Origin of the sequence: Lacisediminihabitans sp. (assembly GCF_036569425.1) — a bacterium.
In the GTDB taxonomy this organism is placed as follows: Bacteria; Actinomycetota; Actinomycetes; order Actinomycetales; family Microbacteriaceae; genus Lacisediminihabitans.
Genome location: NZ_DATCQQ010000030.1, coordinates 1 through 56,570, shown reverse-complemented (window position 1 = coordinate 56,570; position 56,570 = coordinate 1). Strand labels below are relative to the sequence as shown.

Below are 56,570 nucleotides of genomic sequence, written 5' to 3'. Positions count from 1 at the left end.
CCCGGTCATCGACGTCGAGATCTCGTCGGCATCGCACCCGTTCTACACCGGCAAGCAGCGCATCCTCGACAGCGCTGGTCGCGTCGAGAAGTTCAACTCGCGTTACAAGGGTTTCGGCGCGTAAGACTCCCACGCATCGAGGATGGCGATCGGCTTCGGCCGGTCGCCATCCTTCGTTAAGGCGTGGTCCGAGGCCTGGCGTCGCCTGCCGGTTCCGCCTGACGGTTCCGCCTGCCGCCCGCTCGGTCAATGCTGGCCGCTGGTCGTTGCTGGTCGATCGCTCGTCGCGGAGGGAGTCCTTCTCCTCTCCGGCGGGGAAATTCCCTCGCGGAGGGAGGCGTGCTTCCCGCCGCTGGGCGACTTCCCCCGCCGCGACGTCAGGTTCGCGGCGAGATACCCCGCCGACACGCGATTTCCGCCGCGGCAGAATCGGGCCGCGCACCGCCCGCTTCGCTTGAGCCGCGCGTCAGCCCGCCCGAGGTGCTGCCGCGAGTGATCGCGCTTCGGTGGTGCCGCGCGTCAGCACGCCGGGTGCCCCGCGGCAGCACCCTCGGGAGCCGCACACTGCGGGAGCCGCCGGGTTAGCGCTCCGGCCAGCCTCGCGCCGCCGTGAACGCGGGGTCCTTGGTGCGGCGCATGTAATCCTCGAAGCTTGCGGCCTGATCGTCGCACCAGTTCGCCTGCTGGGCGTGCAGCGCGGAGAGGTCGTCGCCGAGCTCGGTCGCGAACTTACGCGCGATCGCCTGGGCGACCCGCCCCGCCGCCACGGCATCCGCCCCGGCGTCGTGGGCGTCGGTGAGGGAGACGCCGTAGTTGAGCGCCGCTGCCTCGAGCGTGCGCTTGCCCTTGCGGTAGCGGTCGACCGCCTTGTCGATGACGAGCGGATCGATGATCGGGGCGGGGCCGATGAGCGGCGACACGCCGTAGCGCACGGCCTCTCGGTTGAGCAGGGTGAGGTCGTACGGCGCGTTGTAGATCGTGACGGGCACGCCCCGTTCGAGCAGCGCGCGCAGGGCGGCGACGATCTCGGCCACCACCTCCGCGGCCGGCCTGCCCTCCGCCCTGACTCGCTCCGTGGTGATCCCGTGCACGGCGCTCGCCTGCTCGGGGATCTCAACCCCCGGATCGGCCAGCCATTCGGTGAGCTCGATGCTCGCCCCCGTCGGGTCGATCACGCCAACGTGCGCCGAGACGATCCGACTCGTTTCCACGTCGATACCCGTCGTTTCGAGGTCGAAGACCCCGAGATTTCCACTCCACCAATTGCTCACGGTTCGAGACTACGACCGACCACCGGCATGCGCCGGCGTGCCGACGTGCAGCCAGTAGAAACTCTGCGTGCCCAGGGTGAGGGTGACCTCGCCGTTCTCGTCCAGGGACGGAAACTCACCGCCGCCGAAGAGGTCGTAGAGAGCCGATCCGCCGAACTCGCTCGCGCGGATTGACACGGAGACCGGGTTGTGGGCGAAGCTGAAGACGCACAGAACGGTCTCCGGGGAGTCCCCGAACTGCGTTCCGGACCCCTCGTAGGTGCGCACGAAGGCGAGCACCGACTCGTGCGTGGTCTCGAGCACGGTGAGCGAGCCGAGGCCGAAGGTGGGGTGCGCCTTGCGCACGTGGATCACGTTGCGCACCCAGTGCAGCAGCGAACGGGACTGGGCGAGCTGGGACTCCACATTCGTGAGCGCGTAGTTGTAGACGAGGGACTGCACAACCGGCAGGTAGAGCTTGCCGGGGTCGGCGGAGGAGAACCCGGCATTGCGGTCTGGAGTCCACTGCATCGGCGTGCGGGAACTGTCCCGGTCCGGCAGCCAGATGTTGTCGCCCATGCCGATCTCGTCCCCGTAGTAGAGGAACGGGCTCCCCGGCAGGCTGAAGAGCAGGGCGTGGGCGAGCTCGAGCTCGGCGCGCGAATTGTCGACCAGGGGAGCGAGGCGCCGGCGGATACCGATGTTGGAGCGCATCCGCGGGTCGTAGGCGTACCAGCCGTACATCGCCTGGCGGTACTCCTCCGACACCATCTCGAGCGTGAGCTCGTCGTGGTTGCGCAGAAAGACGCCCCAGCCGGCCCCCTCCGGAATGTCCAGGGTCTCCGAGAGGATGCGGGTCAGTTCGCCGGCATTCTGCGAGCGGAGCGAGTAGAAGATGCGCGGCATGACGGGGAAGTCGAAGGCCATGTGGCACTCCGGCTCCTCCTCGGTGCCGAGGAAGGCGGCGACCTCGCGCGGCCACTGGTTGGCCTCCGCGATCATGATGCGGCCGGGGTAGTCCTCGTCGAGGATCGCGCGCACACGCTTGATGAACTCGTGCGTCGGCGGCTCGCCCTCGCCATTGCCCTCCTCGGACTCGAAGAGGTACGGGATAGCGTCGAGCCGGATTCCGTCGACCCCGAGGTCGAGCCAGAAGCGGATGATGTCGATGATCGCCTCCTGCACCGCCGGGTTCTCGAAGTTGAGGTCCGGCTGGTGCGAGAAGAAGCGGTGGAAGAAGAACTGCCGCCGCACCGGGTCGAACGCCCAGTTGGACTCCTCGGTGTCGACGAAGATGATACGGATATTGGGGTACGACTCGTCGGTGTCGCTCCAGACGTAGAAGTCCCCGTACGGGCCCTCCGGGTGCTGCCGCGACTGCTGGAACCACTCGTGCTGGTCGGACGTGTGGTTGAGGGGGAAGTCGATCACGATCCGCATGTTGCGCTCGTGCGCCTTCGTCACGAGATCCTTGAACTCGTCGAGGGTGCCGAACTCGGGAAGGATGCTCTTGAAGTCGGCGACGTCGTAACCGCCGTCGCGGAGCGGCGACTGGTAGATCGGCGGAAGCCACAGGGCGTCGACGCCGAGCCACTGCAGGTAGTCGAGCTTGGAGAGCAGGCCCTGCAGGTCGCCTGAGCCGTCCCCGTTGCTGTCAACGAACGACCGCACCATGACCTCGTAGAACACCGATCGGCGGTACCACTGGGGATCCAGGGTGAGGCCAGGCAGTTGGATGGGTGCGGTGAAGCTCACAGTGCTCCTTCCGAGAGCGAAATCTCGAGTGGCCGAGGGGATTGATACGAGTTTAGGTGCCGTGTGCAAGCGCCTGGGTATCCTCCCGTCCGTACACTAGACAGTGATGACCACTCACTCGCCATACGCCGCGCTGCTCGACCAGATCCCCGTGGAGCGCCATGAAGTCAGCGTGCTCGGAAGCACCACGCGCTACTGGGAATACGGCGATCCGAACGCCGAGGTGACCATCGTCGTCGCCCACGGTTACCGCGGCGAACACCACGGCCTCGAGCCGGTCATCGCCCAGCTCCCGCACATCCACTGGATCGGGCCGGACATGCCCGGTTTCGGCGAGTCGACACCGCTCACCGAGGTTCCGCACAGCATCGCGGGCTTCGCCCAGTGGCTCACCGAATTCATCGATGTGCTCGGCCTCACCGGCAAGGCGATCACCCTCGGCCACTCCTTCGGCACCATCATCTCGGCGCAGGCCGTGGCTCTCGGCCTGAAGACCCCTGCCCTCATCCTCGTCAACCCGATTTCGACGTCGGGTCTCGAGGGGCCAAGCAAGTTCGCCACGATTGTGACGGTGGCCTTCTACCGCACGGCCGGCAAGCTCCCGAGCCGGGTCGGCGCCTTCCTGCTCCGCCGCTGGCTCGTCGTGCAGTTCATGAGTTCGACCCTCGCCAAGACGAAGGACAAGAACCTTCGCCGCTGGATCCACGCCGAGCACCACAACTACTTCAACCGTTTCGCCAGCCGCGACTTCGTGGTCGAGGCCTTCGAGGCCTCGGTGAGCAAGAACGTGAGCGACTTCGCGGCCGACATCACGATCCCGACGCTCCTCATCGCCGCCGAACTCGACGACATCACGCCCGTCCAGGCCCACTACGACGTGATAGAGACGATGCCGGACGCCAAGCTCGACCTACTGCTCGGCGTCGGCCACCTCATCCACTACGAGGTTCCCGACCTTGCAGCGAAGGCGATCGAGGACTTCCTCGTGGACCGTGGATTCGCGCACCGGCCGATCGAGGAGCCCCGCACGACGTGAGAGTGATTTTCGACTGCCGCTACACGCGCCTCGTGCGCCATGATGGCATCAGCCGTTACACCGCCGGGCTGGTCGGCGCATTCGCGAAGCTCCACCCGGTGACGATGCTCATCAGTGACGAACGCCAACTCACCATGCTTCCCGACCTGCCCTGGGTCACGGGTCGGGCGGGAACGAGCCCGCTCGAACCGTTCATCGGCATGCTCTCCATCAACAAGTGGAAGCCGGATGTCGTGTTCAGCCCCATGCAGACGATGGGCGCGACTGGCCGCAAGTACAAGCTCGTGCTCACGGTCCATGACATGGTGTTTTACCGCATCCGCCAGATCCCGGCCGGCTACAGCTGGTACGTGCGGGCGATCTGGCGCAGCTTCTACCTCACCTACTGGCCGCAACGCGCGGTGCTGCACCGGGCGGACGCGGTGGTCACCGGTTCGTACAACTGCGAACGCGAGATGCTCGAGGCGCGGCTGAGCGGCCGCCCGCTCACCGTCATCCGTCCGGGCGTCGACGACTCCGGACTGCCTCCGCGTGACTACCCGGCCTCGAAGACACTTGTCTACATGGGCACCTTCCAGCCGAACAAGAACGTGGAGACCCTGGCCAGGGGCATGCATCACCTGCCGGGCTACACCCTTCGCCTGCTCAGCCGCATCAGCGACGAGGATCGCGTGAGGATCGCGGCCCTCGCGCCCGCCGGCTCTATCGTGTTCGACAACGGCGTCACCGACGAGGAGTACCGGCAGGCGCTGCTCGAGGCGAGGGCCATGGTGACGGCGTGTCGCGACGAGGGGTTCGGCATCCCGCTGATCGAAGCAGAGGCCGTCGGCACGCCGCTCGTGATCAGCGATATCCCGCTGTTCCACGAGGTGGGTGGCGACGCGGCCGTGTTCTTTGACACAGAGAGCTCGGAGGCCTTCGCCTCGGCCGTGCTCGGCATGGACAACCCGACCGATTGGCTGCTGTGGAGCGCCAGGGTGCGCGAACAGGCCGCCGAGTTCAGCTGGGACGAGTCGGCCAGGCGACTGCTCGACCTGCTCACGGGCATCGTTCCGGAGACTTCGGAGCAGCAACAGCTCAGACGCCGCTGATCTCCCGGCGTTCCACCGCGTTCTGGTCGACGAAGTCTTCGCCTTCGTCGGTGACCGATTCCTCGTCGATCGGATCGTCGAACGCCACGAGTTCGAGACCGCCGTCGGTGTGCCGAAAGCTGTGCACCGAGCCGTTGGTGATCGGGATGCCGCGGTGGCGGTTCTCGTCTGGCGCGACCGCGTTGAGGACCGTGCGGATCACGCCGCCGTGGGTGGTGACGACGACGTCGCCGCCCGGGTGGCTCTCCGCGAGCGCGACGAGCGCCGGAATCACCCGGTGGGCGACCTGCTCGCGCGTCTCGCGCCCCGGCACGGGCGTGTCCCCGGGAAAGAGGCGCGACAACTCGTGGTCGGCCAGACCCTCCGCGGCCCCGTAGTGCCGTTCCACGATCGCGTCCATGGTCGTGACCGTGTCGATGCCGACCTCCCGGGCGATGATGCGGCCCGTCTCGAGGGCGCGCGAGAGCGGGCTGGACACGATCGCGTCCCACCGGCGGCTCGCCAGAAGCCTGCCGGTGCGGGCCGCCTGGGCGCGCCCGGTGTCGTTGAGCGGGATATCCGTGCTGCCCTGGATGCGGCGGTCGAGATTCCAGTCGGTTTCGCCATGGCGGACGAGGTAGAGGGAGGTCATTGCACGGCATCCTTCGCACGGTCGGAGCGCTCGCACCAGGCGAGAGCGGCACCGCCGAGGTTACCGGCTGAGGCGCCCGGCCAGTTCGGTCAGGGTCTCCGAGGTGCCTGCATCGATCTTAACCGTTGCCCGGCTGTCGCCCTTGGTCACGCCACGGTTGATGATCACGACGGGAATCCGACGCTTCGCCGCCTGGTCGAGCAGCCGAATACCCGAGTTGACCACGAGGGACGAGCCGGCGATGAGCAGCGCGCCGGCCGACCGAATGAGCGCGCTCGCCTCGGTGAACTTCTCGGTGGGGATGAACTCGCCGAAGAAGACGATGTCCGGCTTGAGGATGCCGCCGCAGACCGTGCAGTCCGGCGTCACGAAATCGTCGATCTGGCCGTACGCCACGTCGCCGTCCGGTCCGAGCTCGAAGGACTCCGGCTCGTCGAGGAGGGGGTTCGCCCTCGTCATGCGCTCCGCCACGTCGGTGCGTGCGTACGTCTGGCCGCAGGTGAGGCAGCGCACGCGGTCCATCGTTCCGTGCAGGTCGACCACTCGCTGCGAGCCCGCCCGCAGGTGGAGTCCGTCCACATTCTGGGTGATGATGCCGTTGACGACTCCGACGGCCTCGAGCTCGGCCAGCCTGCGGTGGCTCGAGTTGGGACTCGCTCCGTCGAACCGGCGCCAGCCGAGATGGCTGCCCACCCAGTACCGCTTGCGGTAATCGGGATCGGCGAGAAACTGCTGGAAGGTCATGGGATTGCGCGGGGGCGCGCCGTCGCCCCGATAGTCGGGGATGCCGGAATCCGTGCTCACGCCGGCGCCGGTGAGCACCGCGACCTCGCGCCCCCGAAGAACTTCGGCGGCTTCATCCAACTCGTCGGCGGTCGCACGAGGCCATTCGCGTACTGTCGCCTGTGTCACGTAACCTCTTCTCCCCGTGTGCCGTGCTCTCCCCAGAGTAAACAACGCAGTTTTCGGATATGTTTCCGAATGCTGGCAGTGTCTGGCAGATTAATTACGCCGGCAGGAGAAGCCATGCACATTGTTCGAATCGACGACCTGCAGCACGAGGGACTCGCTGACTACTCCAAACTCACGGATGTCGTGCTGCGTCGCCTGAGCGAACCGGCCGGCGGCCTGTACATCGCCGAGTCCAGCAAGGTGATCGCCCGGGCCATCGCCGCCGGCCATCGGCCACGGTCGGTGCTGCTGCAGGAGCAATTCGTCGCGGAGATTGAACCGTTGCTCGAGGGCTTCGACGTGCCCGTGTACGTGGGCAGCTCCGAGCTGCTGCAGACCCTCACCGGTTTCAACCTGCACCGCGGCGCTCTCGCGGCGATGCACCGCCCGCCGCTCGAGCCGGTGGAGCGGATCGTCGCCGGCGCCAAGCGGATCGTCGTGCTCGAGGACATCGTCGACCACACCAACGTCGGCGCGATCTTCCGGGCCGTCGCGGGGCTCGGCGCAGACGCCGTGCTCGTGACCCCGCGCTGCGCGGATCCGCTCTACCGTCGCAGCGTGCGGGTGAGCATGGGCACGGTGCTCCAGGTTCCGTGGACCAGGCTGCCCGAGTGGCCGGCCGGGGCCGAAGCCCTGAAGGCCGAGGGCTTCCACCTCGCCGCGCTCGCCCTCGCGGACGACGCGATCGCGCTGGACGACTTCGCCGCGCAGGACCACGACAAGATCGCGATCGTCCTCGGTACGGAGGGGGACGGCCTGAGTCGGGCGGCGCTGCACAACGCGGACTCGGTGGTCACCATCCCGATGCTGCACGGCGTCGATTCGCTCAATGTCGCCGCGGCGAGTGCCGTTGCGCTCTGGGCGCTCCGGGTCAGGCAATAATGGGCAGGTGTCACTGACCCCGAGCCGCCGCAGACGCCGGATCGGCGTCGTCTGGGGGAGCCTCGGCGCGGCGGTCGTAACGGTGGTGGCACTCTATCTGCCGCTCACGCTCCTCGCTCCGATCTCCACCGTGGCGGCGACCGCCGTCGCCTACACGGACCCCGCTCCAGCCCCGGCGACCATCGCCTGGCCGGCGCACGGCGCGAGCGCAGTCGCCGCCGTCGGCTATCCCGGCGTGCGTGCGACGAACGGGAGCACCGCGGCCCTTCCCATCGCGAGCATCAGCAAGATCATCACGAGCCTCGTGGTGCTCGAGGCGAAGCCCATAGCGCTCGACCAGCCTGGCCCAACCGTCACCTTCAGCGCAGCCGACGCCGCGCTCGTGAGGAAGTACCAGTCGATGGGCGGCAAGACGGTGCCGATGGCCGCCGGGGGCTCCCTGAGCGAGCGCGATCTCATGAGCGTGGCGCTCGTCGCCTCAGCCAACAACTACGCGGCGGTGCTCGCCGACTGGGCCTTCGGATCGGAGACGGCGTTTGCCTCGGCCGCGAAGGCCTGGCTGCTCGCGCACGGATTCGGCCAGACGACGATCGTCGAGCCGACGGGAATGAGCCCGTCGAACGTGAGCACCGCCACCGACCTGGTGGCGATCGGCCAGCTCGCCCTCGCCAGCCCCGTTGTGGCGCGAATCGTGTCCACACCGTCGTTCAGCCTGCCCGGGGTGGGAATCCTCAAGAACAGCAACACCCTGCTCGGGCACGACGGCGTGGAGGGCATCAAGACCGGCACTCTCGAGCAGGCCGGTGCCTGTCTGCTCTTCGCCGCGCACTACTCCATCGGGGGCAAGACGATCACGGTGGTCGGAGCGGTGCTGGGGGCGGTGGACCACACGGCCCTGAACACGGATGTGCGCGCCATGCTCGCCTCGGTGAAGGCGGGATTCCACGAGGTGAGGCTCGCCGCCAAGGGCGAGCCGTTCGCCAGCTACGCGACCCCGTGGAAGCAGAAGGCGCGGGCGATCGCCACCAAGGCGGCGTCGATCGTGGTGTGGAGCAATCCCCGGGTCAGATCGGTGATCTCGGCGCGGAACGTCTCGCTGCCGAACAAGGGTGCTGCCGCGGGCCGCGTGACCTTCACGATCGGTGACCAGAAGATCACGGTGCCACTCGCACTGGACCGCGGCTTTCAGGACCCTGGGGTGTGGTGGCGACTGACCAATCCCGGCACCTTGATGACCGCGTCGCGCTGAGGATCGAGCGGTGAGACACGTCGCGGGCTGAAACGCGCAGTATGCCGCTTTGGGAATAAATGCATACGTCTCACAGCCTTTGCCGTTAAGGTAAAAACATCCACGGAGCAACCGCTCAACCATATGGCTGGGAAGTCGTTCCGAATCGAGGTTTAGTGTCTGACTCCGTATCCGCCGCCCCGGTTGTGACCTTCACGAAGACCCGCCCTGGCGGCAGCCGCATCAACCCGACCACCGAGTATTCTGCGCTTCTCCGCACCGTGCGTGACGCCGGCCTCCTGCGACGACGCACCGGCTTCTACGTCACGGTCTTCTCGCTGATCACGCTCGCCCTCGGCGGTGCGATCACCGGCTTCGTGCTTCTCGGCGACACCTGGTACCAGCTGCTCATCGCCGGCGTGCTCGGCGTCATCCTCACCCAGTACGCTTTTCTCGCCCACGAGGCGGCGCATCGCCAGGTGTTCGAGTCCGGCAAGGCCAATGACATCGCCGGCCGGGCCCTCGCCAATCTGTTCGTCGGCATCAGCTATTCCTGGTGGATGACCAAGCACAGCCGCCACCACGCCAACCCGAACGTCATCGGCAAGGACCCGGACATCGAGCGGGACTTCGTGTCCTTCATCGAGGAGGATGCCGCCAAGACCCGCGGCATCTACGCCTGGGCCACGAAACGCCAGGGCTACCTCTTCTTTCCCGCCCTGGCCCTCGAGGGACTCAACCTGCACATCCTCGGCTTCAAGACCGTGTTCGGCAAGGGCAAGGTCGACAAGCGCTGGCTGGAAATCAGCATGCTCGTCACGCGCATCAGCGCCTACCTCGCCGTGATCTTCCTCACGCTGCCGCTTGGCATGGCCTTCGCCTTCATCGGAGTGCAGCTCGCCGTGTTCGGCATCTACATGGGCGCGTCGTTTGCTCCCAACCACAAGGGGATGCCGACCCTGCCGCACGACAGCAAGGTCGACTTCCTGCGACGCCAGGTGCTCACCAGCCGCAACATCACCGGCCGGGGAACCACGACGTTCATGGGCGGGCTCAACTACCAGATCGAGCACCACCTCTTCCCGAACATGCCGCGGCCGCATCTCGCCAAGGCCCGGGAGATAGCCAAGGAGTACTGCGACACCCACAACATCGCCTACACCGAGACGACGCTGACCCAGTCATACGGAATCGTGGTCAAGTACCTCAACCGGGTGGGACTCGCCGCCGGCGGGGACCCGTTCGACTGCCCGGCCGCCTCGCAGTTCGGTCGCTGAGTAGCCAGCGCAGCACTTCCTCGTAACAGTCGGGGGCGGTAACGTCGAAAGACGTGATCGCCCCCGACTTCTTCGTTGCCTGGTGACCGTCGGTTCCGCGTCACGCGATCGTTGTGCGGCACTCCTAGAGCGCGGTGTGCGAGTGGTACGGCCCTGCATCCGGCCGCTTGGGGGCGATCCCGTCGCCGGACGACTGGTGCCGGATGCGGCGGACCACCCACGGCACGAGGTACTCACGTGCCCAGCCGATGTCCTCGACCCTGGCCTGGCGCCACGGTCGCTTGGGCGGCGGCTCCGGCGAATAAGGCTTGAGTTCGTTCTTCACGTTGAGCGCCTCGAGCACCATCCGGGCGATCGTGTTGTGGCCGATGGGGGAGAAATGGAGTCGGTCCGCCGCCCACATCCTCGGGTCCTGCAACTCGCGCAAGGCCCACATGTCGGCCACGACGAGGTCGTGCCGCACGGCTATCGCCCGCAGGTTCTCGTTGTAGATCGCCACCTTGCCGCGGGCACGGTTGAGCATCGGGGTCATGCCGATGTCCGGTCCGTTGAAGAGCACGACTGTGGCGTCGTTCGACCTCAACCGGGTCACGGCCTTCTCCAACTGTGCGGCGAGGCGGTCCGGGTCGCCGTTGGGGCGGATGAGGTCGTTGCCCCCCGCGGAGATCGTGATCAGGTCGGGGCGCAGCGCGAGCGCCGGCTCCATCTGCTCGTCCACGATCTGGCGCAGCAGGCGACCCCTGATCGCGAGGTTGGCGTAGGCGAAGTCGTGGGTCTGCTCACTCAACACCTCGGCGACGCGGTCAGCCCAGCCGCGATTGCCGCCCGGGCTTTGTGGTTCAGGGTCACCGATGCCCTCGGTGAACGAGTCCCCGAGCGCAACATAGCGGGACCACGGATGCTGCTGAGTCATTACTCAAGCGTGCCTCACAACTTCGCGCCGCGCCAACCGCTAGCAGCGCGGAATAGCACCGTGAACCCCTTGCCCCCTGAACGGGGGAGTGGCAAAGTATGGATGCGTTCGAGATTCGTAACGTGCAAGTCGACTATTGGAGCTGGGACCATGGGTTTACTCGGATGGATCATTCTGGGGCTGCTGGCTGGCGCGATCGCTAAGGCCATTCTGCCCGGCAGGCAAGGCGGAGGCTGGATCGTCACCCTCCTCCTCGGGGTAGTGGGAGCGCTTCTCGGCGGGTGGATCGGATCCGCCATCTTCGGCGTGGGAATCAACAGCTTCTTCTCGCTGTCGACCTGGCTGCTGGCGATCCTCGGCTCGATCGTGGTGCTGCTGATCTTCGCCCTCATCACGCGCAACTCGCGCCGGGCCTAACGCGGCGCCTCCGGCAGGTCGAAGATTTCTCGACCCGTCTCGGCGCGAAAGACCCGCAGGGCCGGCCGAAGCGACTCGAACACCTCGCCGAGGCGGGTGAGGCCGCACCAGGCCTGCGCATCGAGCACGGATGCCGGGCCGAACGCGGCAAGGTAGCGCAGCACGAGGGCTGGCAGCGGCTCGGATGCCTCCGGGTTCTTCCGATTTCGCCGTGCTCTCGGCTCGGCGGGCGCCGACCCCGCCAGCCAGGCCTCGAGCGTGGTGTGCGCCGGGCGACCGCTGCGCCCCCACACGCCGCGCGGCGGGGTCTGCACGAGCGGGAGGTAGCAGCGTGCGACCTGGGCGAGGTCGGCTGGTGAGTGGTTCGGCCACCGTTCGGTGAGTCGCGCACCGAGGTCGGCCGACGTGATCGGAGCCTGCTCCAGGATGAGCCTGGCGGCCTCGGCGGCCTCCGCGACATTCAGCCCGGCCCAGCGGCGCCGATACGCGCCGAGCGCTGCTCGCTCGATCGCGGACTGCAGGATGGGGCGAATCCCGATCGCGTCCCGGGCCGACAGTAGGTGCACGGTGCTGCGCATCGCCGCGATTCGAACGACCTCGCGATTCTCGAGCCCGGCGCCGAACGCGGAGGCATCGACGGCGGCGAGCCGGGACCAGAGCGCCGTGTACCAGCTCTGCGGTGTCTGCGCCTGGAGGCCGACGAGGTGTTCGACGGCGGCGAGCGGGGGCATCGACGATCTCTCGAGCAGCAGCTGGCGTTGGAGCGTGGCGCGGTTGAGCCGGCGCACACCGAGCAGTTCGCCGTTCATGGTGCGACGATAGCGCGGAGCGCCGTCACTCGCCCCCGCTCCTGGGCGTCGATGACGGTGGCTGCCGGTAGAGTCTTTTCAAGTGAGCACTCCACTGCCGTTCGGTCCCGTCGTGGGCAGGTCTGCAGCCGAGCACCTTTCCCCGTCGTTCCCCGAGCGTGCGGCCCGCGGAACGGCAGACAAGCTCCGCGCCTGGCAGGCGGAGGCCCTCGACGCCTATTTCGTCAAGGAACCCCGGGACTTCCTCGTGGCCGCTACCCCGGGCGCCGGGAAGACCACGTTCGCCCTCCGCCTCGTCACCGAACTCCTCGCGCAGCGCAAGATCGACCGCGTGACCGTGGTCGCCCCCACCGAGCACCTCAAGCGCCAGTGGGCGGATGCCGCACACCGCGTGGGCGTGCGGCTCGACCCGGGATTCAAGAACGCGCACGGCTGGGCCGGCAAGCACTACCACGGCGTGGCGGTCACCTATGCGCAGGTCGCCATGCGGCCGGCCCTCCATCGCAGCCTCACCGAAGGCGGCCGTTCGCTCGTGATCCTCGATGAGGTGCACCACGGCGGCGACGCCCTCAGCTGGGGCGACGCCATCCGCGAGGCCTTCGAACCGGCGACCCGTCGGCTCAACCTCACCGGCACGCCGTTCCGCTCCGACACCTCGCCGATCCCCTTCGTCACCTACTACCCGGACGAGCACGGCATCCGCACCTCGCACGCCGACTACGCGTACGGCTACGGCCGGGCCCTCGCCGACGGCGTAGTGCGCCCGGTCATCTTCATGGCCTACGCGGGAAAGATGCGCTGGCGCACCCGCACCGGCGACGAAATGGAGGCGCGGCTCGGCGAGGGCGACACGAAGGATGTGACGGCCCAGGCCTGGCGAACGGCGCTCGACCCGGAGGGCGAATGGGTGCCCGCCGTGCTCAAGGCGGCCAACCGGCGGCTCACCGAGGTGCGCCACGGCGTTCCAGATGCCGGTGGCCTCGTCATCGCCACTGACCACTACGCGGCGCGCTCATACGCCTCCATCCTCGAGACGATCACGGGGCAGGCGCCGACCGTCGTGTTGTCAGACGAGAAGGCCGCGAGCGACAAGATCGGTGAGTTCGCCGCGGGGGATTCCCGCTGGATGGTCGCCGTGCGCATGGTGTCGGAGGGCGTGGACATTCCGCGCCTCGGGGTCGGCGTGTACGCGACCTCCGCATCCACCCCCCTCTTCTTCGCCCAGGCGATCGGGCGCTTCGTGCGCACCCGGCGTCGCGGCGAGACGGCATCCATCTTCCTGCCGAGCGTGCCGTCACTCATGGCGCTCGCGGCGCAACTCGAACTCGAGCGGGACCACGCCCTCGACCGGGATCCCGGCGAGGGCCTCGAGGAGATCCTGCTCGACGACGACGCGGCCGACGACGCCAACCGGGTCGAATCCGCCTCGGGGGACGCCCTGCTCTTCGACTTCAAGCCCCTGGAATCGGAGGCGGCGTTCGACCGCGTGCTCTTCGACGGCGGCGAATTCGGGGTCGGGGCGGCGGTGGACAGCCTCGAGGAACTCGACTTCATCGGCATCCCCGGCCTGCTCGAACCCGACCAGGTGAAGGAGCTGCTTCGTCACCGCCAGGCCCGCCAGGCCAGGCGCATCACCGACCGGCAGAGACAGCCGGGCGAGTCGGATCCGGCCGAGCCGGTGCCCCTCTACCGCAACCTCAAGGAGCAGCGGGCCCTGCTCAACAGCCTCGTCGGAATGCGGGCCAAGGCGACGGGTGAGCCGCACGGCATCATTCACGCCGAGCTGCGACGCATCGCCGGTGGCCCGTCCGTCGCCCAGGCGAGCGTGTCCCAGCTGCAGGCTCGGATCGACCTGCTGCGTCGCGGCCTGCGGAGCTAGTGCACCCTCCTCGAGACCTCGATCGTCAGGCGCGACTCCGCCCGAGCGTGCCCGGCCCGAGCGGGTCCGGATCAGCGGAAGTCGCGGGATGCCGTCCGCGTCGCCATGGCGAGCGGCTCCAGGCGGTCCGCCAGCAGGTTCGTCACCCCCTCGGGGGAGCGCTCGAGGATGCCGCGCACGATCAGCGCCGGTGAGTCCCTGGCGATCCTGCGGTACCGGTTCCAGACTCCGACGCTGCAGATCACGTTTACGAGACCGGTCTCGTCCTCGAGGTTCATGAAGGTGATGCCGCTCGCGGTGGCCGGACGCTGCCGATGCGTCACGACCCCGCCCACCTCGATGCGGCGCCCGGATTCCGCCGTCGCGAGATCCGCCGAGCTCAGCACGCCTCGGGCGCTGAGTGCCGACCGCACGTGGCCGATCGGGTGGTCGTCGGGGGAGATGCCGGTCGCCCAGAGGTCGGAGGCCAGCACCTCGGCCGGATTGGGCATCGAGAACAGCGGTGGTTGCACGGAGACCATGCTGCCGGGCAGATACTCCTCGCGGTCCTGCGCGGCGCCGCCTGCTGCCCAGAGCGCCTCCCGCACCGTGAGGCCGAGCGACTCGAAGGCCCCGGCGGCGGCCAGCGCCTCGAGCTGCGCGGTGGTGAGGCCGACCCGGCGCACGAGGCTCGGCATGTCGACGTAGTCGCCGCCGGTCTCGCGCTCGGCAACGATCCTCTTCGCGAGATCCTCGCCGATGCCCTTGACCTCGGCGAGCCCGAGGCGCACCGCGAGGTTGCCGTCCCGGCGGTGGTCGTCGGTGTCGAAGTGGGCGGCGCGATCGAACGGCCCCACGGCCGGTTGCTCGTGCGCGAGGCACGCGTCGTCGCCCGTCGCCTTCTCGCCGCGCTCGTCACCCCGGGAACCGGCGCCCGCGATACCCTCGAGCCCGGCATCCCACCCCGACCTCAGGATGTCCGGCCGTCGCACCTCAACGCCGTGGCGTCGGGCATCCGCCACGAGCGAGAGCGGCGAGTAGAACCCCATCGGTTGTGCGCGCAGCAGCGACGCGAGGAACGCGGCCGGGTAGTGCAGCCGCAGCCAGGTGCTCGCGTAGACGAGCAGGCCGAAACTCAGCGAATGGCTCTCCGCGAAGCCGAAGTTCGCGAAGGCCTCGATGCGCGAATAGATGTCGTCGGCATCCGCCCCGGCGATCCCGTTGCCCGCCATGCCCTCGTAGAGTTTCGCCTTGAGCGACGCGATCTTCTCCTGCCCGCGCTTGGAGCCCATGGCCCGTCGCAGCAGGTCCGCGTCATCCGCGCTGCAGCCGCCGACGGCCATCGCCACCTGCATGAGCTGCTCCTGGAAGAGCGGAATGCCGAGGGTGCGTTCGAGCACCGGCTCGAGCAGCGGATGCAGGTAGGTGACCTTCTCGGTGCCCATCTTGCGCCGGATGTACGGGTGCACCGCGCCGCCCTGGATAGGACCGGGCCGCACCATCGCGATCTCGACCACGAGGTGGTAGAACTCGCGCGGCTGCAACCGGGGGAGCATCCCCATCTGGGCGCGGCTCTCCACCTGGAACACCCCGATCGAGTCGGCGCGGCAGAGCTGGTCGTAGACGCCCTGCTCCTCGCGCGGAAGGGTGGCGAGGGTCCACTCCTCACCGAGGTGATCGCGCACGAGGTCGAAGGTGTGCTGCAGCGCGTTGAGCATGCCCAGGCCGAGCAGGTCGAACTTGACGAGGCCCATCCAGGCACAGTCGTCCTTGTCCCACTGCAGCACCGTGCGGCCGTCCATGCGTCCATGCTCGATCGGGCATACTTCCCCGACCGGCCGGTCGGTGAGCACCATTCCGCCGGAATGGATGCCGAGGTGGCGCGGGAATTTGAGCACCTCCATCGCGAGATCGGTGACCGCTGTCGGGATGTCGTGGTCGACGCTCGAGAGCAGCGCCCCGTGCCGCTCCACCTGCTTCGACCACGCGTCCTGCTGGCCGGGACTCGCGCCGAGCGCCTTCGCCATGTCGCGCACGGCGAACTTGGGACGGTACTGGATCACGTTCGCCACCTGCGCGGCGTTGTGCCTGCCGTACCGCTCGTAGACGTGCTGGATCACCTCCTCCCGCCGGTTGGAGTCGAAGTCGACGTCGATGTCCGGCTCCTCGTCGCGCATGCTCGACAGGAAGCGCTCGAACGGCAGGTTGTAGAAGATCGGGTCGACGGCCGTCACGTCGAGCAGGAAGCACACGGCGGAGTTCGCGGCGCTGCCCCGGCCCTGGCAGAGGATGCCGCGGCCGCGGGCGAATGCCACGATCTCGTGCACGATGAGGAAGTAGCCCGGGAAGTCCTTCGCCTCGATGATGTCGAGCTCGTGGGCGATGCGCGCCCGGTTCTCGTCGCTCAGGTTCGGATAGCGGTGCGGCACGGCATCCCAGACCAGTGTGCGCAGCCAGCTCATGGGGGTGTGGCCGGGCGGAACCTCCTGGCGGGGGAGCCTGGGGCGTGCGCTGCGCAGCCGGAAGCCGACCTCCTCCGCCACCTCCACGGTGCGCTCGACCGCGCCGGGGTAGCGGGCGAAACGCTCCGCCATCTCGTCTCCCGAACGCAGGTGCGCGGCCCCGGATGCCGGCAGCCAGCCGTCCATGTCGTCGAGGCTCCGGCGGGCGCGCACCGCGGCCAGCGCGGAGGCGAGCCGGTGCTGCTCCGGCCGCGCGTAGTGCACGTTGCCCGTGGCGACGACGGGCAGCCCACGCCGCGCGGCGATCGCGGCGAGGGCGTCGTTGTGGTCGCTGTCGAGCGGGTTGCCGTGGTCGAACAGTTCCACGAGCACGTTGCCCAGGCCGAACAGGTCGACCAGGCGGTCGAGCTCCCGGGCCGCCGCCGGCTCGCCGCCGGTGGCGAGGGCCTGGCGCACCCAGCCCTTGCGGCATCCGGTGAGCACCACCCAGTGGCCGCCCGCCCGCCCGGCGAGTTCGTCGGTGTCGTAGAGCGGACGGCCCTTCTCCAGCCCGGCCAGCTGGGCCGAGGTGAGAGCGCCGGCCAGGCGGTGGTAGCCCTCCTCCTTGCGGGCGAGCACGAGCAGGTGGCTGCCCTCGGGGTCCGCTGCGCCATTCTGCGGTTTGCTGAGGCCGAGCGAGAGTTCGGCGCCGAAGACCGTCCCGATGCCCGGGTGGCTCTCCGCGGCCTCCGCCATGCGCACGATGCCGTAGAAGCCGTCGTGATCGGTGATGGCGAGGGAGTGCAGGCCGAGGCGCGCCGACTCCTCGAGCAGCTGTTCCGGCGAGGCCGCGCCGTCGAGAAAACTGAAGTTGGAGTGGGCGTGCAACTCCGCGTATGGCACGCGGGAGCCGACCTCCTCTCGCGCGGGCGGCGGCGCGTATGCCGGCCGCTTGTTCGACCAGGCCGGGTTGTCGCCACCGTCCGCCCCTACCGGCGGATTGCCCGGGCGGCGGGCGTCGGAAAGCTTGCGTTCGAACTCCGACCAGGGAATCGGCGGGTTGTTCCAGCCCATCAGTCGTACCTCGCTTCTGCCCACCAGTGGCCGCCGTCGAGCACGAGCAGCCAGGCCACCCCTGCCCCGTCGACGAGCTGGAAGCGGCTGGCCCGCCGGGAGTCATCGACGTCCCACCAGCGTTCGTCGATCGTCCACGGCCCGGTCCACGCGCCCACCGGCAGCAGGGTCGTGCCGTCGGTGGAGAACTGCGCCGGGGCGCCGGAGAGCGTTCCCCGCTCGTCGACGTCGACCGTGGCCCCCCGCTCGTCGAGCACGATCGCCGGCCGCGGCGCCTCGAACACGCTCGACGGCGCCGGGGTTGGCAGCCGGCCGGGCCACGGCTGGCTCGACGACTTGCCGCCGGTCGGGCGGTCGCCCCACGCCACGAGCGTCCGCCGGTCGAGCAGTGTTCGCCCGCCGCCCAGGACGGCGGTGAGCACCGCGCCGTGGCCGAGCATGCTCTGCACCCGGGAGAGCCCGTGGTGGATCCGCTCATCGAGGCCGGTTCCCCAGAGGCCCTCCTCGTGGTTTCCGATCGCATCGACGCTCTCGGGGACCACCCGCACCCGCGTGATGCCCGAGCTGAGACCGCTGTCCACCGCCCCGGCTCCCTGCAGCTGCCAGCGCACGCGGTCGACGACGTCTACCGCCGTGAAGGAACGCGGATGCAGCCAGCCCCGCTCAGACACGTCGCCGGACTCGGAATCCACCTCGATCCTGATCGCCGTGCAGACGAGCTTCGCGCGCACGAGTTCGGCAATGAACTCGTCGGCGGCCGCCCGGAACCCGAAGGTCACCTGGTCGACGCGGTCGAGCGGCGGTTCGAACTCCGCCACCCGGTCGAGTTGTTCCGGGGGAGTCCTGGCGACGACCGGACGGCTGTCCCTGCCGCTCGCGAGGGCGTGCAGCCACGCGCCGGACTCGCCGAAACGCGCGTCGACATCCGTGGCCGTCAGTCGCGAGAATTCGCCGAGGGTGTGGATGCCGAGCCTGCGCAGCAGGGTCGCGAGCGCCGGCTGGCCGAGCAGCCCGACCGGCATGGGCGCGAGAAACTCGGCGGACCCGCCCTCCGGCACGATCCGGATGCGCTGCCGCCCAGGAAGGCGGGCGGCGTGCTCCGCGGTGAACGGTCCGTCGGCCACACCGACGCGCGACCCGTGGATCGCCAGGCCGTCGAGGGCGTCCAGCAGCCAGAGCGCCGCCTCCTCCTCTCCGCCGTAGTACCTGGCTGGTCCGCGGGCGCGAACGGCGCAGGTGCCGGGCCGCAGCAGCTGCACGCCCGGCATCGTCTGCTCGATCGCCTCCAGCACCGGTTCGAACGAGCGGATGTCGAGCGCCTGTTCGTAGGGGAAGACGAGCAGTTGCGGGCAGCGCGCCTGCGCCTCGCGCACCCGCATACCACGCCTTACCCCCTCGACCCGGGCGGCGGCCGAGCAGGCGAAGACGACGCTGCCGTCGATGAGGGCGACTGGGACATCCGCGGCGAGTCCCTTCACGCGCGCCACCGCGGTGATGGGCCAGTCCGGGCACCACAGCAGGATCGTGCGGGTGGGGGTCGAGCGGCCGACCGGGGCCGAGAGCGCTGCGCCGGTCATCCCGCGGCCTCCTGCCGGTACGCCTCGCGCCGCACGGCCACCGCGCGGAACTGCTCGTGCGGGTCTGGCAGCCACAGCCTCGCGCTGCGCGGTCGGCCGCCCGCCCGGCTCGTGACCGTCACGGTGACCTGCCGTGCGCTCAGGTGCCCGTTGCCCTGGCCGATCCCGCTCCAGCTGCTCTCGGAGAGGCTCAGCATCGCCTCGCTCTGCGGCCAGGGGCCGAGCACGAGGAGGGTGGTTCCCCGCTGCCGGAGTCTGGCGGTGAGCCGCGAGACGCTCGCGTCGCTCGCCCGCCTGGGCGGTCGGGCCACGACGACCCCGAGCACGTCGGCGATCGCCGCGGTGACGGCGAGCCACTGGTCGCCCGGATGCGGCACGAGAACGAGGCGGTCGAGGTCGATGCCGAAGCCCGCCGCAGCCTCGACGCCGAACTCGGGCACCCCGACCACCCCGCACCAGGTGCCGGCGGCCGACGGGGCGGCGAGCAACGCCATGAGGAGGGTCGCCGATCGATCGACCGAGTAGGCAACACCCTGCTTGAGCCCGCCACCGGGGAGCAGCCCGGCGATCGCGGGGTGGGTGGGAATGGTGCGCGTGTCGAGTTTGGTGGCCTGCATCTGGCGGATGCGCGCCTGCAGACTCTCGATGGATTCCGCCCGCTCCGTCTGGCGCGCGCCAGACCGCGCGCCCGAGGGGGCGAGCGTGGTGGCGGCAGCAGAGTGGTTCACATCCCCATATTCGAACATACATTCGAATATGTCAATTGCCACCGACACCGGGACGGCGTGTCGCTGGAGAGTGCCGTCGTGAGTGCCGTCGAGCGTGTCTCAGAGGTCGGCCGGCACGAGCCGTCCGCTGCGCAGTGCCGCCTGGAATTCGACGTAGTCTCGCGCGGTCTGGTCAGCGTAGGCGACCGCGAAATCGGCGAGGGCGCGGTCGGCCCGATCGCTCAGACCGAGGTAGGCGGCGATGGACCCGGGGTCACCGGATCGCGCGTGGGCACGGGCGAGGGCGGTCGCCGTCAACCGCGCGTAAGCGATCAGCCCCCGGGGCTGGAAGGCGGTGGGGTCCGGCGACCACTTCATGTCGCGCAGCTGCCGCCCGTAGTACTGGGCACCGCCCGGCCCGGTGGTCCAGCCGAGGAAGACATCGCTCGAGGCCTGCATGAGCCGCTGGCCCTCGACCACCCGCTGTCCCTGGTGCTCCGTCGGCTCCTTGGGGCGCAGATCGAAGACCGAGCGCTGCGCCTGCTTCATCTGCAGCACGAGCAGGTCATCCGGTCCGGACCCTTCGAGCAGCACCACCCAGGAGTAGAGCCCCACGCTGCCCACCCCCACCACCTTGTGGGCGAAATCCACGATGCTGAAACGATCGAGCAGGCTTCGCCGACTCGCATTGAGCGATGCCCGATACCCGTCGAAGGTCTCGCTCACGAACTCGGCCGGCGATCCCTCGAGCGGGATGCGCGTGAGCAGCGGCGGCTGGTCGATGAACCGGCGGTGGCCGCCCTCGAGTTCGGTGAGCTTGCGGATCACCGACCAGGTGTCGCGCTTCTGGGCCTTGGCCACCCCGAAGCGAACGGCACGCCGCCCGCTCCTGCCCGTGGTCGAGGCGACGATCGCCTCGACATGGCTCGACTCCATGCGGTCGTACCAGACCCGCATGATCGGCATCGAGGCGTAGTCGCTCATGGTCGTGCGGTAGGTGCGCGCGCCCTCGAGCGCCGCGGTCTGCCCGATCTCCGGCGCGAGGCCGGCATCGAGCCCCGCCAGCACGAAGGAGGTGGTGAGCCGTTTCACGTCCCACTCGAACGAGCCCGGGAAGGTCGCGTCGAGGTCGTTCACGTCGAACACGACGCGGCGGTCCTCACCCGCGAAGAGCCCGAAGTTGGAGAGGTGGGCGTCTCCGCACAGCTGGGTGGTGAGCGCGGTGTGGGGCTGGCTCGCGAGATCCCTGGCCATGATGCGCGCGGTGCCGCGGAAGAAGGTGAAACTGGAGACCGCCATGCGCGCGTGCCTGAGCGGGATGAGCGCCGGGTCCCTGGTCGCCTCTTCGCCCTCGATCAGGGCGAGAGGATCCGCACGGTCCGCGGCCGGTTGCCAATGAGCGAGGGACGTGCGCGGCATCCGCGCCCTGGCGGCTCTCCCGAGGGATTCGTGGTCCGGCCGCGCCCCGCTCGCCTCGTCTGTCACGAGGGTCGGGCGGGGGTAGCGGTCGTGCGCCTCGCCCGCCAGGGGTCCATGCTGCTCATTGCGAGTCTCCCTTCTGCGCCGCCGGGCGGCGCACGGCATCCCGGAGCCTGGTCAGCCACAGTGCCGCGAAACCGCGCACGCTGCGTGCCGCCCGGAACGGTCCGAAGAACCAGGCGAGGATGGCCGTGACGCTGGCGAGCACGGCCACCGCGACGATCGTTCCGGCCAGGCCGCCGACGAACTGGTCGTAGAGCGAACCGGCCGTTGCGACGGGGACCGGATTGACCGTGTCGAAAAACGTGAAGCGCCCCCAGACGATGGCCAATCCGAGCAGGATCATCACGAGGGCGAGCGTCACCCCCGTCCACGCGATGGTGCGCACGCGTCGGTGGGCCACGAGAACACCGGCGACCAGGAAGAGCAGGGCCAGCCAGGGCAGCCAGGTGCCGGAGACGGCCACGACCGTGTAGGAGAACCTCGCGACGGGCACGACGTCGGACTTCGCGATCACGATGGTCCGGTCGATGGCCGGGATCCGCTCGGCGAAGCCGAGGCCCTTTTCCACGAGCACGGTCTTGAGTCGCTCGACGATCGGCCCGAGCTCGATGCCTATGGTGGCCTGCTGGTCGGCCGAGCCAACAGAATTCGGGTCGGAACTCAGCGTCGCGATGAGCTGGGCGTGTGACAGCCGGAGGGTCTTGGCCCAGGTGACGGCGAACGCGTCGGACGCCACGAAGCGGGAGACCTGGTTCTCGATGATGTCCTGGAGGCCCTGGGCCGCCGCACCCTTGAGGGAATTGAGCGCCGCCGTCGCCAGCGGGCCCGCGCCGAGCCCGGTGAGCCCGTCGATCGCGTCCGAGGCGATCCTCGGGATGTCGATCGACCGGTTGATCGCGGCGACCGCCTGATCCGCGAGATAGGCCTGCACGGCAGGATCGTCGGCGAGCGGGGCGAAGGTCGCGACGAAGGTGTTGGTGTCGAGCACTTCGACTCTCGCCCAGGCCGCCACGGCCGACACGGGGGCGAGCAGGATGCCGACGGTCACGAGGATCACGGCGAGGGTCGTCCGCGCCCAGCGACGGCGGGTGACCACGGGGAGATCGTCGTGCGGCAGTTGCTCCATGACAGCTCCGATCAGCCGGTGAGGAATACTTTATCCCTGCGTGGGCCGTCCGGCGATGAATTGTTCCGACTAGCGGATGACGACCCTCGGTTCGCTCGTGGAGGCGGTGTCGAGGGCGGCCGTGACCGGGTTCCTGCGCCTCACGGAGTACACCCACCAGCGGTAGAGGGCGAAGCGGAAGGCCGTGCCGAGCGCGAGGCCGACAACGTTCGTCGCGATGTTGTCGGCGATGATCGACGTGTAGCCGAGCAGGTAGTGCGACACCCAGAGACAGCCGAGGGCGATGACCATGCCGGCGGCGCTCACCACGGCGAACTCGATTCCTTCACGCACGACGTCGGTGCGGCGCTGCGAGCGGAATGTCCAGAATCGGTTGCCGATCCAGTTGACGAGGATGGCGAGCGACGTGGAGATCGCCTTGGCGATCACGGGCCCGCCATGCACCAGGCTCGGCTCGAGTACGGTCGTGCGGAGCGCATTGAACACGACGATGTCGACGACGAGCCCGACCCCGCCGACGAGGATGAAGCTGAGCAGTTGTCTGCCCAGGGCGGCCCTAGACTCGCGCGACATGGTGCTCCCTTGTGCTCGGCCGCTGCTCGAGTGGAGTGACGCCCCTCAGCCTGGCCGGCAGGCCCATGATGCCCCAGAGGCTCACTCGCACGATGGCCTCGCGCACAATCCCGCCGCTCATCTTCGACTCTCCGTGAACGCGCTCGATGAAGGTGATGGGAACCTCGGAAATGCGCAGCCCCGCGGTGTGGGCGTGCCAGAGCATGTCGATCTGGAAGCAGTAGCCCTGGCTCACGATCTTCTCGTAGCCGATGGTCTCGAGCGCGAACGCGGTGAATGCCCGGTAGCCGCCCGTGATATCCCGGAACGGCAGACCGAGGGCGATCCGCGCGTACAGGCTGCCGCCGCGCGAGAGAAGCGCCCGGCGCAGGGGCCAGTTCTTCACGCTGCCGCCGTCGACCCAGCGCGAGCCGAGCGCGACGTCGGCGCCGACGAGCGCGTGGAGAAGTCCCGTCAGCTGCTCTGGCTGGTGCGACCCGTCGGCATCCATCTCCACGAATCGCTCGTACCCGCGTTCGAGTCCCCAGGCGAAACCGGCGCGGTAGGCGGCTCCGATGCCCTCCTTGCCCGCGCGGTGCAGCACGTGCATCCTGTCGTGGCCGGAGGCGAGGGCGGAGGCGAGGGCTCCAGTGCCGTCTGGAGAGTTGTCGTCCACGACCAGCACATCCACGTCCGGGGCGCTGCGCAGCACCCGGGCGGCGATGTCGGCGAGGTTCTCGCGCTCGTTGTACGTCGGGATGACGACGAGCGTGCCGTTGGTGCGATGCCTCTGGGTCATGGTGTCTCCCTCGTGAGCTCGTAAACGACGGTCCGATGGACGGGGATCTCGCGAATGACGGTGAATCCGAGCCGCTGGAGTTCGACGATGTTTGCCGGTGTGCCGTGGGCCTTGAGCTCGAGATCCCACACGGTGTTCTTCGACGCGAGCGCGCCGCTCGACCGGCCGACGGTGGCCGCCTTGTCCCACAGGGCAGGCAGTTGCGTGTACGGCGCGGCAAGGGTGACGTCGGCCAGGCCGACGTACGCCTTCGGGTAGAGGTGGAGGCCAAGTCGCGGTGCCCGGGATGGCCTGGTCGTCTCGTCGAAGACGATGGCATCGCCGGGGTGGGCGTTCGCCGCGACCACTTCCGACACCTGACAGAGGTCACTCCCGCCGTCCTTGGCGAACGGGGTGCGCTGCTGCAGGTCGGTGTGGGCGGCGAGGGCCGCGACGAGCATCACGAGCGCGGCGGGGATCGCGGTGCGCAACACCGGTGCCACCGCTTCGAGCGAGCGAACGGCCGTCAGCCTGCGGGCGATCGCGTCGATGCCGACCGCGACGAAAAGCGCGGCAACCGGCGCGCAGAACGAGAGATAGCGCACGGTGTACATCGGTGCGACGAAGGTGTTGCCGATGAGCAGCGCGACCGTCGGCAGGAGAAGCCACCCGATGAGGAGCACGCGATGCTCGGACCGGGAGCGCAGGAGGGCGACGACACCGACGACGATGAGCGCCCAGCCGGCCGTGGCGAGCCAGGGGTTGCCGAACCACTGCACGATCACGATGCGGTCGAAGGTGGCGTATCCCCGGTGCGCGAGAAAGGTGATCTGTCCGTGCTGGGCAAGGCCGTAAGTGAGGATCGGTGCCGCCACGAACACGGTCACGCCCAGGGCGGCGAACCACCGGCGAAGCAGCGCGCGCCGGGCGGGGGAGGCGAGCAGCGCGAGGCCGTGAACGCCGGCGATGAGCACGAAGTAGAAGAACACGTAGATCGAGACGGCGAGGGCCAGTCCGTAGGCGAGCCACGGAAGCAGCCTCGTCACGCGCCGACCGAGCAGGGTAAAGAAGAAGATGGTGAGCCAGACGGCGATTGCCGTGCCGATGGCGTATGAGCGGCCCTCCGCAGACATGTAGCTGATGCGGGGCAGCACCACGCACACGAGGCCGGCCAGCACCGCGACCCGGCGGCCCCGCAGCCGGTCGCCGAGCACGACGATGCCGGCAACCGCGACGCCGACGGCGACCGTGCTCGGGAATCGCACCGAGAGTTCGGATGCCCCGAAGAGGTTGATCCAGAAGTGCAGAAACACGTAGTACGCACCATGCACGGCGTCGATCCTGCCGAGCTCGCCCCAGAGTGTTGCGAGCGGGCGCTCGGCCGACATGATGCTCGCTGCCTCGTCGCCCCAGAAGGAGGGAATCCACGAGCCGACGAAGTTGACGAACCAGCCGAGCAGTCCGAGACAGGCGGCGAGCGGACCGATGCCGTGCCCGAAACGCCGGGCCAGCACTCGGCCGGGCGTGACCGGTCGTTCTGCCAGGAGGTTGCTCACGGAAATCGCCTCTCGCCGCCGGTAAGCGAATCCGACTGTCGCCGGCTCGCTCATTCATGGTGGCGATTGCGCCCTGAGGTTTACCTCGGATCGGGGCAGGAGGATGTGAGAGTTCACACAGGTTTACCGGGGCGACCGGCGGGTCAGGCGATCGTCGGCAACGACACGGTGACCGTGAAACCCGCTCCGTTCGCCAGGGTGATCTCGCCGTGCGCCCTCGCGACGATCGCGTGCACGATCGCGAGGCCCAGACCGCTGCCGCCGTCCCGTTTGGCGCGCGCGTCATCCGGTCGGGAGAAGCGGTCGAAGGCCACCGGCAGAAAGTCGTCCGGCATGCCGGGGCCGGAGTCGACGACGGTGAGGATGAGATTCGACCGCGCGTGCCGCAGCGCGATCCGCACTCTCCCGCCGTTCGGCACGGCGGCGATCGCATTGCTGGCGAGGTTGCCCACGATACGACCGAAGTTGGCGACGGCGATGCGGTACACGGCCTCCGTCGGTTCTCCGGCCACGTCGAAGTCCACCGTGACGCCCTTGGGCGCGGCGAGCAGCCTCGCGCGGTCGGCCGAGGCGGCGACCTCGGCGGCCAGCTCGTCCCAGGTGCTCACCCCGTCCGGCGTCTTCGCCTCGATCTGGGACAGCTCGAGCAGCCCGGTCGCGAGCGCCGAAAGCCGGGACACCGAGTGCTGCGCCGAGGTGATTTCCGCCTCGAGGGCCCGTGCGTCTCCGGTGGAGAGGTGCGCGAGTTCGAGCTGGGTCATGAGGATCGCGAGGGGGGTGCGCAGCTCGTGGCTCGCATCGGAGACGAGCTGCCTCTCCCGATCCACCGACTGCCGCACCTCGGAGATGAATTCGTTGAGTGTGGTGGCGAGAGCCGACAGCTCGTCCGTCGCCGGTCCGATCGGCAGTGGCTCGGTCGACCCCTCGGCGACGAGCGCCTCGGCCTGCTGGCGCATCCGGTTCACGGGGCGAAGCGCCGCGCTCGTGAGCAGCCACGATGCGACACCGAACCCGGAGACCAGCAGGAGCCCCACGGTGATGAGGGCCTCGGTGATCCGGTCGAGCGAGAGGATGGCGGAGTCCTGGTTGCGGGCGGTGACGACGTGCCAGTCCCCGGCTGCGGTGGAGACCGTTTGGGTGAAGACCCGGTAGGTGTCGTCGGCGGCCACGAGTGTGTGGGCGTCGCCGGTCAGCGCGGTCAGCGTCGACAGCCGCCGCTCGAGACGGTCGGGCAGGCTCGACACCACGACCTTCCCGGCCGGGTTGACCACGGCGACGAGTTGACCGGTGCCCGGATCGTCGATCGTGCCGGAGGCGGTCTGGATCTCGGTGACGTATGGCGCCGCGTCATGGTGCAGGAGGGTCGTCGTCGTCGTGCTGACAATGTGCTCCACCTGGGCGCGAAACGCCACGACGGCGATCGCCGAGAGGAGCACGGCGATCGCGAGGCTGCCGATCGTGATGCGCCAACGAATCGAGAGGTGGCGCAGAAGTCTCACTCCACGACCTCGAGCGCGTAGCCCGTGCCCCGGGTCGTGGTGATCCGAACCCCCGTCCGCTCCGCGTCGAGCTTGCGCCGCAGGTAGCTCACGTACTGGTCGACGATGTTGGGGTCGATGTTGTCCGCCGAACCCCACACCTCCTGGAGGATGGTGGACCGGGTCACCGTGGATCCGGCCTTCCCGGCGAGGAGCCGGAGCAGCGTGAACTCCTTCGGGCTCAGGGCGAGCGTGCGCCCGTCGGCCGTCACGGTCAGCGCGAGCGAGTCAATGGTGAGGTTACCCACGGCGATGGAGAGCTTCTCGGCCGCGGCATCCCTCCGCAGCAGGGCCCGGATGCGGGCACTCAGCTCGATGAACGCGAACGGCTTGGTGAGGTAGTCGTCCGCGCCTGAGTCGAGACCGTACACGCGGTCCTCCACGGCATCCCGGGCGGTCAGAAGGAGAATGGGCAGGGAGCTGCCGGTCTCGCGGATCCGGCGGCAGATCTCGAAGCCCGACATCCGGGGCAGCATGACGTCGATCGCCGCGAGGGCGAAGTCCTCGTGTGCCACGGCGATGAGAGCGTCGATTCCGTTCTCGACGACGACGGTCTCGTACCCGTCCGCCGTGAGCCCACGGTCGATGAGACGACCCATCTCCGGGTCGTCCTCCACAATCAGGATCTTCATGGGGCTTCTCTCCGGCAACCATTGCCTCGGCGCCGCCACGCGGTCGTGGCGGCGCTTCAGCAATGTTCTCACCTTCGAGTGGACTCTCCTCAGCGCGCTCTCTCAGCGACTCAGGGCCGGGCGTCGGTCCCCAACTGTACGACCGCCCACGAGAGGGCGGGCATCCTGAGGGTCTTCGGCGCGACGGCGGCACGCTCGGCAACATCCTTCACCGTCGCCCGCACCGAGCCCTCCCTGCGTCGTTCCCCGGTATGGAGCATCGTCCGCACCGGAGCAGGCAGCCGCGCGAGCCGCCCGGCGCGGGTTGAAGATCGGGGTGAAGCGGTGTTGGCTGGGGGCAGCGAACACAACGATGGGTCGAGGCGGATTCCGATGGAACAGAACAACGAACCAGTGCAGCCACCAGTACAGCCACCAGCGCGACCGTCGGACGAGGGACTCGAGTTGAGGCCCCTGCCCGGCAGCGAGCGTGCGCCGGCGCGAGGGGTGGTGCCGACGGCGGCCGAACTCTCCCGCGAGGGCACGATCGAGGCGACGGTGGTGCTCCGGCGTAGGGCTGCCGTGGACACGGAAGCCGTACTCGCGGCCGCGCCGATGTCGAGGGAGGCACTCGCCGAGTCGATGGGCGCGGACCCGCGGGACGTCGGGCTCGTCGTGTCGACCCTCGGGTCGCTGGGGGTCACCGTCGTCTCCACCGACCTCGCCTCGCGCCGCGTGCGCATCTCCGGCACGGTCGCAACCATGGGCCGGGTCTTCGGCGTGCAGCTGCAGGCCGTCACGAGCCTCGCCGCCGACGGATCGCCCGCGAGCCACCGGCATCGCACCGGTGGTCTGATGGTGCCGGCCGCGCTCGACGGCGTGATCACGGCGGTGCTCGGGCTCGACGACCGGCCGCAAGCGCGCGCGGAGTTCCGGGTCGCCGATGCGCGGGCCGTTTCCGTGAGCTACACACCGACCGAGCTCGGGGAGATCTATCGTTTTCCGCCCGGCACCGATGGCTCGGGCCAGACCATCGCGATCATCGAGCTCGGCGGCGGGTTCGCCCAGGCGGAGCTCTCCGCCTACTTCACGAGTCTCGGCATCACGGGCCCCACCGTCACCGCGGTCGGAGTGGACGGAGTAAAGAACCAGGCGGGCAAGGATCCGGCAGGCGCGGATGGCGAGGTGCTTCTCGACATCGAGGTCGCCGGCGCCCTCAGCCCTGGGTCGGAAATCGTCGTCTACTTCGCCCCCAACACCGACGCGGGATTCGTGGATGCCGTGAGCGAGGCCGCCCACGCCTCGACCACTCCCACCTCGATGAGCATCAGCTGGGGCCAGAACGAGGACGCGTGGACCGGGCAGGCTCGCCGCACACTCGACGACGCCTTCCTCGACGCCGCCGCGCTCGGAATCACGGTGACGGCGGCCGCCGGCGACAACGGCAGCTCGGACGGAGCGAATGACGACCGTGACCACGCCGACTTCCCGGCCTCGAGTCCCCACGTGCTCGCCTGCGGCGGAACGAGCCTGCGCGCATCCGGCGGCACGGTGCGGTCGGAGACGGTCTGGAACAACGGTGCGGGCGGGGGTGCCACGGGCGGGGGAGTGAGCGACGTGTTCGCCCTGCCCGCGTGGCAGCAGAGAGTCGGCGTGCCGGCGTCCGGAACCCAGTCCGGCGGGCGCGGCGTGCCGGATGTCGCGGCCGTCGCCGATCCGACCACCGGCTATGCGGTGCTCGTGGACGGCGAGCACAAGGTCTACGGCGGCACGAGCGCCGTAGCGCCGCTCTGGGCGGCCCTCGTGGCGAGGCTCGCCCAGGCGACGGGCCGACCACTCGGGCTGCTCCAGCCCACGTTCTACCGCGCCGCCGGGACGGGCGAGAGCGAGGCAGGCTTCCGCGACGTGATCTCGGGCAACAACGGCAGCTTCTCGGCAAAACCGGGCTGGGACGCCTGCACTGGCCTCGGTGTGCCCGACGGCGTCGCGCTGCTCGCCCTGGTGAAGGCGCAACCGGGTCGCTGAGGAGGGTTGCCTGATGTCGGTGGCGGCGGATACGTTCGCAGCATGACCTTTGTCGAGGCCTGAGGCCTGAGGCCTGAGCAAGACCTATTCCCCCGCGGCGCCGGCCCGGTGCACGCCCTCGACGGGCTCAATCTCGTCGTCCCCCGAGGCACCGTCACCGCCCTGCTCGGCCCGAACGGAGCGGGCAAGACCACGACCGTCAAGGTATTGACCACCTCGATTCGACCGGATCACGGCACGGCGACGATCGACGGCATCGACGTCATCGCGCACCCCTACCGCATCCGCCCGATCATCGGCGTCTCCGGGCAGTACGCGGCGGTGGACGAGAACCTCACCGGGTTTGAGAACCTCGACATGGTGGGGCGGCTCTACCACCTCGGCGCGCAGCAGTCGCGGGCCAGGGCGAGGAAGCTGATCAGCCTCTTCGGCGCAGATGGATGGCACGTCGTTGCGGCGGCAGGGCAGGGCGGCGACAAAAGGGGCCAGTGCGTGCAATCGGGGCCGACGAGTTGGCCCCGATTGCACGTATTGGCCCCAGCGGGTGCGGGCCGGAGAGACTACCGACCGGCCGCGTAGCCCTGGGCACCGCGGGGGTTCGCCGCGGCGCTGAGCACACCGGTCACCGGGTCGATGCCGACGGCCGAGATGCGCCCGAGCGTCCAGTCACCGACCCGGGTGACCCGATGTCCCCGGGCGACCAGGTCGTCGATCACCTCGTCGCCGAGCCGCCCCTCGGCCACGGCGCCGCCGGGCTCCCAGGTGCGCGGCCAGAACGAGCCGGGGTATGAGGTGGAATGGAACATCGGCGCGTCGATCGCCTGCTGGGGGGTGTATCCGCCCACGAGGGTGCGCAGGAGGTAGAGCAGCTGCCACAGGTCCTGCTGGTCGCCGCCGGGGGAGCCGAGCGCGGCGATTGCCCTTCCGTCCTTGAGCACGAGCGTGGGGGTGAGGGTGGTACGGGGCCGCTTCCCCGGAGCCAGCGTGGACGGCGAACCGGGCTCGAGCCAGGTCATCTGCAGCCTCGACCCCAGGCAGAACCCGAGCTCGGGGATGGTCGGGGACGACTGCAGCCACCCACCGGAGGGCGTCGCGGCGATCATGTTGCCCCAGCGGTCAACGACGTCGATGTGGCAGGTGTCCCCGCGCGTCTCGCCGCTCGACGCCACCGTGGGCTCCCCGACCCCGGCGAATGCCGGGTCGTGCTCGGTGCGCAGCGTGGGGACGAACGCTTCGAAGCCGGGGACGGTGCCCGGCCGGAACTCGAGGGACGCCCAATCCGAGATGAGCGCCCTCCGCTGCGCGCTGTACTCGGCGGAGAGCAGGTACTCGAGCGGCACCCGGCGGTCGCCGTAGTACGCCTCGCGGTCCGCCATGGCGAGCTTTTCGGCCTCGAGGATCGTGTGGGCGCCGAGCGCCGTCGACGGGTCGAGGTGGTGGTCATCGAACCCCTCGAGGATCGCGAGCATCTGGAGCAGCGCCGGTCCCTGCCCCCACGCGCCGGTCTTGGCGATCGTGTAGCCGCGGAATGTCGCCGTGACGGGCGCCTCGAATCCGGAGACGAAGAGGGCCAGGTCGCCGGCGGTCATCACTCCCGCGTGATCGGTGCCCGAGGAATGCCGGTGCGGGCGCCGGACGAATGCGTCGATCTCCCGCGCGACGAAGCCGGTGCGCCAGGCGTTCCGTGCGGCGTCGATCCTCGACTCCCTGGTCGGTCCGTCGTCGGGATGGCTGGAGGTCTTCGCCGCGTGCACGAGCCGCTCGAGCGTGCGGGCGTATGCCGGGTTGGTCACGATCTCGCCCTCGACCGGCGCGCGGCCGTTCGGCATCCATTGGGCGGCGGATGTCGGCCAGTGCTCGGTGAACAGGTCGGACACTGCGGCGATCGTCGCGCCGACCCTGGCGAGCACCGGATGCCCCTTCAGTGCGTAGCCGATCGCATAGGCCAGCACATCGTCCAGTTCCCAGGTGCCGAGTTCGCGCAGCAACAACAACCAGGCATCGACGGCACCGGGCACCGCCGCGGCCAGGGCGCCGGACCCGGGCACGAGATCCAGCCCCTCTGCCCGGTAGTGCTCGGGCGTCGCCGCCTCGGGGGCCGGTCCCTGGCCCATGAGCACGACCGCGGCGCCCGGCTGCCGAGCCGTGGCGAAGAGCCCGGTCATGTCGCCCCCCGGCCCGTTGAGGTGCGGCTCGACAACGTGGAGCACGAACGCGCCGGCGACCGCCGCATCGAAGGCGTTGCCTCCGCGCTCGAGCACCGCCTGGGCCGATGCCGTGGCGAGCCAGTGGGTCGATGCGGTCATCCCGAACGTGCCCGTGAGCGTCGGACGGGTCGTGAAGGCTTCAGGAGGGGTAAACGTCACAGTGTTCCGAGAGTAGACGCCGTCGCGCCGTTCCCGAAAGCGTCCGGCGAAACCGGCGGGAGGTCGCGCTGACGGCTATCCGAGCGAAACCCACGCTACGGCGGTAGAATTGGGCGCACGACGACTGCCCAGACCCAGCAGACCGATTCTTCCGGTCGAAAGGGCTGAGGACGATGCCGATAGTCACCGCGCTGGTCCGACCGATCGCGCGGGTCTGGCTCGCCTCTGTGTCCCGCGCGTCGCTCGACCTGTCCCGACCGACGGGTGCTCCCCATGTGCACGCCGACGGCGTGGATTCCGATCGCATCCTCCTCGTCGCCGACGGGCCGTCCGTGGGGCACGGCCAGCTTTCCCACGAGCTCGGCCTCGCCGGCCACCTGGCCAGGAAGCTCTCGGCGCTCACCGGGCGGGGTGCGAAAATCGACATCATCGCCGAGGGCAACCTGACAGCCGCCGGATGCCTGGCTACTCTGGTCGGGATGGACCTGTGGCGCTTCGACGCCCTCGTGCTCACGATCGGAGCCAACGAGGCGCTCGGGCTGTCGTCGCTCGGCAGGTGGCGGCGGCAGCTCGTGGACCTGCTCGACCATGTGGAGAACACGGCATACGGCGTGCACACGTTCGTGATCGGCGTGCCGTCCTCGACATCCCGCATCCACTTTCCGCGGATGCTCGCGCACATCGTCGACCGGCAGGTCGTGCTGCTCAACGACACGACGGCCGACGTGTGCGCCGGTCGTCGGAGCGCCACCCTCCTGCCATTCGACCCGCCGCTCTCCGCAGGCGGCGACCGCAATTCGAGCAAGTCCTTCGACGGCTGGGCCAGCCTCATCGCCCCCGCCATGCGCGACAAGCTCGACAAGGTCGACATCGCGAGCGAACGGCCCAGCACCGTGCGGGCCTCGGCCGAGGTCGCGCGCCAGCAGGCGTTCGACGACCTGACCGTGCTCGGACCCGAGTCCGAGGGGAGGATCAACGTCATCACGGCGCTCGCGCGCAACATCTTCGGAACGACCGGGGTCGCCATCGTGTTCAGGCAGGGGGACGACGTGTGGGTGAGGTCCTCATTCGGAATGGACGGCTCCGGAGACGCCAGGATCGAGGAGCTGTACCGTCTCACCTCCGGCGAGGCCGGTCTCGCGGTGATCGAAGACACCTCGACCGATCCCAGAACCGCCTACTGGCCATCCTCCGCCCACGAGCACATCCGATTCTTCGCGTGCTTTCCGATCACCTCCCCGGACGGACGGTCGCTGGGGGCGTTGTGCATCGTCGACTCCAGTCCGCGCACAATGGCCCGGCGCGAGGAGGGGCTGCTTCAGGCACTCGCCGGGCGGGTACAGGAGGAATTCTGACCCCGGCGCGCCGACGGCACCCTCTGGTGCGCGCGGGTCGGGAGGCTGCACGATGAGCAGATGACCAAGAACTGGACGCCGCTCGCCGCCGCCTACCTCGTGCTGAGTGTGATTGGCCTCATCGGTGCCTGGACCTTCAATGCCTTTGCCATCGTGCAGGCCCGCGACTTCATCGGCGACTGGGTCGGAAGCGGCCCGGCGGTCTCGTCGCTCACCGTCGACCTGCTGGTCGTGGCCGTCGCCGGAAGCGTGCTGATCATCGTCGAGGCGCGAAGGCTCGGGATGAGGTTCGGCTGGCTCTACGTCGTGCTGGCCGGACTCACCGCCTTCGCCTTCACCTTTCCGCTCTTCCTCGCGGCGCGAGAGCGAACGCTCGAGGCGACACGGCGCGCGGGCCGCCAGTACGCGGCCGCCGATGAGGGGAACCCAGACGGGGGTTCGTAGACTGCCAATTGCAGAGCGACGCGAAACTCGCGCGCGTTGCGGCGGAGGTGGGCGGCACGGTGACGGTTCGGGCGGCGTTCGGCGCCCTGCGACTCGGCATGGCCATGCTCTGCCTCGTGGCACTCGTGGCGCGGTTTGTCTGGGGTCTCGGCTCGGCGACGTTCACTGCCGGCAACTTCTTCGCCTACCTCACCGTGCAGAGCAACATGGGGTTCGTCGTGGTGTCCGTCATCACGGGCGTGATCGGTCTCCGGGGCACGAACGATCCGGCCTGGCTCGACACCATGCGAGCGTCCGTGCTCAGCCTGACCGTGTCTTCCGGGGTGGTCTTCGGCTTCCTCATCGAACAGGCCGGGGCGCGCGGTTTTCGAATCGACGTGCCGTGGTCCGACCAGGTGCTGCACTTCTGGCTGCCGACGATAGCCCTTCTCGACTGGATCATCGCCCCCGGACGACGGCGTGCCCTGTGGCGCGCGGTGGTGATCGTGCTCGTCTTCACGGTGGGCTGGGGGCTCGTGACACTCGTCCGCGGCCCCATCGTGGGGTGGTATCCCTACTTCTTCCTCGACCCGGCCCAAGTGAGCGGACCGGGCGAATTCTTCCTGTTCGGCGCGCTCGCCCTTACCCTCTTCGGCGGAATCTCCAGCGGACTCGTCGCGATCAGCCGAACCCGGCCGCTCTACGAACGATGGGCCACGCGGGAGCCCCGGTCGAGTCCGGCTACTTCGAGTCCGGCTACTTCGAGTCCGGCAACTTCGAGCCCGCGAACGGCACGAGTGCGCGCAGCGCTGAGTCGACTACCTGGTCGTCGCTGAGCTTCGCAAGCCGGCGGGCCGCGTCGCCGCCGACGATCCCCACGAGCACCGGCTCTCCCGTGACCGCCTCGAGATTGATCCAACTGGTGAAATCATCGTCGGTGCCGACGAGGTTCCAGGCCGCGGCATCCGTCGACCAGAACGGCTTGTCGAACCTCAGCCATACCGTCTCCACCGCGCCAACGCCGATCGCCTGGATCGCGGCGCGGTGGGAGAACGGCAGGAGCGGCTCGAACGCGATCGAACCCTGCTGCAGCACTCCGAGCGGCACGGTGACGATCGCGCGGTCCACCTTGAGGGACTCCCCGGTGCCGAGCTTGAGGCTCACCCCGGAGTCGCTGTATGCCACTCCGACCACGGCGGTGGAGAGCGAAGTCTTCACGCCGTCGAGGGCGTCGGTGATGAGCGCGTCGAACCCGCCCATGACGAGCCGGTCGTAGTGCACGGCCTCGTCGACCCCGAACCAACTGGACAGCCGGGAGTCACTCGCGCCGTTGGTGGTGGCAAGCGAGGCGAGGTACTGGTCGAGCAGGGCGGACCCCGCGAATCCGTCGACCGTGGATGAGGCGGCAGTCTTGGCCGCCCCCGACTTGTCTAGGGAGGTCTTGAGGCTGGAATCGGTGGCCTGTGCGGCCGCCCAGTCCGTGGCCGTCCTGACCGCCGTCGGTCCGACGGTGCTCTCGGTGGTGGAGCTCGCCCCCGTGCGCGCGAGAAGCGTGCCGGTGAAGGGGTTGGTCTCCACGCCAAGGGAGGCGAGTTTGGTGAGCAGTGGGGCGTCGGTGGCCTTGCCCAGTCGCCAGGCGCCCAGTTCGACCGGCAGCGGCCACGACTTGGACGTGCGGGTGTCGATACGGCCGCCGACCCGGTTCCGCGCCTCGATCACGACCACGTTGTAGCCGTCGAGGGTGAGCAGTCGCGCGGCCTCGGCCCCCGCTGCGCCCGCGCCGATGACCGCGATCCGCTCGCCCAGCGTCGCGGCATCGGCGACGGCACCCGCGGCCCGCGCGCCGGAGCTCTGCGCGCCGAGAACGGTGCCTGGCAGGTCGTTGGAAGTGGCCTCACCGGCGAAGAACAGACGGCCCATGACGGGCTCCCGCAGGTCGTCGCGATGCTGCGGCGTCGCTCCGACAGCGAGAAAACTGTGCGATCCCAGGCTAAACGGATCGGCGGTCCACTTGCTGCGCAGCATCCCCGCGGGCCGGGGAACGGCGAGCGTGGGGCTCGGCGACGAGGTGGGCGTGGGAACCGGTTTGCCGTCGGTGCATGCCGTCAACACGAGCAGGGAGAGACCCGAACCCGCCCCGACCAGGAAACTGCGGCGACTGAACGACATTTCATCGCCACTGTACTCGTAAATGACGGGCCGAAGCCCCGGGGCGGGGCGCGCCAGGAAGCTAGTGTGACCCCATGAGCTTCTCTCTGCTGGCGCTCGTCGTGCTCGTCGGGCTGCTCGGTCCGGTGCTCGCCGGCCGCTCGTCGTGGCACCTGCCTGTGGTGGTCGGTGAACTTCTCGGCGGAATCCTGATCGGCGCATCCGGGCTTCGGCTCATCGACGCGGGGGAGCCCACCTTCACCGCCCTCGCCAACATCGGATTCGCCCTCACGATGTTCGTCGTGGGCTCCCACATCCCGGTGCGAGACCAGGCCGTGCGGTCCGCTCTCGGCCGCGGCGCCATCGGCGCGGTGGTGGCGGCGTTGGTCGCGGTGGCCGCTGGGCTGGCCCTCGCAGGGCTGTTCGGCACTGGCCATCCGGTGCTGTATGCGGTGCTCATCGCCTCCTCGTCGGCCGCCCTTGTGCTTCCCATCGCCGCCGCGATCGGGCTGACCGGTCCATCGTCCCTGCAGCTGGTGGCGCAGGTGTCCATCGCGGACACGCTGTGCATCGTCGCGCTCCCACTCGCGATCGACCCGGTGAACGCGGCTCCGGCCGCCCTCGGCGCCCTCGCGGTGATGGCGATCGCCGTGCTGGCATTCTTCGGGCTGCTCGCCCTCGACCGCCTCGGCTTGCGCCAACGGGGACACAAGGTCTCGGAGCGCCGCAAGTTCGCCCTCGAGCTGCGAATCAGCCTGCTCCTGCTCTTCGCCCTCGCCGGCCTCGCCCAGCTCACGCACGTGTCGATCATGCTCGCGGGCTTCGCCCTTGGCCTCGTCGTCGCCGCGATCGGCGAACCGCGGCGGCTCGCACGACAGCTGTTCGCCGTGACCGACGGCTTCTTCGGCCCCCTTTTCTTCGTTTGGCTCGGCGCCTCGATCCAGCTGTCCCACCTGGGCGCGCATCCGTTCATGATCCTGCTCGGCGGGTGCCTCGGGGCGGCGGCGATCGTGGCCCACGTTGCCGTGCGGCTGGTCGGCCAACCGCTCCTGCTCGGGGTGATGGCCGCCGGTCAGCTGGGTGTGCCCGTCGCGGCGGCCACCCTCGGCACGCAGTTGCACCTGCTGCGGCCGGGGGAGGACGCGGCGCTGCTGCTCGGGGCTCTCGTGACCGTCGCGGCCACGACGATCGCCGGCAGCCTGCGGGCCAGACGCACAGCGGGCGGCCCGACCGCCCTGGCGCCGCCCGGTGGAGTTCCGGCCGGGTAACCGCCAGCTGATGCCGCAACCGATCGCCGCGAGCGACCAGACGCGCCTAGAACGGCTCGCTATCGGCAGCCTCGCTGTCGGCCAGCACCAGCCGCGGACGCCGGGCATCGAGGCGGCCCACCACGATCACGGTCGAGGCGACCGCGAGGATGAACACCGAGATCCCGACCACGTAAACGAGCACGCTGAGGATGCCGCCGGGGCCGTCCGGTTCGAGGAAGGGGTACGGGTACCAGCCGGTCACCGCGCCGCGCAGCATCGTGAACGCGAGCCAGGCGAGCGGGTAGGAGACGACGAGCCACAGTCGCGTCCAGCCGACCCGCGCGCGCCCGGGCGCGAACAGCCAGTCGAGCACGATCACGATCGGCACCCAGACGTGCATCACCTCGTTCGGCCACTGCACGCCGTGATAGCCGGTGCTCGGGATGTTGCGGAGCAGCACGTTGTACACGGCAGCGGTTATCACGGCGTAGGACAGCACGGCCACTCGCACGCTGGTGAAGAACTCCGTCTCCGCTCTGCCGCGCAACGCGAGCATGCCGCCGACGAGAAGCACCACGACGTTGATCATGCTCGACTCGATGGTGAAGTATGCGAAATACTCGCCGGGCTTGAACGCGTCGTGCAGCAGCTCGTCGGTGATCTGCGTGATGATCGCGGAGAGCACGAGCAGCCCGAGAACCAGTCTGAGGGCGCCGAAACTCCGGCGCAGGGGGGAGTCGGACACCGTCGTCATCCGCTCAGGGTATCCGCTCGCGGTTCGCACCGGTCAGTCCGGTGGGCGCAACGCCATCGGCGGCATCAACTCCCGTCGCTGGTCGCGCATCCAGCGCTGGCCGGTTGCCCGTTTCTCCGCCCGGGTCGCGAACCGGTACCGATAGCTGAGCACTCGCACCAGCCGCGGGCGTTCCCCGTGGAATGGTTCCTGCCGCAGCATGCGCAGCGTCGGCCGGTCCGCCTCGAGCAGCCTGGCAAGAAACGCGTAGAACCAGCCCTCGTGCACCGAGCCGAGCGGCAGGAACCACATCAGCCAGTCCAGGCGCAGGTGATACGGCGCCCACTGCCGCGGCATCCGCCTGAGATCGCCCGGCTTGCCCTTGAACTCGTATTCGCTCCACGCGGACTCGTTATCCGGGTCGTCGTCGAGGGTTCCCTCGACAACGATCTCGATCCGCTGCCGTGTGACTGAGCCGAATGCGCCGTAGGCGTTCACCAGCTGCCAGCGGTTGAAGCTCGCGTTCATGAGTTGCCGCCGGGAGAACAGGTTCCTGATGGGCCAGTAGCTGAGAACCACGAGCAGCAGCGTCACGACGAGCACGATTGCGAGCCACCAGGGCGGGGTCTGCGCGCCGGGCATCCGGCCGAGCGGAATCACCGGCAGCACCGCGTGGGCGACCGGGTCGCTGATGGCCGCGAAGGCCAGCACGATGGTGATCCAGTTGAGCCAGGCGAAGTTGCCGGTGACGACGAGCCAGAGCTGGGTGAGCACGATGACGGCGGCCGCGGCGCTGCCCACCGGTTGCGGCGCGAACAGCAGGAAGGGCACCACCAACTGGGCGAAGTGGTTGCCGATCACCTCGAGCCGGTGCGCCCACTTCGGCAACAGGTGGGCCTGCCGGCTGAGGGGCCCCGGCATCGGCTGGGTCTCGTGGTGGTAGTACAGCGCCGTCAGGTCCCGCCAGGCGGTGTCGCCGCGCAGCTTGATCAGGCCGGCCCCGAATTCCAGCCGGAAGACGAGCCAGGCGATGAGCAGCAGGATCGTCTTCGGCGGCGGCACCTGGTTCGAACCGAGGAACGCGACGGTGAATCCCGCCTCGAGCAGCAGCATCTCCCAGCCGAAGCCGTAGAAGGTCTGGCCGACGTTGACCACCGACATGTAGAGCAACCAGAGGCCGATGAAGACGATCATCGGCAGCCACGGCGGTCCGGCCTGCGGCAGTCCCGCGATGACGGATGCGGCGAGCAGCATCCCCGTCACGCACACCGCGAGAAGCAACCGGTCGGAATAGCGCCAGCGGAACAGGGTGGGCCCACGCAGGCGTCGTTTATTCTCGAGCAGTCTCGGCACCGGCAGCAGGCCGTGCTCGCCAAGGAGCGCGCGGAACTGGTTGGCGGTGGAGAGGAACGCGACGAAGAAGATCACGGCAATGCCGCGCTGCAGGACCTGCCGCGCGAATTCGTAGTCCTGGGCATCGAACCAGTCCATGCGGCTCACCATACGCGCGCGCGGCTAGGCTCGCTGCATGGGATTGCCCGAGGTGTGCGTCTGCTACCTCATCCGGTCCGGTCCGTCGGGTGACGAGGTGCTGCTCGGGGCGAAGAAGTTCGGCCTGGGGGAGGGAAACCTCGTCGGCCCGGGCGGCAAGATCGAACCGGGGGAGACGCCCGTGCAGGCCATCATCCGCGAGGTGGCGGAGGAGACCGGGGTGGTCGTGGCCGCGGAGGGGCTGAGGCTCGCCGGGGAGCTGACCTACCCCTTTCCGCATCGGCCGGCCTGGAGCCAGAAGTCGTGGGTGTTCGTCACCCGCGACTGGTCCGGCCTGCCACGGGAGTCAGACGAACTGGCGCCGGAGTGGTTTCCGATCGGCGCGATTCCGGTGCACCGGATGTGGGACGACGCGAAGTACTGGCTGGACGACGCGCTCGGCGGCGGCTTCGTCACGGCCACGTTCGAGTTCGGGGAAGACCTGCGCACGGTGGCGGCATCCGATCATCGGCGCTTCGTCGCCTGAGCTCTCGGAGGGTCCGCGGCATCACACCGTCGGCGCGAAGAAGAAGTGCCAGCCGAACCACCACCAGCCGGCGATGATGCCCACCCGCACGATGCGGGACGTCATCACCTCGGTGAGCATCTCGTCGAGCGGCGCCACGCGATCCGGCCTGCTGCGCGAGTATGCCTCCAGGGCGATCATCGCCCCGAGAATCACGAGATAGCCGGCGATGACGACCAGGCGCGTCACGGCCGGCTCCACACGCGAAGCAGGCCGAGGCCGCCCAGCAGCCAGAGTGTGACCACGATGGTGCGGCCGATCGGCGACTCCACGAACGGGTCGAGAAGGATCGAGACGGTCGGATACTCCTGGAGGGCCGCGGCCGATCTCGTGCTGAGAATGAACGCGCCGGCCTCCCAGAGGCAGAGCGCGACCCCCAGCACCGACCACAGCACGAGCGACCGACGGATGGCATTTGGCGGGCGCGAGGCACCCACCGGATCCGGCACCCAGGCGAGCAGGAGCACCGTGATTCCGATGGCGACCATCCCGAGCAGGTCGAGCCAGCTGTGTCGGGGGGCGAGCACGAGGAACACCCCCAGCCCCGCGGTGATCGCGAGGATCACCCAGCGCGGTGCCGTCAGGAGGCGCCTGAGCAGATGGATGCGCCCGTCGGTCTGGTTGTCGATCACCAGCACGGCGACGAGGAGTCCGAACACCGCGCCGTCCACCCACGCTCCCCGCCACAGCTGGAATCCGGCCATGATCGCGAGCACGAGCGTCCAGAGGACGTCGCGACGCCTCCATCGAACGGACCTACGTCTTCCGGCGGGTGTGCTCACGAGCCAAGGTTAGAACCAGATGCTCAACCACGGTTCGACGGGCGAGCGGAAGGTGCGGTCCACCGCGACGGCGGAGTCCTCGCGCAGCTCGGTGATCCGCCCGGCCCTCGTGAGCGACACCGCGGACACCCCGCCGAGGTAGAGCGCGCTGAGCGCGTTCACCGAGAGAGCCGCCGCCGCCGCGTCGTCCGGAATGTCCCCGTCGAACGGCGCCACGGTCGCCGAACCGTCCACGGCGACATCGAGCAGCACGCGCGTGGCCGCGAAACCGAGCGGGTCGCTCACCTCGAGCACGGTGCGGCCGGGCCGGGAGTAGTGCCGGGCCTCGAGCGCCGAGCTCACGTCCAGGATGCGCGTCCACAGGTGGTCTCGCTGCTGGGCGACCCGCACCGCCCGGAAGTCGGACACCTGCCAGAGCACCGCCTCGTCGACCGGGCGCAGCGACGCCGTCACCTCGCTCACGAGATCCTGCTCGAGCAGGAAGCGCCAGAGCCCCGCGTACGCGTCATCGGTCGCCGCGACCAGGAATTTCACGTCCAGGGAGTGGGCGGCGAAGTCCGCGGGTGACCCGGTGATCCGATAGACCGCGAAGCCCTGGGCGACGCCGGCGGCGTCGTCGAACCGCACCGCGCGCAGGTTCTTCGCCGCGTCCTTGTCGTCGCCGACAAGCCCGAAGAGCCGCACCCACAGCTGGCCGCCGAACTCCATCTGCCCCGGCGTCTGCAGCCGCACCCGCTCCACGATCGCGAGGCCCTCGTCGCGCAGGTGTTCGAGCGACACGAATTGCACTCGGCCCGACGCCTCCTGGCCCGTCCACCTGGCCCGCGCAGTGTCGATGCGCCAGTCCGTCGTCATCGCCGCCGGGGCGAACCCGAAGCGGCCGTAGATCGTCGCCTCCGACACCGTGAGCATTGCCACCGGAACCCGCAGCTGGTGAGCGGTGCGCAACTCGGCCTCGAGCATCGCCCTGGCGATGCCGAGCCGGCGATGAGTGGGCGCGACGGTGACGGCGCTGATGGCCCAGGCCGTGACGGAGCGCTGGCCGGGTACGGTGAGCTCGGCCGGCCACGAGCTGACCGTGGCGACGGGAGAATCGGGCTCGGCCGCCGTGGCGTCCCACACCCCGCTCGTGCGTCGGTCGGAATAGCCGGCGAACTGTTCGCCGAGCGACTGTTCGGATGGCCGCGGGGCGTGGAACCCGCGCGCCTCGGCCCGCAACCAGAGGTCGAACGCCGCCCTGTCGCCCGGGTCGACGAGGTCGAGACGCAGGCCCTCGGCGGCGAGGCGGTCGCGGGAGCGGGGATCGATCGGCGTGCGCTGGAATTCGGAGGTCATCGCTTCAGGCTATCGGTGCCCCTGGACGCTCCGGCCCGACGCGGATGCTTGAATTGGCCCATGAGCGATTCCACCGCCTCGGCCGCCACCCACCTGCACGACCTCGCCCGATTCGTGCAGGCGTCGCCGTCGTCCTACCACGTGGTCGCCGAAGCGGCCAGGCGGCTCAGCGCGGCCGGATTCACCGCCCTCGATGAGGCGGAGCACTGGGCAGCGGATCCTGGCCGGTACTTCGCGATCCGGGATGGCGCGATCGCCGCCTGGATCCTGCCGCCGACCGCCGGCCCCGCCACGCCGTTCCGCATCGTCGGCGCACACACCGACTCGCCCGGGTTCAAGCTCAAACCGAAGCCGACCACCGGATCCCAGGGCTGGCTGCAGGCGGGAGTGGAGGTCTACGGCGGGCCGCTCTTCAATTCCTGGCTGGACCGCGAGCTCGAGTTCGCCGGTCGCCTCGTGTTCGACGACGGTACGAGCGCCCTCGTGCGCACCGGGCCGTTTCTGCGCTTTCCGCAACTCGCCGTGCACCTCGACCGCGGCGTGAACTCCGACGGGCTCACCCTCAATCCGCAATCCCACCTCAACCCGGTGATCGGCGTCGGCAACGCCGCCGACACCGACGTGATCGCCCACCTCGCGGGCCTCGTCGGCCGCGCCGGCAAGCACGTGGTCGGCTATGACGTCGTCGTCGCCGACACGCAGACCTCCGCCGTCTTCGGGCTCGATGGTGCGATGTTCGCCTCGGCCAGGCTCGACAACCTCTCGTCGGTGCACGCGGGCCTCGCCGCGCTGCTCAGGCTCGCGGAGACGGGAACGGACGGACTCGACGATATTCCCATGTTCGCCGCCTTCGACCACGAGGAGGTCGGCTCGGACACTCGGTCCGGCGCGAGCGGACCGTTTCTCGCCGACATCCTCGCCCGCATCAAGCCGGACGCCACCGAGTCGGATCGCGCCCGTGCATTTGCGAGGTCGTGGTGCCTCTCCGCCGACGCCGGTCACGCCGTGCATCCGAACTATCCGGAGCGGCACGATCCGGCAAACCGCCCGGTGGTCGGCCGCGGTCCTCTCCTCAAGATCAACGCCAACCAGCGCTACGCCACCGACGCCTTCGGGGCTGCGGAATGGGCGCGGTCCTGCCGGCAGGCCGGGGTCGACTACCAGGAGTTCGTCTCGAACAACGCGGTGCCGTGCGGGTCGACCATCGGTCCGCTGACCGCGACGCGACTCGGCATCCGCACCTTCGACGTCGGAATCGCCCTGCTCTCCATGCACTCCGCCCGCGAACTGTGCGGAGTGGAGGACCCGGCCGCCCTCGCCTCGGCGATCGGCGCCTTCCTCGCGCCGGCCACGCCCCACGAAAGGTAGACCGATGTTCCTCGCAATCGCCCAGTACACGATCGCCGAAGGCAACGAGACCGCCGTACTCGTGCATGTCGCCGAACTCGAGTCGGCGAGCCGAACGGAGCCGGGATGCCTCGCATTCGACGCGTACGTCAAGGTGGGCAGCGACCGCCGACTGGTGCTCATCGAGCGCTACCGATCGGAGGCCGACTTCGGCCTGCACCGCGAGACGGAACACTTCGCGCGGCTCGTGCTCGGGCAGATCGTGCCCCTCCTGGAGCAGCGCAGCGTCGAGAGCTGGGTGCTGCCCGACTAGCGTCCCCGACTATCCAGCGCCGGCTATCCCCCGGCGACTATCCCGCGGCGGCCACGGCGCCCAGCCGCCCGGCGACGCCGCGAGCACGGTGCATGCCTCGGCGACGAGTTCCAGGGGGAATTGGCCGCTGTGGCACTCCCCGAACTGCCACCCGTTGGCATGGCGCAGCGAGAAGCTCACCATGCTGCCGTCCACCGTCTCCGTATAGCCACCGTTCACGATCGTGAGGATCAGGTCCTCCAACTGTCCGACGAGGCTCGCCGCATCCGCCTGAGCGTGGCCGCCCAGGGGCGGGAAGCAGAACTCGTGCAGCACCCCGGCGCGCACGATCACCCCTGGCGCGTTCGTGAAGGCGAGAAGAACTGAGGCGGCGCGCGGCTCGGCCGGCACGACCTGCACGGCCTCGCTCACCGTCGCTCCCTCGTGGCGGTAGCCCGGCAGCGGGAACACGGTCACGTCGTACTCCGACGCGAGGCGGTCCAGCAGCCGGCGGGCGGCGACATGCAGGGGCTCGAGCCAGTCGATGGTTGGTCGTGTGTTCTCGGGCATGCTCCGAGTGTATTGATGGTGCGGGCCGGGGGAGCTACCGGCTGCCGATCACCGCATCCGGCACCTCGCGCAGGAAGATCTCCACGGTCTTCGGGCCGACGCCCGCGAGGGCGTCGAGCCACTCGCTGAGTTCCTTGCGCGAGCCAGACGTCTTCACCATGGCGCTCACCGAGCCGTATTGGCGCTTCACGGTGGCCATCACCTCATGCAACTCGTCGGTCATCAGATAGTCGAAGCGGGCGTAATGACCCTCGTCGAGCAGGGCGCGCAGTTGCTCCCGGTCATAGTCCGCGAAGCGGTCCAGGGTGGTGAGCCCATGCGCGATGAGCACCCGCCAGGTCTCGGCCGCGACCTCCTGCCTGATCGGCCGACCGAAGAGCAGGCTCGCCAGAAACCAGCGGAAGAGGGCGTCCGCCTCGGCGTGCGTCACGTCGATTCCGAGGTCGGCCGCGGTCAGGTGTGCCATGGCATCCCTCCAATCTCGCGGTAATCGCACAGTACGCCCCGCTCGAATCCAAGGAAAGAGGGCATTCGTGGCCACTTTGGGCGAATTGTGTGTCGAATTGCACGTAACGTGGACAGGTAGCGCTCGAGCGGGGCGCCGCGATTACGAAGGGTTCAGCCTTGGCCGACGAATGTATTCATGGATTGGATGCCGGCCTCTGCGACCAGTGCTATCCGAAACCGGCCCCCGAGGTCCAGGTTGTCGTCGCCACCAGCACGCGCACTCCCACCCGGCCGAAGCTCTCCTCCCGCGCCGCGCCGCGCCGCACGCTGGCTCCGCGCCGGCTGTCGACCACTCCGCTCGACGACGTGGGCGAGCAGCGCATCTACCACGTCACCCACATGAGCAACCTGGCCGGAATCCTCGGCAGCGGCATCCTGTCCGACCTGAGCGAGGCGTGGGAATCGCGCCCCGTCGTGGACATTTCATCGGCCGACGCTCGCGAGTCCCGCCGCAGCACCCTCGTCGCCGGTTCGGAGGGTCCGAGCGTCGCCCACTACGTGCCGTTCGTGCTGTCTCCGAACGCGAGCATCTGGCAGAGCATCCGCACAGGGGTCGCCGACCCGCGCCTGTCTGCCGACATCGCCGACACCGCGCCGTCGGACTTCGTGCTGCTCGTGACCACGGTCAAGAAGGTGATCGACAGCGAGGCAGACTCCGCCGTGACCGACGGTGACGCGGCGCACGTGCTCACCCGGTTCGGATCCACCCCGGAGGCGGCGGAGCGGATGCTGCGCCGCCTGCGCGCTGACGAAGACTCGATCCTGCACGCCGAATACCTCGTGCGCGACGCTGTGCCGTTCGAGCTTGTCACCCTCATCGGAGTGGCGAACGACAAGGCGCGGGATGCCGTCAAGGCCATCCTCAAGGCCTCGCCGACGAAGCCCAAGGTCGCCGTGTACCCGCCGTGGTTCCAGCCGGTGGACGACGACGCGGTCTGATCGTCTCTCGCGGGCTGGCGCCCTAGGCTTTCTCGTCCACGATCCCCACGAACCGGCTGCCGATCCCGTCGATCTCCCGGCGGTGCACGGTCGGCGCGGGTGGCGGCAGCTCCTCCGCGAGGTGGAAATCACAGCTCAGGTAGGTGAAGGCAGGCCACCACTTCTTGGGGCGCGCCGCCTCAGTGAACCCGCAGACGTCGCACTTCAGCTGAACCCAGACCGGCTTCTTGCCGGTGCGGTTGGCGCGCGACTGCTGCAGCCAGGCCGGCGGGTTCGACTCGATCTCGGCGAACTCCGCATCGTTCAACTTCGACGGGATGCCGTGCCGGTGCGCCATCTCGAGGGGGATATCCAGCCGCAGGGCGGCTTCACGTCTCGTAATCATGTCCCTCAACGATAGGCGCAGCTCAGCCATCGAGCAGGCCGCGGATGTCCTCGGCCGTGAGGGCCGTTGAGAACATGGCGTCGTCATCCATCACCGCGTCGAACAGCGCCGCCTTGCGGTCGCGCAGCGCCATCACCTTCTCCTCGATCGTGCCCGTCGAGACGAGACGGTAGACGTTCACGGAGCGGGTCTGGCCGATGCGATGCGTGCGGTCGACGGCCTGGGACTCGGTCGCCGGGTTCCACCACGGGTCGAGCAGGAACACGTAGTCGGCCTCGGTGAGGTTGAGCCCGAATCCGCCGGCCTTGAGGCTGATTAGGAACACCGGGGCGTCACCGGTCTTGAACCGGGCGATCACCTCCGGGCGGTGGAGTGTCGACCCGTCGAGGTATTCGTGTCGGATGCCGGCGGCGTCCAACCGCTCGGCTGCCCGGCCGAGGAACGAGGTGAACTGGCTGAAGATGAGGGCTCGATGGCCCTCGGCCACCACGTCCTCGAGCTGTTCGAGCAGTGCGTCCAGCTTGGACGAGGCGATGTCGGCGTATTTCTCGTCGACGAGCGAGGCGTCGAGGCTCAGCATCCTCAGCAGGGTCAGCGATCGGAACACGATGAAGCGGTTGCGGTCGAGGTCCTCGATGAGCCCGAGCAGCTTCTGGCGCTCCTTCTGCAAAAAGGTGTCGTAGAGCTTGCGATGCCGCGGGGCAAGGTCGATGCGCAGCACCTGCTCCTGCTTGGCCGGGAGCTCGGTGGCGACGAGCTCCTTCGTGCGCCTCATCATGAGCGGACGGATGCGACGCCGTAGCCGCGCCAACCGCTCGGCCGCGTGGGCGGAGGCCTCGGCCTCGGTGACGGAGACCGCGAACCGGGCACCGCGGCCGCCCGCGGCCGCGCCACCGGGCTTGCCGCTGCCGGGCTTGCCGCTGATCGGGCGCACGTACTCGTCGTCGAACCGCCGCCCGGAGGCGAAGAGTCCGGGGGCGACGATGGCGAAGAGCGACCACAGGTCGGTGAGGCTGTTTTCCATCGGTGTGCCGGTGATCGCGAGCTTGAACGGCGCCCTCAGTTCCACGGCGCACCCGTGTGCCTTCGAGGCATGATTCTTCACGAACTGCGCCTCGTCGAGGATCAGGCCGCCCCAGTCGATGGCCTGGTAGGCCTCGAAGTCGAGCCGGAAGAGGGCATATGAGGTGACCACGACGTGCGCGCGGCGCCCGTCCGGGCCCGTCACCAGCCCCGCGATCGACGTCCGGCTCTTCGACTCGGTCGCCGTCACGGCGTGCACCGCGAGCCCGGGGGTGAACCGGCCGGCCTCGGTCACCCAGTTGGAGACCACCGAGGTGGGCGCCACCACGAGAAACGGCCGAGGTTCCTCCTCGCGACTGTCAACATCCTGACGTTTCCCGAGAGCATGCTCCATGAGCGCGAGTGCCTGGAGGGTCTTGCCGAGGCCCATATCGTCGGCGAGAATCCCGCCGAGCCGGTGCCGCCAGAGGAACGCGAGCCAGTTGAAACCGTCCTGCTGGTACGGCCGCAGCGTGGCGTTCACGCCGGCGGGGAGCGGGGTGGCCTCCACCGACTCGACGGCGAGCAGACCGGCGGCGGCCTCCCGCCAGGTGACGGCCTGTTCCGTCTCGTCGGCGAGGTCCTCGAAGTCGGCCCAGAGGCTCGCCTGGTAGCGGCTGATACGCAGGCCGGTCTCCCACTCGGCGAGGGCACTCGCCTCCTCGATGAGTAGCTTGAGGTCGTCGAACACGGGCTGGTCGAGCGAGAGGTAGGAGTTATCAACGAGGAGGAGCTTCTTCTGGCCCTTCGACAGTGCCTTGAACAGTGTGGTGAACGGAACGTCCCGCCCCTCGACCGTGACGTACACGCCGAGGTCGAACCAGTCCCGCTTGTCGGTCTCGACCGTCTTCACGATGAGCTTCGGCGCGTCGGTAAGCTCCCGGTAGTCCGGCCGCTCGCCGACGGTCTCGATCATCACTCCCTCCGTCGCCTCGATCGCGGGAAGCACGGTGTCGGCGAATTCTGCGGCGGCGAGCCCCTGCAGCGTGGTGGTCGGCTCGAGGGTCCCCGCGAGGCGCTCGACCCGCTCGAGGATCCCGGCCTGGTCATCGTCGAGGGCGCCCGCCCGCAGCGCGCTGCGGGCTCCGTCGTACTGCCACGCCCACTCAAGGCGCACTGTCTGTTTTGGCGTGAAAGTGACCGTGAGCAGCAGGGCCGGGCGGGCCAGCTCGGGAAGCGTCACCGAGTCGTCCACGCTCGTCACCTCGAGCCGCCGGCGAAGTCGGGGGTAGAAGTCACGCAGGAACTCGTCCACGTCGGCCCGCGGCACGACGAGCCCCTCGGCCTGGCCGAGCAGCCGTCGCTGTTCGGGCCCGATTGCGCGTTCGGTCGGTGCAAGCGTGAACGTCCACGGCGCGAGACCCCAGGCGTAGATCCCGTGGTCGCCGATGGTGGCCGCAGCGGAGACCGGATGCCGCTCCCCGTCGATCGTGAACACGGTCGCGAGCCGCAGATCGCCCGCGTGGTCGTCCGTGCTCGCATCGATGCTCAGGTCGGCGCGGGCGCCGACCGTGACGGAGACGTCCTTCTTGCTTCCCACCAGCGCGATACCGATCTCGCGGGCGTCGTCGAGCAGGCGCCAGAGCAGCGGGCTCTGAAAGTCGTCCAGGTAGAGCCAGTCGGCCTCCTGCCCGCTGTAGGTCTCGCGGGTGGCGCGGTGCAGGGCCGCGAACTGAGCGAACCAGAGCTGCTGGCCCGGCTCGAGTTCGAGTCGATTGCTGAGATAGGCGAGGGAGTTCCAGGTGATGTTCGACCGCACCCAGTTGCCGGTCTTGCTCCGGATCACCGGGCGCACACCGAGCCGATGGGTCGCCTTCGGGCCCACGGCCGCCCCGGCCGGTCTCGCGGTCGGGCCGTTCCAGCGGCTGCGGGATCGGGGCAGTTGCTCACGGAGTTCGAATTGGAGGGCCATCGGCGTGTGCGCCGCCCCGGCACGGGGCGACGAGGGGGCGGAAGCGCCCGCGAGGCTGGACAACGCGATCTTCCAGGCCGGCGACCCGGCGGCCAGTGTGCCATCGGCTGCACCGGCGTCTGCACCGGCGTCTGCGTCTGCGTCTGCGCTGGCGAGTCCGCTCGCGACCTGCACCTGGTCGAGCCGGCGCACCTGCGCGGCGTTATTCACCAGCAGCGCCGCCGCAACGTGCTTGCAGTCGACGTCCACCGGGCAGCTGCAGATGCTGCTCGTTGGCCGCAACCGCCCGCCCGGGGTCGGCGCAAGCAGCACGCTGCACTGGTACGGGTGCGGCCTCGTGCCCCGCACCGTCCCGGTGAGAATGCCGGCCTCCGCGTCCCAGTGGGTCTCGACGACGGCGCCGAGCCTGGCGTAGCCCTGCCCGCGCTGAAACGCGTTGGTTCCGACGAGGCGGATGATGTCGCTCACGTCCACGAGCGGAGCGGCTTCGGACGGCATCCGCCAATCGTCTCATGTGCCTCCGACCGCCCGGAGCGCTGATGCCGGCCCGCGGGGGCGCCCACCCCGTTCTGGGACTGCCCCCGGGCACCCGCATCCGGTTACGTTTGACAGGCTGGCACTCGACACAGCGCCCGGAGCCTAAAGGAACCCGAAATTGTTCGCAGTGGAACTCACCGCCCACGTGGATGAGGTTCTGCACGCCTTCGAACAGGCCGGAGTCGTGGATCCGCTCGAGGCGATCGAACAGATCACCAGCCTGCTCGACGATCGCGCCAGCGGCACCTCGGCGTTCCGCGGCGCGAAGCTTCGCTCCGAGGTCGTGGAGCTTCTCGACAGCGCGCCGATGAGTGACCGCGCGACCCAGGAGCGCGTCTACGAGTACCTCCTCGGCAAGCTCGGCGCGCCCGGGACGTCGACCGCCGCCCCGACGCCGCGCCACATCGTCTCGCTCATGGTGGAGATGACCGCCCCGACGCCGACCGACACCATCATCGACCCGACGGTCGGCACCGCGGGCTTCCTGGTGGCCGCGGGCGACTATCTGCGCGATCACCACCCCAGGATCTGGCTCGACACCGGCCTGCGCGACCACTTCAACAACACCGCCTTCACCGGCGTCGACACCGACGCGGCACTGTGCAGCATCGCGCGGATGAACCTCCGACTTCACGGAGTGCAGAACCCCGAGATCCTGCACCGCGACTCGCTCGGGGAGGAGGGTGGCGCCGGGCGGTATTCGCTCGTCGTCGCGAACCCGCCGATCGGCGGAACCCGCGACCTCGCTCCCGCCGCGAAGCAACTGCTCTCCGTCGTCAAGACCAGAAAGACCGACCTGCTGTTCGTCGCCCACAGCCTCCGCCTGTTGAGCGACGGTGGCCGCGCGGCGATCATCGTGCCGGATGCCGTGCTGTTCGGCACGACGAAGGCGCACAAAGACCTGAGGCGCACGCTCGTGGACGAGCACTCCCTGGAGGCCGTGGTGCGCCTCCCGGCCGGTGTTCTCCGGCCGGGCTCCCACCAGTCGGCGGCCACGCAGTCGGTGTCGATCCTGCTCGTTCGCCAGGGCGCCGTCACCCGGAACGTCTGGTTCTACGACGTGCGGGCGGACGGATTCACCGCCGACGAGAAGCGCCTGCCATGCGAGTCGAGTGACCTGCCAGACCTTCTGGCCCGTTGGCAGGCTCTTTCCTCGCGGGCGGCGGCCTCCGCCACGGGCACCGCCCAAGCACCGGGATCGGTGCCTGCCGTCTCGGTGCTCGCCGTCTCGGTGCCTTTCGTCTCCGAGGCCGAACGTGCACGCACTGCTCAGTCCTTTCTCGTGCCGCGCGAGGAGATTGCGGAGCACGACTACGACCTCACCTTCAACCGCTATCGCGTTGTCCCCGCTGAGCACGTCGTGCACCGCTCGCCCAACGACATCCTCATCGACATCGCTCGGCTCGAACTGCAGATCCAACAGGCCTCGGCTGCCCTCGCGCGATCGTTGAGCGGGCAACCGGAGCTCATGGCCCAGCCAGGCACCTGGCGATGAGCACCGCGTTGCGGCTCGTCGACGTCACCGACGTCGTCGAGCCGTCGGTACCGGACCCCGGTTCGCTCGAGTTCGTGTTCATCGACCTCGGGTCAGTGGACGCGGTCACCAAGCTCGTCGCCTTCCCGAAACGGATTCTCGTTTCCGCGGCGCCGGCCCGCGCCCGGCAACGCCTGCGAAGCGGTGACGTGCTCGTCTCGACCGTGCGGCCCGGACTCAACGGCGTGGCATCCGTCTCCCCGCCGCTCGAGGGCGCGATGGCCTCGACCGCGTTCTCGGTGCTTCGGCCGAGGCCGGAACTCGTCGACGACCGCTACCTGTTCCACTGGGTGCAGGCGCCCTCGTTCGTGGCCGAGATGACGCGGCTCGCCACCGGCGGCGGAACTCCGGTCGTCTCCGATCTTCAGGTACGGGCGTCGTCGATTCCGGTTCCACCGCTGCCCGACCAACGGCGCATGGCGGCCGTTCTCGACCAGTCCGACCAGCTGCGCCACGAGAGGCGGAGCGCGATCGCGCTCCTCGACGAACTGGTCGACGCGCTCCTTCTGGATCTGCTGGAATCCACCGAGCGGGTGGGTCGGCTCGGGGACCTGATCGAGTCCGCGACCCCGGGTTCCCCGGTGAAGTCGGGCGCCGAGGTTGCGGTGCCGCTCATCCGTGGATCCAACATTCTCGAGGGCGAACTCGACCTGCCCGGCCTCGGCGTGCCCGACCGCGACGTGCACGGCCTCGACCCGGCCGACCCCGATTCGGCCGAACTGAACCGGTTCCTGGTGCGGAACGGCGACGTGCTCTTTTGCCGAACCGGCAGCGCCACCACGCTCGCGAAGGCGGCGGTCTTTCGCGGTGACGCGGCGGCGTACGGCGCCCCGTTGCTCCGGCTGCGGCCCCTTGTGGCGGACGCTGGCGACTTCCTTGCCGCCTACCTCAACGGCGCCCAGGGGAAGACGTCCCTCCGATCTCTGGGTTCGATCACCGCGAAGAGCCTGGTGTCGATGCCGACTCCCATCCCAACTGCCTCGGCACTCACGGAATTCTCGGGTCGGCTGCACGACATCCGCCTGGCGCGGGCAAGCGAACGCCTCCAGTCGGCCAGGCTCGACGAGTTGCAGACGTCGCTGCAGTTTCGTGCGTTCAACGGTCGGCTCTGAGGGTTTCCCCTCCGGGTCGGCGCGGCACGCCGACTGACCTTAGGCTGGAATGTCGCAACATCGATCCCGGGGCAGGTCACGAGTGCAGGTCATCAGTTACAACCTCCGCAAGAACCGCGCGAGCACCGAGCTCGCCGCTCTCGCGGCCGATTTCGAGCCCGACGTGTTGTGCCTCCAGGAGGCGGATACGACGGCGCTCCCGTCGGATCTTGGCGCGCTTCATCTGGCCGATTCGACCCTTCGGAACCGTCTCGGGCTCGCGCTCTACTATCGGGAAGACCGCTTCACCGCGGTGAAGACCCAGGCCTTCGAATTGAAGAAGTCCCTGCACGACCGCCTGCTGAGGCCCGCGCACGAGCGGCTCATCGCCACCAGGCTCGTCGACACTGCAGCCAAGCGGGAGCTCGTGGTCGCCTCCTTCCACGCCGCTCCGCTCACCGCGCTCAATTCCTTGCGCCGGCACCAGATCGCCGCCGCCCACGAGCAGTTGCGGGTGCTCGGCCCCAACCTGCCCACCCTCATGGTGGGCGACTACAACTATCCGCTCTTCAAGAATCACCTCAACGAGCGGATGCTCGAGTCCGGCTACGACCTCACCCTCAGCGACCGGCGCACGTACACCCGCTACAAGTTTTTCCGCGGGCACTTCGACCTGGCGACGTCGATCGGCCTCACGATCGACAACGTCACCACCCTCCCGCGCGGCACGTCCGACCACCTTCCCATTCTGGTCACCGCCTCTTACAGCGCGGATGCCCCGGTCGTCGCCGCGGGATGACACGCCTCAAATGAGGCGTAGTGTCTAACGTCGGGTGGGGGTCGAACAGGATCCCGCTGCGAGACCACGACCACCGGGGGGATTCACCGTGAGCATCATCCAACGTGCAGCAGTCACCAGCCAACACCTCGCGGCGGCGGTGAATCCGGCGGACCAACCCTGGACGGCACACGACACCCAGGTTCTCGTGGTGGCCGCGATCGGCATCGCGATCGTCGTTCTGCTCATCGTGGCGGCGAAGTTCCACGCGTTCCTGGCCCTCACCATCGGGGCGCTCTTCGTGGGAATCGCCTCCGGCATCGCCCTCGACAAGATCACCCTTTCGTTTGAGACCGGCGTCGGAGGGGTGCTCGGCTACGTCGGCGTGCTCATCGCCCTCGGCGCCATGCTCGGCAAACTGCTCGCCGATTCCGGAGGCGCCGACCGTGTCGTCGACACCCTGCTGCGGGGCAAGCCGGCCACCCTGCCCTGGAAGATGGCCCTCATCGCGTCGATCATCGGCATCCCGATGTTCTTCGAGATCGGTCTCGTGCTGCTGATCCCGATCGTGATGCTCGCCGTGCACCGCGTCAAGGGACCGGCGATGCGCCTCGGCATTCCGGCGCTGGCCGGCCTGAGCGTGCTCCACGGCTTCATCCCGCCGCACCCCGGACCCCTCGCCGCGATCGGAATCCTGCACGCGAACGTCGGGATCACGCTCGCCCTCGGCCTGCTCGTTGCCATTCCGGCCGTGATCGTCGCCGGACCGTTGTTTGGTCGACTCGCCGCGCGCTGGGTGCCGATCGGCGCGGCCGGCGCCGCCCTCGCGGTCACCGGCGGCTCGACGAGCGGGGACGGCAGGCCAGGGCGGGCTCAGGATTCGGATGCCACCCGTACGCCGTCCTTCGCTCTCACCCTCGTCACCCTGCTGTCGCCGCTCGTGCTCATGCTCGTCAAGGCGGCCGCGGACATCTGGCTGCCAGCCGGCTCCGGCATCCGCCCGTTCCTCGACTTCGTGGGCGACCCGGTGTTCGCGCTGCTCTTCGCCGTGCTGCTCGCCATGGTCACCTTCGGAACGAGCGTGGGCTTCAGCGCGGCGACGCTCAGCACCAAGATCGGCCAGAGCCTGCTGCCCATCGTCGGGGTGATCTTCATCGTCGGCGCCGGCGGGGGTTTCAAGCAGATGCTCGTGGACGGCGGCACCGGCACCGCGATCGCCAAGATCGCGATCGCCACCAACGTGTCGGTGCTCGTACTGGGCTGGATTGTCGCGGCGCTCATCCGACTTGCCACCGGGTCCGCGACCGTCGCGACCGTCACCGCGGCGGGGATCGTCGCGCCTCTCGCGGCCGGCCTCTCGCCCGCGCACCTCGCGCTGCTCGTGCTCGCGATCGGGGCCGGGTCGCTCATCTTCTCCCACGTGAACGACGCGGGGTTCTGGCTGGTGAAGGAGTACTTCGGTCTCACCGTCGGCCAGACCCTCAAGACCTGGTCAGTGATGGAGACGATCATTTCCGTCGTCGGGCTCGCCGTCGTGTTGCTGCTCTCGGTTCTGCTCTAGCGAGGCGCCGGATCATGGGCGCCGCGCGGCGATTCGGCACCGGGGTGGGCTACCTCGGCGCCGGACTCCGACTCTGGGTGACGTCGCCCCGGCTCATGCTGCTCGGGGCGATCCCGGCGTTCATCGTCGGAATCGTCTACGCCGCGGCGTTCGTGCTCTTCCTGGTGAACCTCGACTCGATCGCCGCCTGGGCGGTCCCGTTCGCCACCCAGTGGGGCGAACCGTGGCGCACGGCGACGCGCGTGGTCGCGGCGGCGGCGCTCGTCGGCGGGCTGGCGTTCGCGGCCGTCTTCACCTTCGCCGCGGTGACCCTCGCGGTGGGCGACCCGTTCTACGAGAAGATCTGGCGCGCGACGGAGCGGACACTGGGGGAGGAGCCGGCAGACCTCCACGAGCCGGCCTGGCGCGCTGCCGCGCGCGGCATCGGCAGCGGCATCCGCCTGTTCGGGCTCACCGTCGCCGTGGGCGCGCTGCTCTTCGCCTGCGGCTTCATCCCGGTGGTCGGCCAGACCGTGGTTCCCGTGCTCGGGGCGCTCCTCGGCGGCTGGATCCTGGCGCTCGAGCTCACCGGGTTCGCCTTCGATGCCCGCGGACAGCGTCTGGGTCAGCGCCGCCGAGCGCTCGGGGCGAACCGGGCCGCCGCCCTTGGCTTCGGCATCCCCATCTACCTGCTGTTCCTGGTGCCGTTCGCCGCCGTGGTGATCATGCCGGCGGCCGTTGCCGGGGCCACCCTGCTCGCGCGCGGCGCGCTGGACCGCGAGCCTCTCACGAGTCGCCAGCAGCCCAGGAGCCCGGCGCAGCCCGCGATCGCGGCTACGAACCCAGGGCCTCCACAATGAACTGCGCGCGCTCCCAGTAGCGGTCGTAGTGATGCGGGTCGTCGTTCACCTGCACCGCGTGAGCGGCCTGGCCCGGCGTCATGTTCTTCCAGCCGGGGATGCTCACGAGCTTCTTGAAGAAATTGAGGGCCGAGGTGTGCGGGTCCATCCGGTCGGCGAGGGTGCCCCAGGCGCCGTTGTCGCGTTGCTGGAAGAGGCCGCGGCTGTCGACCCCGGCCGCGTCGCCGTGATCGAGGACGCGGAGTCCGGATTCGCCCATCGCGGTCATCACTCCGATGGCCTGAGTGTGCCGTCCGATGCCGAGTGAGCGCGCGGCGGCGATGATCTGCGCCGCGTTCACGAGGCGGTCCTGGCAGTAGCCGGCCACCGGGCCGGCCGGCACGGAGATGTCCCGCACCTTGATCGTGGCGGCCGAGGGGCAGACGGGGGCGGATGCCGTGCTCCAGATCCGCGCGAAGATCGCTGGCGCGAAGACGGCGGTCCCGGCCACCGCCGCGGCGAGGATTCCGGCGAGCACGACGAGGAGCGTGATCCCCTTGCGCATTCGCATCACCCTCTTCGAGCCGCTCGAATCGCGCCGCTCGGCACGCTCGACGGCCGCCGTCGAAAACACAGCGTAGCGAATTTGGCTTGGCCGTACCTTGTAGAACACCGCCCGGCACGGCGTATCCTCGACCGATGAGACGTGCGCTCGCGTTCGGCCTGGTGTTTGCGCAGTTCGTGCTGCTTGCCGCGCTGGTCTTCGTGCCGCACGGCACGGTCTGGCCGGTCAACGGCCTCATCGTCGCGGCCACGGTCGTGCTCGGCGCGACCGGCGTGCTGCTCGCCGGGCTTGGCCTGGTCGGTCTCGGCCCCGCACTCACGGCGAGCCCGATTCCGCGCGAGAACGCGCCTTTCGTCACCGGCGGCGTCTACGGCCTGGTGCGCAATCCGATCTACACCGGCCTCATTGCGGGCGGCGCCGGCCTGGTGCTGCTCGGCGCCTCCGTGTGGCACATCGTCGCGTGGGTTCTGCTGGTGCTGCTCCTGTCGTCCAAGACTCGCTGGGAGGAGCGGATGCTCCTGGCCGAACACCCGGAATTCGCCGAGTACGCGAGGCGCGTCGGCCGGTTCCTGCCGGGCATCGGCCGGCTGCGAAAAAGATAGTCACGGCCAGCGCCCGCCCCGCGAACTCTCGTCGCCCCCCGCCCGTCCCGACCGCGC

The 56,570-nt window shown here is 69.2% G+C and carries 53 protein-coding genes (1 of these 53 running past the window's edge); 24 read left to right on the top strand and 29 right to left on the bottom strand.

Annotated elements, in window-relative coordinates; all coding sequences use genetic code 11:
- Positions 1 to 124, top strand: the 3' portion of a protein-coding gene (locus VIM54_RS06630; protein ID WP_331899977.1) for a type B 50S ribosomal protein L31. Its footprint begins 128 nt before the window's first position; the window shows 124 of its 252 coding nt (coding positions 129-252); the start codon falls outside the window, past its left edge; it ends in the stop codon at positions 122 to 124.
- Between the two features lie 457 nt (positions 125 to 581).
- On the opposite strand, the gene VIM54_RS06625 is transcribed toward VIM54_RS06630, so the two are convergent.
- Positions 582 to 1,271, bottom strand: coding sequence for a 3'-5' exonuclease (locus VIM54_RS06625; protein ID WP_331899976.1), 690 nt, complete (start codon positions 1,269 to 1,271; stop codon positions 582 to 584).
- A 9-nt stretch (positions 1,272 to 1,280) separates the two neighbouring features.
- A complete protein-coding gene (gene treS / locus VIM54_RS06620; protein ID WP_331899975.1) occupies positions 1,281 to 3,005 on the bottom strand; it encodes a maltose alpha-D-glucosyltransferase in 1,725 nt (574 codons plus the stop codon).
- Between the two features lie 106 nt (positions 3,006 to 3,111).
- Between treS and VIM54_RS06615 the strand changes: the two genes are divergently transcribed.
- On the top strand, positions 3,112 to 4,041 hold the full coding sequence (locus VIM54_RS06615; RefSeq protein ID WP_331899974.1) for an alpha/beta hydrolase: 930 nt from the start codon (positions 3,112 to 3,114) through the stop codon (positions 4,039 to 4,041).
- Entirely contained in the window at positions 4,038 to 5,132 is a 1,095-nt protein-coding gene (locus VIM54_RS06610; protein ID WP_331899973.1) for a glycosyltransferase family 1 protein, read from the top strand. The genes VIM54_RS06615 and VIM54_RS06610 overlap by 4 nt, the downstream gene beginning before the upstream one ends.
- Here VIM54_RS06610 and VIM54_RS06605 read toward each other — a convergent pair.
- Complete coding sequence (locus VIM54_RS06605) at positions 5,119 to 5,763, bottom strand: histidine phosphatase family protein (protein ID WP_331899972.1); 645 nt, start codon at positions 5,761 to 5,763, stop codon at positions 5,119 to 5,121. The genes VIM54_RS06610 and VIM54_RS06605 overlap by 14 nt on opposite strands.
- A 60-nt stretch (positions 5,764 to 5,823) precedes the next feature.
- Positions 5,824 to 6,675, bottom strand: coding sequence for a Sir2 family NAD-dependent protein deacetylase (locus VIM54_RS06600; protein ID WP_331899971.1), 852 nt, complete (start codon positions 6,673 to 6,675; stop codon positions 5,824 to 5,826).
- A gap of 114 nt (positions 6,676 to 6,789) precedes the next feature.
- On the opposite strand from VIM54_RS06600, the gene VIM54_RS06595 reads away from it, so the two are divergent.
- The 3 genes from VIM54_RS06595 to VIM54_RS06585 all read left to right on the top strand — a co-directional run bounded on the left by VIM54_RS06595 (position 6,790) and on the right by VIM54_RS06585 (position 10,101).
- Positions 6,790 to 7,596, top strand: coding sequence for an RNA methyltransferase (locus tag VIM54_RS06595; protein ID WP_331899970.1), 807 nt, complete (start codon positions 6,790 to 6,792; stop codon positions 7,594 to 7,596).
- A gap of 7 nt (positions 7,597 to 7,603) precedes the next feature.
- The gene (locus VIM54_RS06590) at positions 7,604 to 8,845 is read left to right on the top strand and encodes a D-alanyl-D-alanine carboxypeptidase (protein ID WP_331899969.1); all 1,242 of its coding nucleotides are present in this window, start codon (positions 7,604 to 7,606) and stop codon (positions 8,843 to 8,845) included.
- Positions 8,846 to 9,000: 155 nt separating this feature from the next.
- The gene (locus VIM54_RS06585) at positions 9,001 to 10,101 is read left to right on the top strand and encodes a fatty acid desaturase family protein (RefSeq protein ID WP_414673187.1); all 1,101 of its coding nucleotides are present in this window, start codon (positions 9,001 to 9,003) and stop codon (positions 10,099 to 10,101) included.
- Positions 10,102 to 10,225: 124 nt separating this feature from the next.
- Here VIM54_RS06585 and VIM54_RS06580 read toward each other — a convergent pair whose 3' ends face one another.
- Entirely contained in the window at positions 10,226 to 11,014 is a 789-nt protein-coding gene (locus VIM54_RS06580; protein ID WP_331899968.1) for an SGNH/GDSL hydrolase family protein, read from the bottom strand.
- Between the two features lie 150 nt (positions 11,015 to 11,164).
- Here VIM54_RS06580 and VIM54_RS06575 point away from each other — a divergent pair, with 150 nt between their 5' ends.
- Positions 11,165 to 11,431 (top strand): GlsB/YeaQ/YmgE family stress response membrane protein, encoded by a 267-nt coding sequence (locus VIM54_RS06575; RefSeq protein WP_331899967.1) that lies wholly within the window; start codon positions 11,165 to 11,167, stop codon positions 11,429 to 11,431.
- On the opposite strand, the gene VIM54_RS06570 is transcribed toward VIM54_RS06575, so the two are convergent.
- Positions 11,428 to 12,240 carry a winged helix DNA-binding domain-containing protein gene (locus VIM54_RS06570; protein WP_331899966.1) on the bottom strand — a complete coding sequence of 271 codons (813 nt, stop codon included), beginning with the start codon at positions 12,238 to 12,240 and terminating at the stop codon, positions 11,428 to 11,430. The genes VIM54_RS06575 and VIM54_RS06570 overlap by 4 nt on opposite strands.
- Before the next feature lie 82 nt (positions 12,241 to 12,322).
- On the opposite strand from VIM54_RS06570, the gene VIM54_RS06565 reads away from it, so the two are divergent.
- The gene (locus VIM54_RS06565; RefSeq protein WP_331899965.1) at positions 12,323 to 14,119 is read left to right on the top strand and encodes a DEAD/DEAH box helicase; all 1,797 of its coding nucleotides are present in this window, start codon (positions 12,323 to 12,325) and stop codon (positions 14,117 to 14,119) included.
- A gap of 71 nt (positions 14,120 to 14,190) precedes the next feature.
- Here the strand turns inward: VIM54_RS06565 and VIM54_RS06560 are convergent, their stop codons facing one another.
- From VIM54_RS06560 to VIM54_RS06510, 11 genes are all read right to left on the bottom strand, one after another.
- The gene (locus tag VIM54_RS06560) at positions 14,191 to 17,613 is read right to left on the bottom strand and encodes an error-prone DNA polymerase (protein WP_331899964.1); all 3,423 of its coding nucleotides are present in this window, start codon (positions 17,611 to 17,613) and stop codon (positions 14,191 to 14,193) included.
- The gene (locus VIM54_RS06555) at positions 17,613 to 19,190 is read right to left on the bottom strand and encodes a DNA polymerase Y family protein (protein WP_331899963.1); all 1,578 of its coding nucleotides are present in this window, start codon (positions 19,188 to 19,190) and stop codon (positions 17,613 to 17,615) included. The genes VIM54_RS06560 and VIM54_RS06555 overlap by 1 nt, the downstream gene beginning before the upstream one ends.
- On the bottom strand, positions 19,187 to 19,918 hold the full coding sequence (locus VIM54_RS06550; RefSeq protein WP_331899962.1) for a hypothetical protein: 732 nt from the start codon (positions 19,916 to 19,918) through the stop codon (positions 19,187 to 19,189). Before VIM54_RS06550 ends, VIM54_RS06555 begins: the two co-directional genes overlap by 4 nt.
- A 99-nt stretch (positions 19,919 to 20,017) precedes the next feature.
- The gene (locus tag VIM54_RS06545) at positions 20,018 to 21,316 is read right to left on the bottom strand and encodes a DUF2252 domain-containing protein (RefSeq protein WP_331899961.1); all 1,299 of its coding nucleotides are present in this window, start codon (positions 21,314 to 21,316) and stop codon (positions 20,018 to 20,020) included.
- Between the two features lie 121 nt (positions 21,317 to 21,437).
- The gene (locus VIM54_RS06540) at positions 21,438 to 22,505 is read right to left on the bottom strand and encodes a hypothetical protein (protein ID WP_331899960.1); all 1,068 of its coding nucleotides are present in this window, start codon (positions 22,503 to 22,505) and stop codon (positions 21,438 to 21,440) included.
- 69 nt (positions 22,506 to 22,574) lie between these two features.
- Positions 22,575 to 23,078, bottom strand: coding sequence for a GtrA family protein (locus VIM54_RS06535; protein ID WP_331899959.1), 504 nt, complete (start codon positions 23,076 to 23,078; stop codon positions 22,575 to 22,577).
- On the bottom strand, positions 23,062 to 23,856 hold the full coding sequence (locus VIM54_RS06530) for a polyprenol monophosphomannose synthase (protein ID WP_331899958.1): 795 nt from the start codon (positions 23,854 to 23,856) through the stop codon (positions 23,062 to 23,064). The genes VIM54_RS06535 and VIM54_RS06530 overlap by 17 nt, the downstream gene beginning before the upstream one ends.
- Complete coding sequence (locus tag VIM54_RS06525) at positions 23,853 to 25,391, bottom strand: glycosyltransferase family 39 protein (protein ID WP_331899957.1); 1,539 nt, start codon at positions 25,389 to 25,391, stop codon at positions 23,853 to 23,855. The genes VIM54_RS06530 and VIM54_RS06525 overlap by 4 nt, the downstream gene beginning before the upstream one ends.
- Before the next feature lie 143 nt (positions 25,392 to 25,534).
- Complete coding sequence (locus tag VIM54_RS06520; RefSeq protein ID WP_331899956.1) at positions 25,535 to 26,890, bottom strand: HAMP domain-containing sensor histidine kinase; 1,356 nt, start codon at positions 26,888 to 26,890, stop codon at positions 25,535 to 25,537.
- Positions 26,887 to 27,561: a response regulator transcription factor gene (locus VIM54_RS06515; RefSeq protein WP_331899955.1), complete on the bottom strand. Its 675-nt coding sequence runs from the start codon at positions 27,559 to 27,561 to the stop codon at positions 26,887 to 26,889. The genes VIM54_RS06520 and VIM54_RS06515 overlap by 4 nt, the downstream gene beginning before the upstream one ends.
- Positions 27,562 to 27,671: 110 nt before the next feature.
- Positions 27,672 to 27,821: a hypothetical protein gene (locus tag VIM54_RS06510; protein WP_331899954.1), complete on the bottom strand. Its 150-nt coding sequence runs from the start codon at positions 27,819 to 27,821 to the stop codon at positions 27,672 to 27,674.
- A gap of 184 nt (positions 27,822 to 28,005) precedes the next feature.
- Between VIM54_RS06510 and VIM54_RS06505 the strand changes: the two genes are divergently transcribed.
- Both VIM54_RS06505 and VIM54_RS06500 read left to right on the top strand, forming a co-directional pair.
- A complete protein-coding gene (locus VIM54_RS06505; RefSeq protein ID WP_331899953.1) occupies positions 28,006 to 29,565 on the top strand; it encodes a S53 family peptidase in 1,560 nt (519 codons plus the stop codon).
- 108 nt (positions 29,566 to 29,673) lie between these two features.
- A complete protein-coding gene (locus VIM54_RS06500; RefSeq protein ID WP_414673186.1) occupies positions 29,674 to 30,144 on the top strand; it encodes an ATP-binding cassette domain-containing protein in 471 nt (156 codons plus the stop codon).
- Here the strand turns inward: VIM54_RS06500 and VIM54_RS06495 are convergent.
- Positions 30,126 to 31,871 (bottom strand): gamma-glutamyltransferase family protein, encoded by a 1,746-nt coding sequence (locus VIM54_RS06495; protein ID WP_331899952.1) that lies wholly within the window; start codon positions 31,869 to 31,871, stop codon positions 30,126 to 30,128. The two genes, VIM54_RS06500 and VIM54_RS06495, sit on opposite strands and share 19 nt — an antisense overlap.
- Before the next feature lie 233 nt (positions 31,872 to 32,104).
- Between VIM54_RS06495 and VIM54_RS06490 the strand changes: the two genes are divergently transcribed.
- From VIM54_RS06490 to VIM54_RS06480, 3 genes are read left to right on the top strand one after another with little or no spacing between them, the layout of a single operon-like run.
- Positions 32,105 to 33,286 (top strand): GAF domain-containing protein, encoded by a 1,182-nt coding sequence (locus VIM54_RS06490; protein ID WP_331899951.1) that lies wholly within the window; start codon positions 32,105 to 32,107, stop codon positions 33,284 to 33,286.
- Positions 33,287 to 33,346: 60 nt separating this feature from the next.
- Positions 33,347 to 33,730 (top strand): DUF2834 domain-containing protein, encoded by a 384-nt coding sequence (locus tag VIM54_RS06485; RefSeq protein WP_331899950.1) that lies wholly within the window; start codon positions 33,347 to 33,349, stop codon positions 33,728 to 33,730.
- 8 nt (positions 33,731 to 33,738) lie between these two features.
- Entirely contained in the window at positions 33,739 to 34,545 is an 807-nt protein-coding gene (locus VIM54_RS06480) for a Pr6Pr family membrane protein (protein ID WP_331899949.1), read from the top strand.
- Here VIM54_RS06480 and VIM54_RS06475 read toward each other — a convergent pair.
- Complete coding sequence (locus VIM54_RS06475) at positions 34,466 to 35,878, bottom strand: flavin monoamine oxidase family protein (protein WP_331899948.1); 1,413 nt, start codon at positions 35,876 to 35,878, stop codon at positions 34,466 to 34,468. The genes VIM54_RS06480 and VIM54_RS06475 overlap by 80 nt on opposite strands.
- Positions 35,879 to 35,952: 74 nt before the next feature.
- Between VIM54_RS06475 and VIM54_RS06470 the strand changes: the two genes are divergently transcribed.
- Positions 35,953 to 37,125, top strand: coding sequence for a cation:proton antiporter (locus tag VIM54_RS06470; protein WP_331899947.1), 1,173 nt, complete (start codon positions 35,953 to 35,955; stop codon positions 37,123 to 37,125).
- 46 nt (positions 37,126 to 37,171) lie between these two features.
- Here VIM54_RS06470 and VIM54_RS06465 read toward each other — a convergent pair whose 3' ends face one another.
- Complete coding sequence (locus VIM54_RS06465) at positions 37,172 to 37,861, bottom strand: Pr6Pr family membrane protein (RefSeq protein WP_331899946.1); 690 nt, start codon at positions 37,859 to 37,861, stop codon at positions 37,172 to 37,174.
- Between the two features lie 33 nt (positions 37,862 to 37,894).
- Entirely contained in the window at positions 37,895 to 39,331 is a 1,437-nt protein-coding gene (locus tag VIM54_RS06460; RefSeq protein ID WP_414673185.1) for a lipase maturation factor family protein, read from the bottom strand.
- A 37-nt stretch (positions 39,332 to 39,368) separates the two neighbouring features.
- Here VIM54_RS06460 and VIM54_RS06455 point away from each other — a divergent pair, with 37 nt between their 5' ends.
- Positions 39,369 to 39,857, top strand: coding sequence for an 8-oxo-dGTP diphosphatase (locus VIM54_RS06455; RefSeq protein WP_331899945.1), 489 nt, complete (start codon positions 39,369 to 39,371; stop codon positions 39,855 to 39,857).
- Positions 39,858 to 39,878: 21 nt separating this feature from the next.
- Here VIM54_RS06455 and VIM54_RS06450 read toward each other — a convergent pair whose 3' ends face one another.
- Genes VIM54_RS06450 through VIM54_RS06440 form a run of 3 tightly spaced genes read right to left on the bottom strand, consistent with a single transcriptional unit; the run spans position 39,879 to position 42,013 of the window.
- Entirely contained in the window at positions 39,879 to 40,085 is a 207-nt protein-coding gene (locus VIM54_RS06450; RefSeq protein ID WP_331899944.1) for a DUF6186 family protein, read from the bottom strand.
- Positions 40,082 to 40,678 (bottom strand): hypothetical protein, encoded by a 597-nt coding sequence (locus tag VIM54_RS06445; protein WP_331899943.1) that lies wholly within the window; start codon positions 40,676 to 40,678, stop codon positions 40,082 to 40,084. The genes VIM54_RS06450 and VIM54_RS06445 overlap by 4 nt, the downstream gene beginning before the upstream one ends.
- Positions 40,679 to 40,687: 9 nt before the next feature.
- Positions 40,688 to 42,013 (bottom strand): GNAT family N-acetyltransferase, encoded by a 1,326-nt coding sequence (locus VIM54_RS06440; RefSeq protein ID WP_331899942.1) that lies wholly within the window; start codon positions 42,011 to 42,013, stop codon positions 40,688 to 40,690.
- A 60-nt stretch (positions 42,014 to 42,073) separates the two neighbouring features.
- Here VIM54_RS06440 and VIM54_RS06435 point away from each other — a divergent pair, with 60 nt between their 5' ends.
- Positions 42,074 to 43,381, top strand: a complete 1,308-nt coding sequence (locus VIM54_RS06435) for a M18 family aminopeptidase (protein ID WP_331899941.1) — start codon at positions 42,074 to 42,076, stop codon at positions 43,379 to 43,381.
- Between the two features lie 4 nt (positions 43,382 to 43,385).
- A complete protein-coding gene (locus VIM54_RS06430) occupies positions 43,386 to 43,673 on the top strand; it encodes a putative quinol monooxygenase (protein WP_331899940.1) in 288 nt (95 codons plus the stop codon).
- 9 nt (positions 43,674 to 43,682) lie between these two features.
- Here the strand turns inward: VIM54_RS06430 and VIM54_RS06425 are convergent, their stop codons facing one another.
- A complete protein-coding gene (locus VIM54_RS06425; protein WP_331899939.1) occupies positions 43,683 to 44,222 on the bottom strand; it encodes a DUF6226 family protein in 540 nt (179 codons plus the stop codon).
- A gap of 34 nt (positions 44,223 to 44,256) precedes the next feature.
- Positions 44,257 to 44,688 carry a hypothetical protein gene (locus tag VIM54_RS06420; protein WP_331899938.1) on the bottom strand — a complete coding sequence of 144 codons (432 nt, stop codon included), beginning with the start codon at positions 44,686 to 44,688 and terminating at the stop codon, positions 44,257 to 44,259.
- A gap of 158 nt (positions 44,689 to 44,846) precedes the next feature.
- Here VIM54_RS06420 and VIM54_RS06415 point away from each other — a divergent pair, with 158 nt between their 5' ends.
- Positions 44,847 to 45,668 carry a DUF4433 domain-containing protein gene (locus VIM54_RS06415; RefSeq protein WP_331899937.1) on the top strand — a complete coding sequence of 274 codons (822 nt, stop codon included), beginning with the start codon at positions 44,847 to 44,849 and terminating at the stop codon, positions 45,666 to 45,668.
- A 22-nt stretch (positions 45,669 to 45,690) separates the two neighbouring features.
- Here VIM54_RS06415 and VIM54_RS06410 read toward each other — a convergent pair whose 3' ends face one another.
- On the bottom strand, positions 45,691 to 46,053 hold the full coding sequence (locus VIM54_RS06410) for a hypothetical protein (RefSeq protein WP_331899936.1): 363 nt from the start codon (positions 46,051 to 46,053) through the stop codon (positions 45,691 to 45,693).
- A gap of 22 nt (positions 46,054 to 46,075) precedes the next feature.
- On the bottom strand, positions 46,076 to 49,525 hold the full coding sequence (locus VIM54_RS06405) for a DEAD/DEAH box helicase (protein ID WP_331899935.1): 3,450 nt from the start codon (positions 49,523 to 49,525) through the stop codon (positions 46,076 to 46,078).
- Between the two features lie 166 nt (positions 49,526 to 49,691).
- On the opposite strand from VIM54_RS06405, the gene VIM54_RS06400 reads away from it, so the two are divergent.
- From VIM54_RS06400 to VIM54_RS06380, 5 genes are all read left to right on the top strand, one after another.
- Positions 49,692 to 51,059 carry a class I SAM-dependent DNA methyltransferase gene (locus VIM54_RS06400; RefSeq protein ID WP_331899934.1) on the top strand — a complete coding sequence of 456 codons (1,368 nt, stop codon included), beginning with the start codon at positions 49,692 to 49,694 and terminating at the stop codon, positions 51,057 to 51,059.
- Positions 51,056 to 52,210: a restriction endonuclease subunit S gene (locus tag VIM54_RS06395; protein ID WP_331899933.1), complete on the top strand. Its 1,155-nt coding sequence runs from the start codon at positions 51,056 to 51,058 to the stop codon at positions 52,208 to 52,210. Before VIM54_RS06400 ends, VIM54_RS06395 begins: the two co-directional genes overlap by 4 nt.
- An 82-nt stretch (positions 52,211 to 52,292) precedes the next feature.
- On the top strand, positions 52,293 to 52,988 hold the full coding sequence (locus VIM54_RS06390) for an endonuclease/exonuclease/phosphatase family protein (protein ID WP_331899932.1): 696 nt from the start codon (positions 52,293 to 52,295) through the stop codon (positions 52,986 to 52,988).
- 97 nt (positions 52,989 to 53,085) lie between these two features.
- The gene (locus tag VIM54_RS06385; protein ID WP_414673188.1) at positions 53,086 to 54,528 is read left to right on the top strand and encodes a gluconate:H+ symporter; all 1,443 of its coding nucleotides are present in this window, start codon (positions 53,086 to 53,088) and stop codon (positions 54,526 to 54,528) included.
- A 14-nt stretch (positions 54,529 to 54,542) separates the two neighbouring features.
- Complete coding sequence (locus tag VIM54_RS06380) at positions 54,543 to 55,367, top strand: EI24 domain-containing protein (RefSeq protein WP_331899931.1); 825 nt, start codon at positions 54,543 to 54,545, stop codon at positions 55,365 to 55,367.
- Here the strand turns inward: VIM54_RS06380 and VIM54_RS06375 are convergent.
- On the bottom strand, positions 55,342 to 55,911 hold the full coding sequence (locus VIM54_RS06375) for a hypothetical protein (RefSeq protein ID WP_331899930.1): 570 nt from the start codon (positions 55,909 to 55,911) through the stop codon (positions 55,342 to 55,344). The genes VIM54_RS06380 and VIM54_RS06375 overlap by 26 nt on opposite strands.
- A gap of 134 nt (positions 55,912 to 56,045) precedes the next feature.
- On the opposite strand from VIM54_RS06375, the gene VIM54_RS06370 reads away from it, so the two are divergent.
- Positions 56,046 to 56,513, top strand: coding sequence for a methyltransferase family protein (locus tag VIM54_RS06370; RefSeq protein WP_331899929.1), 468 nt, complete (start codon positions 56,046 to 56,048; stop codon positions 56,511 to 56,513).
- Positions 56,514 to 56,570: the final 57 nt, after the last annotated feature.

Coding starts and splice junctions, on each gene's coding strand:
- VIM54_RS06615 (WP_331899974.1), top strand. CDS start 3,112: ATGACCACTCACTCGCCATACGCCGCGCTGCTCGACCAGATCCCCGTG.
- VIM54_RS06605 (WP_331899972.1), bottom strand. CDS start 5,763: ATGACCTCCCTCTACCTCGTCCGCCATGGCGAAACCGACTGGAATCTC.
- VIM54_RS06595 (WP_331899970.1), top strand. CDS start 6,790: ATGCACATTGTTCGAATCGACGACCTGCAGCACGAGGGACTCGCTGAC.
- VIM54_RS06580 (WP_331899968.1), bottom strand. CDS start 11,014: ATGACTCAGCAGCATCCGTGGTCCCGCTATGTTGCGCTCGGGGACTCG.
- VIM54_RS06575 (WP_331899967.1), top strand. CDS start 11,165: ATGGGTTTACTCGGATGGATCATTCTGGGGCTGCTGGCTGGCGCGATC.
- VIM54_RS06570 (WP_331899966.1), bottom strand. CDS start 12,240: ATGAACGGCGAACTGCTCGGTGTGCGCCGGCTCAACCGCGCCACGCTC.
- VIM54_RS06560 (WP_331899964.1), bottom strand. CDS start 17,613: ATGGGCTGGAACAACCCGCCGATTCCCTGGTCGGAGTTCGAACGCAAG.
- VIM54_RS06555 (WP_331899963.1), bottom strand. CDS start 19,190: ATGACCGGCGCAGCGCTCTCGGCCCCGGTCGGCCGCTCGACCCCCACC.
- VIM54_RS06545 (WP_331899961.1), bottom strand. CDS start 21,316: ATGCCGCGCACGTCCCTCGCTCATTGGCAACCGGCCGCGGACCGTGCG.
- VIM54_RS06540 (WP_331899960.1), bottom strand. CDS start 22,505: ATGGAGCAACTGCCGCACGACGATCTCCCCGTGGTCACCCGCCGTCGC.
- VIM54_RS06535 (WP_331899959.1), bottom strand. CDS start 23,078: ATGTCGCGCGAGTCTAGGGCCGCCCTGGGCAGACAACTGCTCAGCTTC.
- VIM54_RS06530 (WP_331899958.1), bottom strand. CDS start 23,856: ATGACCCAGAGGCATCGCACCAACGGCACGCTCGTCGTCATCCCGACG.
- VIM54_RS06515 (WP_331899955.1), bottom strand. CDS start 27,561: ATGAAGATCCTGATTGTGGAGGACGACCCGGAGATGGGTCGTCTCATC.
- VIM54_RS06510 (WP_331899954.1), bottom strand. CDS start 27,821: ATGCTCCATACCGGGGAACGACGCAGGGAGGGCTCGGTGCGGGCGACG.
- VIM54_RS06495 (WP_331899952.1), bottom strand. CDS start 31,871: ATGACCGCATCGACCCACTGGCTCGCCACGGCATCGGCCCAGGCGGTG.
- VIM54_RS06490 (WP_331899951.1), top strand. CDS start 32,105: ATGCCGATAGTCACCGCGCTGGTCCGACCGATCGCGCGGGTCTGGCTC.
- VIM54_RS06485 (WP_331899950.1), top strand. CDS start 33,347: ATGACCAAGAACTGGACGCCGCTCGCCGCCGCCTACCTCGTGCTGAGT.
- VIM54_RS06475 (WP_331899948.1), bottom strand. CDS start 35,878: ATGTCGTTCAGTCGCCGCAGTTTCCTGGTCGGGGCGGGTTCGGGTCTC.
- VIM54_RS06470 (WP_331899947.1), top strand. CDS start 35,953: ATGAGCTTCTCTCTGCTGGCGCTCGTCGTGCTCGTCGGGCTGCTCGGT.
- VIM54_RS06465 (WP_331899946.1), bottom strand. CDS start 37,861: ATGACGACGGTGTCCGACTCCCCCCTGCGCCGGAGTTTCGGCGCCCTC.
- VIM54_RS06460 (WP_414673185.1), bottom strand. CDS start 39,331: ATGGACTGGTTCGATGCCCAGGACTACGAATTCGCGCGGCAGGTCCTG.
- VIM54_RS06455 (WP_331899945.1), top strand. CDS start 39,369: ATGGGATTGCCCGAGGTGTGCGTCTGCTACCTCATCCGGTCCGGTCCG.
- VIM54_RS06440 (WP_331899942.1), bottom strand. CDS start 42,013: ATGACCTCCGAATTCCAGCGCACGCCGATCGATCCCCGCTCCCGCGAC.
- VIM54_RS06435 (WP_331899941.1), top strand. CDS start 42,074: ATGAGCGATTCCACCGCCTCGGCCGCCACCCACCTGCACGACCTCGCC.
- VIM54_RS06430 (WP_331899940.1), top strand. CDS start 43,386: ATGTTCCTCGCAATCGCCCAGTACACGATCGCCGAAGGCAACGAGACC.
- VIM54_RS06425 (WP_331899939.1), bottom strand. CDS start 44,222: ATGCCCGAGAACACACGACCAACCATCGACTGGCTCGAGCCCCTGCAT.
- VIM54_RS06420 (WP_331899938.1), bottom strand. CDS start 44,688: ATGGCACACCTGACCGCGGCCGACCTCGGAATCGACGTGACGCACGCC.
- VIM54_RS06410 (WP_331899936.1), bottom strand. CDS start 46,053: ATGATTACGAGACGTGAAGCCGCCCTGCGGCTGGATATCCCCCTCGAG.
- VIM54_RS06405 (WP_331899935.1), bottom strand. CDS start 49,525: ATGCCGTCCGAAGCCGCTCCGCTCGTGGACGTGAGCGACATCATCCGC.
- VIM54_RS06395 (WP_331899933.1), top strand. CDS start 51,056: ATGAGCACCGCGTTGCGGCTCGTCGACGTCACCGACGTCGTCGAGCCG.
- VIM54_RS06380 (WP_331899931.1), top strand. CDS start 54,543: ATGGGCGCCGCGCGGCGATTCGGCACCGGGGTGGGCTACCTCGGCGCC.
- VIM54_RS06375 (WP_331899930.1), bottom strand. CDS start 55,911: ATGCGCAAGGGGATCACGCTCCTCGTCGTGCTCGCCGGAATCCTCGCC.
- VIM54_RS06370 (WP_331899929.1), top strand. CDS start 56,046: ATGAGACGTGCGCTCGCGTTCGGCCTGGTGTTTGCGCAGTTCGTGCTG.